Source organism: Acinetobacter sp. 22323, from assembly GCF_052044895.1.
Lineage (GTDB): Bacteria > Pseudomonadota > Gammaproteobacteria > Pseudomonadales > Moraxellaceae > Acinetobacter > Acinetobacter schindleri.
In genome coordinates, this window is record NZ_JBQEOL010000001.1 from 229980 (window position 1) to 279211 (window position 49232).

Genomic DNA, 49232 nt, shown 5'->3' on the forward strand with positions numbered 1-49232 from the left:
GTGGGCGCGGCAGGGTAGAGGTTTCCCATTTTTCGTTGATGGCACGTTCACGGTACTGCTGCAGGGTTTTTTTCAGCAAATTGGTATTGATGAAATTTTCATTGCGGGCTTGCAAGGCTTTCTGTTTGTACAAGTATTCCAGCGCCGTTTGTACCAGATAATAAATCTGGCCGACTGCCAATACATCCAGCATACGGTAGCAGAAAGTCTGAAAGCTTTTATTACCCGCAATCTGAATGCCCCAGCTACGACAATAAAACTGGGCAAATTGAATCACTTCCTGATACAGCAGAAAATATAGGGTTTCTTTAACTTCATCTGCACTTTTAAAAGGCACGCCTTTGCTTAAGTTCTCAAAGAACCAATGGCGTAATTGCTGGGTAATGCTGAATAGGCTCGGCTCTGAATAGCCATCCAGACGCACATTAATATAATAATGCTGCTGATCGGCATTAAAGTCTTTCAGACTCAGAATATTTTCCTTGCTGAGGCGTTTAACCAAAGCATTTTGCATCAGATAATTTGGACTGATGTTGTGATATTTGATCTGATCCCAGTCTATATATTCAGCGTGCTGACTGTGCTCATGTACATGATCATCCAGAATCGCTAACAGAAATAACTTGTTTAAAAAGCTGAGCTGACCTAATTCATATTGATGTACATCTTTTTTACTTTGATGCTGGCGATTTTCCTGCAGACGTGTTTCCTTCATTTGACGTCTACGATTGGCCAGACATTTTTCACAGAAGCAATTATGTTTTTGGTCAGGATAAAGCTGATGATGACAGTGACTGCATTCGTGATAATTCAGTTCCTGATCAAATTGTTCTGCCTCGACCCAGTACATTGCTGCCTGACACAAGGGACATGCGGTACTTTCATCAAGCTGTTTCTGCAAAACATTAAGCGTCATATCAACTAGCAATCGTAAAATGAAGAAGGAAAATCATTATACACAGTGCAGCTTGAGCAAGTGTGGTTCAGGCTAAAGTTTTCATCATGAGCTGATAATCAAACATGCAAGAGGACCACTTAAGTGGCCTTCTATGTATTGTTGAAAATGGCCTTTAGACTGGGCAAGGCAGAGTTTCGTCCTCTTCACCCAGATGTTTGGCATTAATTAAAGCCTGGACTTTTTTAGGCTGAACCTTTTTGGAACCAAGTGCATTATAGCTGTTCAGAATAGCACCCACTTCATAGGCTTGCATCTTGATGCCCTCACAGCTCATAAACAGTGCAATTACTTTATGGTCAATATTGGCTTGATCGAGTGCTTGCAGGGTCTTGATGTTTTCAACACGTACGATATGTTCTTTAAGATACATAGTTCACCTCATTTTTTATTGTAGATATAGTTGTGTAATCTGCACTATTAAATAAAAGCAAGAAGTATGCACAAAACTGTTTTTTATGTACAGAATTTTTTAAATGAAGAAAAATGAATGTAAGATACTAATTTATTTAATATTAAAAATATTTAAAATCATAATCGAAATGAATGGTTTCTGGCTTGGAGATACTTAATTCCATATTAGTGTGCTTTTCAATGCAGCCTTGTGCATGAAAATGTACATAGGCTTAAATACATGTACGCAACTGATTGGCTAGCTTGCGATTCAGTGCTTCCTTTCTTGCCAGATTTAGCTGTATTCCAAACGAGATTGGCATACTCAGTTGTGGGCTGGTATACACGGCAAAAAGAATTTTATTGTCTTTATTTACAGCAAAAGTATATTCACCTGTCTGTTTTTCTTTGATCATTTCAAAGTAGGAATAGTGTATGAGCAGAGGCGGATTCCCCACACCCATCGCAGAGTCGTAGGACAGGTTAATCTTTTTTAAATGTGGAAAATACATCACATCCTGAATCTGGTCAGGTTCAGAGTTGGCGACACTGATCATAAGAATTGTATTGGTTTGTGTGGAAGCCAGACATTGATAGGGTATTTTCCCTGAATAGTTTGCAGCCTGAACAGAAGCGATATGGAAAACAGAAAAGCCGGCAAGCATTAGAATTTTTTTCATATTTATTTTAGTAATATCTTAAGACGGCATATTTTTGTTTATTGTTTAAATATAAGTCAATTACTTTCAGTAATTTAAATACCTGAATTGAAATAACTCCAGTTTAGTCCCATATATAAAAACACAATGAAATGCACAGACAGGCAGAATAAGTTGTCGTATGATCAATATGATTAACATTTTTTGCTTTACATAAGCTGTGTAAAAAGATCAGGACATTAATATGAATATTGCGGCTAATCCAGCGATCGAAGCAGATCAAACCATTTATTTAAAAGACTATCAAAAACCTTCTTATATCGTTGACTCGGTTGAGCTCAATATTCAGGTTTATGCAGATCATACACTGGTCAGCGCTACACTGGTAATGCAGCGTCAGACTGAAGGTGAGCTGGTTTTACTCGGTCGTGATCTGGAACTGCAATCAATTCATGTTAATGGTAAGCCACTTTCTGAAAGTGAGTACAAGCTTGATACTGAACAGTTAGTGATTGGCAATGCACCGGATCAGGCTACGATTGAAACTGTTGTTCGTATTCATCCTGAATCCAATACCCAATTAGAAGGCCTGTATCAAGCCAGTTCGGATCTGTTTGTAACTCAGAATGAACCAGAAGGCTTCCGTAAAATTACCTTCTATCCGGACCGTCCGGATGTCCTGTCTGTTTTCACTACACGTGTTGAAGCAGACAAGAAATTCCCGGTACTTCTTGCCAATGGTAACCTGATTGAAACGGGTGAAGCGGGGGAAGGCCGTCACTATGCAATCTGGCAAGATCCAACCAAAAAACCAAGTTACCTGTTTGCCTGCGTGATCGGTGATCTGGCGGTGATGAAAGATCGCTATACCACTTCTGAAGGCCGTGATGTAGCACTTGAAATTTATGCTGAAGAGAAAGACATTCCAAAGTGTAAAATTGCCATGGAAGCCTTAAAGCACTCTATGCGTTGGGATGAAGAACACTATGGCCGTCCTTATGATCTTGATAATTACATGATTGTTGCCACCAGCGCGTTTAATATGGGCGCAATGGAAAACAAAGGTCTGAATATCTTTAATACTTCATGTGTACTGGCAGATGAAGAATTTACCACTGATGCTGCAATCATGCGGGTACAGTCAGTAATTGCACATGAATATTTTCATAACTGGACCGGTAACCGTATTACCTGCCGTGACTGGTTCCAGTTATGTTTAAAAGAAGGTTTGACTGTCTTCCGTGACCAGTCTTTCTCTGAAGATCTGCAGTCTGCAGCAGTGCAGCGTATTGACGATGTTGCAGTGCTTAAGGCGCATCAGTTCCCTGAAGATTCAGGTCCATTGTCGCATCCACCGCGTCCAGACCATTTTGTAGAAATTAATAACTTCTATACTGCAACAGTGTATGAAAAAGGTGCGGAAATTAACCGTATGATGGCGACCTTGCTCGGCAAAGCCAAATTCCGTATGGGTACAGATGAATATTTCCGCCGTCATGATGGTGAGGCAGTGACGGTGGAAGACTGGGTTGCAGCAATAAGCGCAGGTTCTGGTGTTGATCTGTCCAGCTTCCTGATCTGGTATAACCAGCCAGGTACCCCAAAGCTGGAAGTGCATGGTGAATATGATGCAGAAGCACAGACCTATTGCCTGAACTTTAAACAAAGCCTGAAAGCACACCCGAAATATCCAAATCTGCAAGCTGTCCCGATTCCGGTGGCATTGGCCCTGTTTGATGCAGAGAGTGGTGAACAACTGACTTTGAATTCAACAGCGCTGTTTGAAAATGGTGTCAAAGATGGGGTGTACCTGTTTGATCAGGAGCAGTCACGTATCGAATTTACTGGGGTAAAAGCAAAACCAGTGGTGTCATTACTGCGTAACTTCTCGGCACCAGTCAATCTGGAATTTAACTATTCGGATAAAGAGCTGGCCTTCTTGCTACAGTATGAAACCAATGGTTTTAATCGCTGGCAGGCGACCCAGACTTTACTTGAGCGTATTCTCCTGAATGATCAGCCTGCGGACATTTATGTTCAGGCGATGTTGAATACCTTGCCGGGGGTAATTGAACAGGATCCGTTATTGGCATCTCGTCTGTTTGATGTGCCAACTGAGGGTTATCTTGGCAGCCGGATTGATGTGGACTATCGTCCAAGCAAGATTCAGGAAAAACGTAACGCTTTGCTGAATAAATTGGCACGTGCTTTTGCTGATACTGCCAAAGAAATTTACCTGTCACTTGATCCAGATCTGCAATCTGATTTCTCTCAGGCAATGGGTACCCGTGCATTAAGAAATATCATGCTCACCATGATCGCACGTCAAGGGGATGACTCTGCTTTTGATCTGGCTTATGAGCAGTATCATACCGGGAACATGTCTGAACGTCTGGGAGCGCTTAAAGTCTTGGTCTGGAATGATGCACCACAAGCCCAAGAAGTTCTAGCAGACTTCTATAGCCGCTTTGAAGATGAAGATTTATCTTTAGATCAATGGTTTATGGTTCAGGCGGCGCATCCTCAAGCAACTGCTGAAACGATTGCTTATCTGACACAGCATCCTGATTATGATCTGGCTGTGCCGAACCGTATTCGTGCTGTAAGTGGTGGTTTGAATGCAAATCCGGTCAATACCTGGGGCTTTGGTGTACAGCACTATATTACTTTGGCGAAATATCTGGATGAGAAAAACCCGATTGTCGGTTCACGTCTGCTTCAAGTTCTCTCTCGTTGGTATACTTTGGCTGAACCACAACGTAGTGAAGTGAAAGCTCAACTTGAAGCCCTGAAACCGCTGGTCAAATCTAAAAATGTTTGTGAAACCTTGAACAGTATGCTCAGTGTTTAATTAAACCTTGTGAAAAAGCCGGGTTTAATATCCGGCTTTTTTATTTAGAACATCAGTAATATTTATTCAATATGTTATTAAAGAAAGTATGTATTAAATTTTGCTTTACTATAGCAACACATATCGAAGTATGTGTGACGCCATTTTCAGGCGCTCACGATGTAAAGATCAAGATGATCTGATAATTGGGCGAATTGAAATGTTATTTAAAATTGAGGATGGATTTTATTTAAATACTCAACACATTATTGCTGTGCGAGTCATCAAGGACAGTACGCGTGGAGTATTCGAACTTCATCTGGAATACACGCCAAATTCGGTACAGAAATCTGGTGAATATATCAAAGTGTTCAGCTCCCAGTTGGAAGCGGAAATGTTCCTCAACCAATTGAACCAGAAAATTCGCTAGTTTCTAGAAAATCAAAAAGCCTGTCATTAAGACAGGCTTTTTGATGAGCAAGGGTATTTATTCTTTGACAATTAGTATTGGAGTTTCAGCCAAGCCGAGTACATTTTGTGCCACGCTGCCTAAAATCAGTTTTTGTAATCCTTTACGCCCATGTGAACCCATCACAATCAAATCTACAGGTAATTCATGACTGGTTTGCAGAATGCCTTCCGAGGGTGACATGCCGTGTAGAATCCGAATATCCAGATCTATACCTTCACGCGTAAAGGTATGTTTTAGATCATTAAGCCTATCCAGTGCATTTTGCTCGGCCTGCATAAAGTAATCGGTAACAGCTGGGGCAACCTTATAAAAATCTACTCCAGAAAAAGGATCAACTGCAATGACGCTGATTAAGGTCACTTTGCTGCCAAAAACTTTTGCAATATCGAGCGCATGTTCTGCAGCCGCATAAGAGATAGGCGATTCATCAATTGCGACCAGGATATGTTGATAATGCTTCATAAAAATTCCTGATAATGATGCACGCTTGGAAACAGGATACAGCTGTAGCTGGCGTGATGAATAATAGCAGTGCTTTAAAGCATGATTTATTGTCATGCGCATCAAGGGATGCGCAGAACCAGATTATTTTTTAATGATCAGCACTGGAGTTTCCGACACACCCAGAACATCTTGTGCAAAGCTGCCCAGAATGATCTTCTGGAAGCCTTTACGACCATGTGAACCCATCACAATCAAATCTGCACCAGTTTCTTCTGCAGTATTTGCGACATGCTCGGCATTCACCAAACCAGTCACAATATGTGTTTCGGCTTCCACACCTTCCTCTTGGGCAATGATGCTTGCTTGTTTCAATGCTTTTTTGGCATTGGCATGTGCTTCAACAAAATATTCTTTCATAATGGCAGAGCTATAGTAGAAATCTGCCTCAGTAAAAGGATTTTCTGCAATCAGACTCACAAGTGTCAGTCTGCTACCAAAAGCTTTTGCAATTTTTGCAGCATGATGTACTGCTGAAAAGGAAATTTCTGAACCATCCACAGGGACTAAAATATGTTGATAGGCCATCTTATTTATACTCCGGTTTCGTTTTTGTCTTGCTTTAAACTATTGATAGCACAGTGACGGAAGGGGTTCAATTGCAAAATATAAAAAAATCTGAAAATTCATTAAATTACAGTGATATATTTACAAAAAACTGTAGACTGATTGGCAGATAAAACAGACTGGAATACCCGGATTTTAAGCAAGTTTGCTCAATCTCTATTAAGCTGGTTGGTAAAATATATAGAACGTTGAAACTTGGAAAATTATTAGTGGAAATATTCAAGATATGGTGAATACACATATAGTCAAAGCTGGAAAAGGATTATTAGGATTAATACTTTTATGTGGGTTATATGGCTGTCAGAGTACGGCACAGAACAGTAAAATTATTGCCACTGCTTTTAATATGACGACAGCTGTACAGCAGAAAATCATGGATCGTTATGCACCGGATGATGTCATTGTGCAGCAAAATATTCTCTATGATTCTGATCGACGGCTGGGTTTGGACTTATATCAGCCACAAAATATGACTCAACTGGAACAGCGCCCAACAGTGATCTGGATTCATGGCGGTGGCTGGATTTCCGGATCTCGCGAACATGCACGGGGTTATTTTAAACTGCTGGCATCAAAAGGTTATAACGTGGTGTCTGTGCAATATCAGCTTGCTCCTGGTTCAACTTATCCAAGCCAGCTACAGCAAATTAATATGGCATTGGCTTATCTCCAGACACATGCTTCCCAATACAAGATTGATCCAGATCAGCTTTATCTGGCTGGAGATTCTGCCGGTGCCAATCTTGCCAGCCATTATGCGGCCTTGTTAACCAATCCGGTTTTTGCCCACAACTCTGACTTTGTGCCATCAATCCAGCCTGCACAGCTTAAAGGGCTAATTCTACACTGTGGCATTTATGACCTGAACGCGTTTGTGGATACGGCACCAGAAAAAATCAAATTGATTGAATGGGGAGTTCATAATATGGTGCAGGCCTATACAGGTGATCGCCGGCATGATGTGGAGTTCCTGAAAAAGATCTCACCTATTCAGCACATCACTCCAAATTATCCACCTGTGCTGATCAGTGGCGGAAACAAGGACTTTCTCACAGAAACGCAGTCCTATCCATTTGTGCAGGTTTTGAAAGCGAATCAGGTGCCGGTAAAGGCAATCTTTTATCCAGAATCAAAAGCCTGGCTGATTCATGAATATCAGTTTTATATGGGTAAAAAAGAAAGCCAGCAGACCTTTGAACAGACACTTCAATTTCTGCAATCACCTACTGATGTGTTAGCCACCCCTAATTGAGATAAAGATCTTAATAAGTTTTACGCCATTTAAAGAACAGGTGTACCACCAGGCCAAACAATAGTCCCCAGAATGCTGAACCGATGCCAAGGAATTGCACCCCTGAAGCACTAAACAGGAAGGTTAATAATGCCGCCTCGCGTTCATCCATATGGCTGAACGCGAGTGTAATGTTATGTCCAATGGTGCCCAACAGGGCAATACCTGCCAGTGCAGTAATAAAAACGGCAGGGAAGGCTAAAAGAATACTGGTCAGTGTGGCTGCAAATAAGCCCATGAGGATATAGAAGAAACCACAGCTCATACCAGCGATATAACGTTTCTTGCTATCCGGGTGGGCCTGATCATCCAGGCTGATCGCTGCGCTAATCGCCGCGATATTGACGGCAAAACAGCCAAAAGGAGCCAGTAAGGTCTGAGCAGTGCCGGTCCAGCCAATCAGCTGATTAACATGTGGCGTATAACCATAACTTTTAATCATTGCCAAGCCGGGTAAATATTGCGATGCCATATTAATAACAAAGAGTGGCAAGGCCAGACCAAGAATCGCAGTCCAGGAAAATTCAGGGCTCACCCAGACTGGATGAGCCAGTGACCAATGCAGGCTCGGTGGATTAAAGTCCAGAAATATGGGACATAGGGCGACACCAGCAATCACGGTAACCACAATGCTATAACGGGGCGATAGCCGCTTGGCAATGATATAGGCAGCGAGTAGACACAGGATAAAGCCCAGCTCATGTTGCAAGCTGGCAAACAGACCAATCCCGAATTTAAGTAAGACTCCTGCCAGCATTGCGCTGGTTAGACTTTGCGGAATCGCATGCAGAACTTTCTCAAAAATACCTAAAAACCCCAATACGGCAGTGACAAAGCCGCACACCAGAAAAGCGCCCAAAGCTTCAGGCAGGCTATAGCCTGTGCCGGTTGCCAGGATTAAGGCCAGACCTGCGGTTGACCAAGAGGTTGCTACTGGATATTTAAACTTCCAGGAAAGAATAAGCCCGCAAAGACCAATCCCGATCCCTAGGGCCCAGAACCATGAAGTAATTTCAGCTGTGTTCGCGCCTAAGAGCTGTGCAGCCTGAATTACCAGCACAGAGGAAACGCTGATCCCAACTAAAAAAGTAATAAAACCGGCAAATGCTGCGGGTAGGGAGAAGTCTTGAAGGAATTTTTGCATATCCGTTGCAGAGATAATCGGTATGAGTGAAAAGTGCACTTATGATACGCGCTTCACTAATGCTATTAAAGGCAAAAACAACCTAAATCACGTAGGGTTATAAGTTGTTGGGACATCATGCATTTCATAAAGTTGAAGTCGCAAGTTTTAGCCCAAAGCCACAAAAGAGGATTGCCACACTGGCTACACAAAGTGAAGTCAGACGGTAACGATGCCCAAAAAATTGAGCCAGCGTAGCACCTGAAAAAATCAGAATACTGAGATAAGACATGCTGATGATCTGCAAAATAATTGCCAGAATCGTAAAAGTCAGTGCAGGGTATGAATAGGATGGATCAACAAACTGCACAAAGAAAGACAGATAAAACAGAATCGCTTTGGGATTCAGAATGCTGATGGTCATCGCGGTACGGAAGGGATGTAATTGCTCCAGATTCTGCTCGGCTTGCTGGATCTGTGCATTGCTATGTACGGTATTCCAGGTGTGGTAAGCCGCAATCAACAATTTAATACCCAGATAGCTCAGATACACCGCACCAATAATTTTCAGAATAGTAAACAGGACCGGAAAAGCATGCAGTAAAGATGCTGCACCGAGTGCGGTCAGGAAAATTAAAACCATATCTCCAGCATAGACACCGAATGCGGCCTGATATCCGGTTTTAATCCCGTAGCGAGAAGCTACCGACATGACGTAGAGGGAATTCGGTCCGGGTAACATCACAATTAACGCTGTTCCAATGATAAAGGTCGTTAAATCAGTGATACCAAACACGCAAAATCCACATACAAAAAAGCCGATGCGGCATTATACCTGCATCGGCTTATAGCTGAATTAAGATTTAAGCCTTAATTTCTAAATCTGTTGTAAAACTTTGGCTTAACAGGGTAGATAGCTGTTCACGTGCTTTAATAAAGCCCTGAATACCCGCTTCCAGTAACTGGGAAGCCATTGGATCTTGTTCTAGTTGCTGTTTAAAGTCTTCCTGGCTAATTGGAGTTAAAGTCCCTTGCTTTGGCACATGGTCCGAAGACAACTGCGGCTCAACAACACGGTTATCCTGTTCCAGTTGATCGAGCAGGTTTGGTGCAACAGTTAACAGGTCGCATCCAGTCAGCCCCAGCACCTGATCAATACTACGGAAGCTGGCACCCATCACTTCAGTCTGTATACCGTGTGATTTGTAGAAGTTATAAATACTTTTTACCGATAACACACCTGGATCTTTTTCAATCGGATACTGATCTACACCTTCAGCCTTTTTGTACCAGTCCAGAATACGGCCAACGAATGGCGAAATCAGGGTAACTTTGGCATCTGCACAGGCATGTGCCTGATGCTGACCAAAGAGCAGGGTCAGGTTGGTATGAATGCCTTCGGCTTCCAGCGCACGTGCGGCCTGAATACCTTCCCAGGTCGATGCGATTTTGATCAGGATACGATCTGAAGTAACGCCGTACTGTGCGTACAGTGCCAGTAATTCTTTGGCTTTGGCAATCGTCGCTTCAGTATCATAAGACAGAGAGGCGTCTACTTCAGTGGAAACACGGCCTTCAATCAGTTTAAGAATTTCCACACCAAATTTAACCGTAAGAATGTCAATAGTACGTTCAATCAGTTCATTACCCACATAACCTTCGGTTTTAGCCTGCGCATAGGCGTCTGCAATCAGAGCTTTGTTTTCAGCCTGATTGGCTGCAGCAGTAATCAGTGAAGGATTGGTGGTTGCATCGAGTGGACGGAATTTTTCAATCGCAGCTAAATCGCTGCTGTCCGCAACAATGGTGGTGAATTGTTTTAGTTGGTTTAACGCACTTTGTGTCATTTGGATCTAGTTCTTAGGTTATTGCTTATGCATTCTGTTATATCACAAAGTGCTTATTTCCCAAGTGTTCACCGACTATTTTCAGTAACTAATCTGTATTTTTGCGTTGATTTCTGATGTGATTAATCAAAAAATGTGCAGCCTGACCGAGTTTTGTTTCACGACTCCAGACCAGATCGACAAAATAATCAAACTTTGGGGTGAAATCATACAGATCCAGAATATGCAGTTGTTCCTGAATATGTGGATGTTCATGCAGCATTTCCATCGGTAAAATCCCCCAGCCTAGACTCTGTTTAATCAGTCGATAGGCAGAGTGATGGTTATCGGTACGCCAATAGTTTCTGGAAAATAACAGTTCTGGCTTGATCTGATGATCACGGCTGGCAACTACAATCTGGCGACTATTCAGAATCTGCTCATAGCTGACCTGATCAAGCTGACTTAAAGCATGGGATTTCGCGGCAACGGCAACCAGCGTTTCTTTTTTCAGTTCTACAAACTGCTCCCGGGTCTCCAGTTGCTCTCGTTCAAACATCAGTGCGAGTTGGGCAGCACCTTCAAATAGCAGTCGGTGAGCATCTTCTTGCGGGGCAGAAAATACATTGATTTGTAAATCCGGAAACTGCTGTTCCAGTAAGACTACATAATCAGTCCAGCGCGTGTGTAGGAGCTCAGATACGATGACAATATTCAGTTCGGATTCTAGCCCTGAGCTTAATGCTTGAGCATGTTGCTTCCACTGATTCATTTCTACCAACAGTTGTTCAGTCTTTTCATACAGCACTTGAGCTGCTGTTGTAGGCTGTGGCTCACGGCCAATCCGTTTAAAAAGCTGTAAATCCAGATCAATTTCCATATTGGCAATGGCCATACTCACCGCGGAGGGCACTTTGCCAAGCTTGCGTGCGGCTGCCGAGAAGGAGCCAGTCTCTATCACTGCTTTAAACAGCATTAATTGTTCCTGATTAATATTCATGCTTTCATCTGTCAATATTTTTGAAAGATTCTAACTCGAATAATCAAATAATTGGAAATAAACTAGGCACTATTATTAAGCTATTTGAGTAAGCAGAGATGTTAATTTCAAGCAGAAGGATAGTGCATGCGCTGAGCTATGAGATCATTCTGTTGGTCATCATTGCCATTGCCCTGAGTTATATCTTTCAGTTGCCAATGGAAGTGACCGGAACTTTAGGTGTTGCCATGGCAGTCACATCCGTAGTCTGGAATATGCTGTTTAACCATTATTTTGAAAAGATCGAGGCGAAACATCAGCTGAAAAGAACCATTAAAGTGCGTATTGCGCATGCTATCGGTTTTGAAGGTGGCTTGATGCTGGCGACCATTCCGATGGTGGCATATGCCTTAGAGATGAGCTTGTGGCAGGCAATTTTGACAGATTTGAGTTTAACGCTATGTATTCTGGTCTATACCTTTATTTTCCAGTGGTGCTATGACCAGATTGAGATCAAAATGGGAATTCGCACTGAATATGCGAAAAGTTGATGTGCGTTAGGATATTGCATGAACAATAAAAAAGCACCTCACTTGAGGTGCTTTTTTAAATCAGATGTAAAGATTATTTTTCAATAATCGCAGTCACACCTTGACCGCCAGCCGCACAGATCGACACCAGTACACGACCTGAACCTTTCTGGTTTAACAGTTTCGCAGCAGTCGCGATGATACGGCCACCTGTTGCAGCAAATGGGTGACCCGCTGCCAGTGAAGAGCCTTTTACATTCAGTTTGGCACGGTCGATTGAACCCAATGGTGCATCCAAGCCTAAACGCTCTTTACAGAATTTCGGATCTTCCCATGCTTTCAAAGTTGAAAGTACTTGCGATGCAAATGCTTCATGGATTTCATAGTAATCGAAATCTTGAAGTTTAAGACCAGCACGCTCCAGCATACGTGGAACGGCATAAGCAGGTGCCATCAACAGGCCTTCTTTTTTCTCAACGAAATCAACTGCCGCAGTTTCCTGGAAAGTTAAGTAAGCCAGTACTTCATGACCATTGGCTTTTGCCCATTCTTCAGATGCTAACAGTACGCAAGATGCACCATCCGTCAGCGGAGTAGAGTTACCCGCCGTCATGGTGCGTGCATCGCCTTTACCGAAAGCGGGTTTCAATTTTGCCAGTTTTTCAACTGAAGAATCTGGACGCAGGTTATTGTCACGCTCAAGACCTAGGAATGGTGTGATCAGGTCATCAAAGAAACCTTCTTCGTATGCTGCTGCCATTTTCTGGTGTGAAGATGCAGCCAGTTCATCCTGTGCTTCACGAGAAATGCCCCATTCCAGTGTTGTGATTGCCTGATGGTCGCCCATAGACAGGCCAGTACGTGGCTCACCATTTTTCGGTGCATCCATTAGGTCTTTCACATTGATTTTGGTTAAAGCTTTCAAACGATCTTTTGCTGTTTTAGCAATGTTCAGTTCAAGTAAAGCTTTACGTAAACCATCACCAAATGCGATTGGCGCGTCAGAAGTAGTATCTACACCACCAGCTACACCGACTTCGATTTGACCTAATGCAATTTTATTGGCAACCAGGAATGCAGCTTGCAGACCAGTACCACATGCCTGCTGAATGTCATAAGCCGGAGTTTCAGGTGCAAGGGCAGTGTTCAGTACGCACTCACGCGTCATGTTAAAGTCACGGCTGTGTTTCAATACTGCACCAGCTACGACTTCACCCAGGCGTTGACCTTGTAAATTAAAACGTTCAATCAGGCCATTCAGGGCTGCGGTGAACATATCAGTATTGGATGCCGTAAAGTAAGCACCGTTAGAACGTGCAAATGGAATGCGGTTACCACCGATAATAGCAACGCGGCGAACTGTATTTTGGCTCATGTCTTGGTCCTGTTGAACAGAAATCTGTGTTTTTGGTGTTAAGGTTTTATTGCTTGAAGTCGTATTTTCCGCACGATTAGACGCAGCACGGGGGCGCGTGGTTTTCGTCGGACTTTTTTCTGCAGACGTTGCGCTCGTCGTTTTGCTTGTGCGCTTGCGTGCTGTTGATGGTTTTGACACGCTTTCGGCTACAGGATTCTCGACCGCTGGATTTTCTTGAGTTGTTTTGCTCATAAGGCTTTACCAGGCAAATTGATCATCTTCTTGGTCGCTACATTAGCATAGAAGGCTATAGGCTGAATTGACTAGAATGACATTACAGAGTGCGCTTAGGTCAAGTCATCTGTTTATTATCTCAAGTATTATTGACCGGAATCTGATGGATCTATTGAATTATAAGTATCTGACATCATATTGAAGTTAAAGCATAACTTTAGATCGATCAAAAATTAATTTGTATGAGAGATAATAATCATGACTGATCAGTACCAAGCGTTCGCAAAATCTCCTATTGGTAAATTTGTCATTAAAAACCTGGGCCTTCCATCCCCAACCTTCCTTGAGCGCTATGACTCTGCAACTCCTGTAGTCAAAGGCGCCGTTTTAGTAGGTGCTGCACCTGGCAGTACTTTGACTGGTTCAATTGCACAGGTTTTGGCAAATATTCATGCCAATAGCTATGCGGGAAATAATGCTGAACTGCAACAGGCAGCTGCACAAGCGGGTCTGAACCTGGGTGCATTTAACCAGGGCGACAAAGAATCAAAATTCAAAGTAGCAATTTTTGATGCGTCTGGTATTCAGAATTCGGACGATTTAAAAGCATTATATGATTTCTTTAATCCAATCGCGCGTCAAATCCAGGCATCTGGTCGTGTAGTGATTGTAGGAACAACTCCTGAATCTGCAACGTCAGTGAAGCAGGCGATTGCACAACGTGCGCTTGAAGGTTTTGTAAAATCAGTTGGTAAAGAATTCAAGAAAGGCATCGCGGCGAACCTGATCTATGTGGACAATGGGGCTGAGGCAAATCTCGAGTCTGCACTGCGCTTTGCGATTTCTCCACGTTCTGCCTATGTGTCTGGTCAGGTGATTCGCGTATCTCACGCAGCAACTCACGATGTGGACTGGACTAAACCTTTGGCAGGCAAGACAGCTGTAGTCACAGGTGCTAGCCGTGGTATTGGTGAAGCGATTGCTCATGTACTGGCACGTGATGGTGCACATGTGATCTGTCTGGACGTTCCGCAACAGCAAGCAGATATTGACCGTGTAGCAGGTGAGATCGGTGGTTCTACCTTGGCAATTGATATTACTGCAGCTGATGCTGGTGAAAAAATTAAAGCTGCGGCAGCTGCGCAGGGCGGTTTAGATATTATCGTGCATAATGCCGGTATTACCCGTGACAAGACTTTGGCAAACATGAAGCCTGAGCTTTGGGATCTGGTAATTAACATCAACCTGTCAGCGATTGAACGCGTTAATGATTACCTGTTGAATAATGATGGTCTGAACGCTAACGGCCGTATTATCTGTGTATCTTCAATCTCTGGTATTGCGGGTAATCTGGGGCAAACTAACTATGCAGCTTCTAAGGCAGGTGTAGTCGGTATTGTGAAATATACAGCTCCAACTTTAAGCAATGGTATTACCATTAACGCCGTTGCTCCTGGTTTTATTGAAACTCAAATGACTGCTGCAATTCCTTTCGCAATTCGTGAAGCTGGCCGCCGTATGAATTCAATGAGTCAAGGTGGTTTACCAGTCGATGTCGCTGAAACGATTGCAATGTTCGCTTCAACTGCATCTACAGGCTTGAATGGCAATGTGGTTCGTGTCTGTGGTCAGAGCCTGTTAGGGGCTTAATTCTTTCTGAAAAGTTCTTTTCTCTCTCTACGTTAACCCGTAGAGTAGATCAAGAATTCCCTCTCCTCGTAGGAAAGGTTAAATAAATTAAATAGAAGGTAGGATGAGATATTATCCTCATCCCAGCCTTCTCCCAGAGGGAGAAGGGGCTTTCAATCCAAATTGAAATAAAAATATTCCAAAGGTTCAGTATGCATACTCGCCATTTTAATCAACTTCCAAAGCCGTATCTTGCTTATCCAAAAATCATTCAGGGTCTCATTTCAAAAAAACCAAAGGGTGAAAAGGTCCTGCCGCAAGTTGAATACGTGGTAGATTCATTCAAGGTCGATCAAAAGCATTTAAAAGCTTACAACGCCGTCTGTGGTTTTAAGAATAATGGTTATATCCCGGCGATCTATCTGGCAGTACTTTCACAAAGCCTGCAAATGCATATGATGACCTCGGAAGCTTTCCCATTTCCAATTCTAGGATTGGTGCATATCCGCAATCAGGTCAAGCAATACCGTAAAGTGGGTGTGAATGAACAGCTGACTTTATCTTGCACGTTCGGTGAGTTGCAGCCACATGACAAAGGCGTACAGTTTGATTTCATTACTACAGTGAAAGTCGGTAATGATGTCGTGGTTGAAGCATTAACCACTTATTTGTCCCGTCAAAAAACTGATGCAAAAGCATCTGCAAAAACCACAGAAAGCAAAATACCGAATTATAAAGTGAATGCTGAATGGGACATTTCTGAAAATACTGGTCGTCGCTATGCCATGTCTTCAGGTGACTTTAACCTGATTCACATTCATGCACTAACAGCTAAAGCCTTCGGTTTTAAACAGGCGATTGCCCATGGTATGTGGAGTAAGGCGAGAGCTTTAGCCAGCCTGACCCTGCCAGATGCCTATGAAGCGGACGTGTGGTTTAAGCTACCGATGTACTTGCCATCTAAAGTGCAGTTCACGACTGCGAAATCAGACAATGATACTGAATTCCTGATCCGTAATGCGAAAAGCCAGAAACCGCATGTTTCAGGTAGCATCAAAGCTTTATAATGATCTAAAAAGCCTAAACTTGATTTAGGCTTTTTTTATTTCAGCCTGTACAAATATTAGATCTCATTTGAAACATGTATCAAGGAAGGACGCATGAAACCGATTAAACAATATCTATCTGCCAGTACCGAAAACTATCAAGGTTATGTTGATCCTCGCTTTCAGGATCTGGCCGTGCAGTTCAGTCGTTTTCAGGATGCACGTGCCGAACAGGGTGGTGCTGCACTGGTGGTTTATCATCAGGGTGACAAAGTCCTGGATATTTATACTGGCAAAAAATCTGAACAAGAACTGTGGCAACCGGATACGCTGTCAGTGTGTTATTCCACAGGCAAAGGTGTCTTAGCGACCTTGGCACATATCCTGGTCAGTCATGGGCTGATCAGCTATGACACACCTGTAGCAGAATACTGGCCAGAGTTTGCCCAGCAAGACAAAGACCAGATCACGCTGGCACATATGCTCAGTCATCAAAGTGGTTTGTATGATATTCGCAATATCATCGAGGATGCCCGGGAAATGGTAGATTGGCCGCATATACTGCAACGCGTTGCCGCAGCCAGACCACGTTTTGCTTTAGGAACGGATGCAGCTTATCAGCCGCTCACTTTTGGCTGGCAAGTCGGTGGTGCATTGGAAAAAGCGACTGGCAAAACCCTTGCTGAGTTGATGGAGCAATATCTGGTGCAACCATTACAGCTAGATGGTGCTTACTTTGGTGTGCCTGAGCATGAATTGCTACGTGTTGCTCGTCCGATTCACCGGAAAAAAGAACAGACTCGGTCACGCGCAGATCAAACTCATCAACCAAGGAAGCCTAATCTGATGGAACGCGCCTTAGAGCTGAGTGGTCAAAATCCGCAGGATTTTCAGGATGCCATGATTCCTAAAGGTATGAAACATCTTAACTTCTTTAGTGATGAAGGGCTTAAAGCCATTATTCCTGCCGCAACCGGGGTATTTACTGCTCATAGTCTGGCAAAAGTCTATGCCATGCTGGCACAACAAGGCCAATGGCAGGGACAAGACCTTATTTCCCAACAGACTTTTACACGTTTAAGTATGGTGCACTATACCCATCGTGACCGGATTATGCCGTTTCCGATGCATTGGCGTCTGGGCTATCACCGCATCCTTACCTTAGGAAAATCAACGAAAGGTTTTGGTCATGTCGGTTTTAATGGCTCTGGAGCCTGGTGTGATCCGGAACGTAAACTGAGTTTTGCTTATACCCATAATTTTCCTACTGCTTCCATTACTGGAGATTACCGTCTGTGGGGCTTAACTCAGGAAGCCTTACGTTGCGCTGATCAGATCCAGACCGGACGTAAGGGCTGGTTTTAAGATTCCCGACAAATTAATGCAATTTACCTCACGGTATTCACTATGGTATGTTGCCGCATAATCAACATGCTGAATCTAGAATCATGAAGAAAGTTGTTTTGATTCCACTAGTGGCAACGGCGGCACTATGGGGTTGTCAGGATACCAAACAGGATAAAGCCCAAACCGCAATTGAAGCTCAGGCGATGCAAACGGCCTGGGCGGGTGAATATCAGGGCACAACACCGTGTATGGGATGTTTATCCAGCTGTGAAGATTGTCCGGGAATGGCTGTAAAACTTCGACTAAATGAAGATGAAACCTTTGTGCTGGAACGTGAGAGTCTGAGCGGTCATAATGAGATTGAAACGATTAGCGGTAAAATCCGTTTTCAGGATGACAGTCGACAGAAGATTGAATTGCTCAACGTCGCTAAACGAAATTTACTGTTTGTTGATCTGGAAAAGGGTTTACTCGAAATTCGTGAAGATCAAACAGGCAAACGCTATCAGATGCAAAGTGATTTTATTTTAGCTGAAAGCCTAAATTCTTGATAAAAGTTTTTGTTTTATATCCCTTTTTTTATCTGAATAAAAAAGGGATTTTTATTTATTCAATTCCTGCATTTATTTCACTATTTATCAAAAAAACAGTATGCTTAGACCTGTGAAAAGGAGCATACATGTATCAGGTACTTGCACGAAAATATCGTCCTCGTAATTTCAATGAATTGGTGGGTCAAAACCATGTTTCTCGTGCCTTAACCAGTGCGCTCGAACGTGGCCGTCTGCATCATGCCTATTTGTTTACGGGCACGCGCGGTGTGGGTAAAACGACGATTGCACGTATTCTTGCAAAATGCCTGAACTGTGAAACAGGGGTGACTTCAACGCCGTGTGAGGTCTGTCCAACCTGTACTGCCGTGAATGAAGGCCGTTTTATTGACCTGATCGAGATCGATGCAGCTTCCCGTACAAAAGTTGAAGATACACGTGAACTGTTAGATAACGTTCCCTATGCACCCACTCAAGGGCGCTTCAAGGTCTATCTGATCGATGAAGTACACATGCTCTCCACCCATTCTTTCAATGCCTTGTTAAAGACGCTGGAAGAACCTCCTGAACATGTGAAGTTCCTGTTTGCAACCACAGATCCGCAAAAACTCCCGATTACGGTTATTTCGCGTTGTTTACAGTTTACTTTACGTCCATTAGCAGTCGATGAAATTACTGATCACCTAGGGCATATTTTACAAAAAGAAAGTATTCAGGCTGACCAAGATGCAATCTGGCAAATTGCTGAATCTGCACAAGGTTCATTGCGTGATGCACTGTCGCTGACCGATCAGGCCATTGCTTATGGTCAGGGTGCGATTCAGCATCAGGACGTGAAAGAGATGCTGGGCCTGATTGACCGCACCATTATCTATGACCTGATTTTGGCGGTTCACCAGAATCAGAAGGCCCGTGTCAGTGAACTTTTACTCCAGTTCCGGCAGCAGGCACTAGATGTATCTCTAGTATTAGATCAGCTGATTTCGACCTTGCATGAACTGGCACTTTTACAATATTTGCCAGATTTAAGTCTGAAATATAGTGCTGAAATTAACCAGAAAATCATGCAGCTCTCAGGACTGATTTCGGCACAAGATCTGCAGCTGTATTATCAAATTGCCTGTAAGGGTCGTGCTGATCTGCAAATGGCAGTAACGCAGGAGCAGGGCTTTGAAATGACGGTGCTGCGCTTGCTGGCTTTTCGTCCATTACAGCCAAATGAGATTCCAGCCAATACTGTACCAGTACAGCAAGTGACACCTGTATCTGCACAGCCAAGTATTGTACCCCAACAGGAAAGTGCTCCAGTTGCATCACCGGTGGTCGAAGATTTTCCATTAGATGATGGTTATGAGGATGAGCCAGAATATAGCTCAGCCACTGCGCAGTCTGAATCATCTTCTGATGATTTTCTCGATGTGGAAGATGAACCAGATTTACATACTGCGCCTGTCGAAGCACAGGCAGCAGAACCTACGACAGTTAAGCAACCAAGTACGGATCAGATTATGTTTGATCCAAGTGTGGATGATGGACTGTTTGGTTTTGATGATGTGCCGGCGGAACCAGCTATAGCAAGCACAGAAGCCTGTAGTGATGATTTCCTGTTAGAAGAATATCTTCCTGAAAATCGTGCTGCTGCGCCTGTAGAACAGAATGAGCCTGAATTCAGTTTGTTTGCAGCAGCACCTGAGCCAGAAACTGTTGAAAATATTGCAGTTGAATCCCAAGTAGCGCCTATTGCACCGACAGAAGTTGGACATGTCCAGATAGCAAATGCAGATATTTCAACAGATCGTAATCTAATGCCACAGGATATCTTGCAAATTCCGGTACAGGACATGCAAGGTGAATGGACTGTAGAAAAATGGGAATTCTGGTTCCGCAATAGCCAGCTTTCACCAGCGGTACAGGAGCTGGCACAGTACGGCATTATGACTGGGCAGATTGATGGAGAATCAGTTTTTCATATTCCGGAGCGTTACCAGCAGTTACTCGGTCAGTTGCAACATACCCTAGAAGAAGCCTTAAAACAGCAATGGACAGGTACGCAATTCAAGGTGAAGTTTGAAGATGTCAATGAACTGACACCTTATACCATGCAGCGTGAACGTAAAGTGCGTGCATTTAAACGTGCTGAGGAGTTGCTACATGCAGAGCCTGCTGTGAAAGATCTGGTACAGAACTTCGATGCAGAATTGAAGAATATTCAGCTGAAATAAGTTCTAGATTTCACAGCTACTGTGCATAAATGGACATAGGGCATCCCGCATTTTATTTGAAATCGGGGTGCTTTTTCGTGTATGACGATCGACAAAAACATGTACAAAACTGCCTTGGGCAGCAGCCTGGTCGTTGCCTTGCTTAAAAATAGCCAGGTCATAAGTCAGGGAAGAGCCTCCTAGCTTGGCGATATTGACACCAACTTCAATCACTTCAGGATAAGACAGTTCCTGATTGAACTGACAGCAGGAATTCACCACCAAACCGATATTCGGAGACGTTCGTGGGTCAAAACCGGCATGCTGGATCAGCAGGGCATTGGCTGCGGTATCAAAATAGCTGTAATAGGTGACATTATTGACATGACCATATAAATCATTGTCCGCCCAGCGGGTCTGGATGCTGAGGAAAAAAGTATATTGCTCACGGGTTTTGACAGGTGCTTTGCTCATGAATCATTTCTTATAAAAATTGAGATTAATTTAAGCTTCTAATTGGTAAACATTAGGCATAAATCGCCTGATAGATCTGTAAAGCATCCTCTACAGTCATATCACGTGGGTTGTTTTGCAGTAGTCGAGTTTGTTTCATGGCATCTTCAGCCAGCATCATTAACATATGCTCAGGAATATCCAGCTGAGCAAGTTTTAAAGGTAAACCACTGCGTTGCAGATGATTATTAAAATGATCAATAAACAGATCAGTTAAGCCATCATGACAGCCTTTACTGTGGGGATCGAGCCAGGTCATTAGTTCGGCATATTTCTGTTTGGCAGCAGGGGCATTAAACTTCAGTACTTCTGTCAGCACAATCGCATTGCTATGCCCATGGGACAGATGAAAATGCCCGCCAAGTGGATAAGCCAGTGCATGTACCGCACCAACAGGTGCGTTGGCAAAAGCCTGACCAGCCAGCATGGAACCGACCAGCATATTCTGGCGTGCTTCCAGGTCATCTCCATTATCCAGAACACGAGTCAGATTGTTGTTCAGGAGCTTTAATGCCTGTTTGGCCAGCATATCCGAATAGGGATTTTTCTTGATTTTCGATGTATACGCTTCTATGGCATGCACCATCGCATCAATGCCAGTCGCTGCCGTAATATGTTTAGGTAAACCACGGGTAAAGCTGGCATCCAGAATTGCAATATCAGCAAACAGCAAAGGCGAAACAATTCCGGTTTTGGTGGTTTCACCTGTGGTCACAATCGAAATGGGGGTGACTTCCGAACCGGTTCCTGCCGTAGTCGGGATTAGGATCAGTGGTAGACGTGGGCCTTCAACTTGATCGATACCATAGAGTTCATTCAGGCATTGGGTTTGCTGTGGATGGCTCAAGACCGCAATAATCTTGGCCACATCCAGTGAACTGCCACCACCAAAACCAATCACCACATCGATCTGTTCCTGACGGGCGAAAGAAATGGCATCCGCTATGATATGTTCTGGTGGATCTGCTTGCACATCGGCATAGATGGCATAATCCAGACCTGCTTCATTGATAATGTATAAAACTTCCTCATGCAGATTCTGCGCAATCATGCCTTGATCGGTCACCAGTAGCACGCGGACATATTTGCCTTTCTGTAGAATTTGGTGCAGCTCACGAATCGTGCCAAGTCCGGCAATGATGTTGGGAACAGTCTGAAATTGAAATCTTTGCATGGCTGCTTCCTTAATTTTTATCCAAATTCATATTATTGTGGCGTTGTGATATAGGATTCACTATACAAATAACTTAACATAAGAATCCTGAAAATAAAGTAGTGCTGAGGTTGTTTATGTCATCCAGAACGCCATTTAAGGTGTTATGTGTTTGTCTGGGAAATATTTGTCGTTCTCCCACGGCAGAGGTGGTCCTCAGACATTATTGCGATGTACATAATCTCAATATCATGATTGATTCGGCGGGAACCAGTAATTATCACCCGGGTAAAGCGCCTGATCTGCGTAGTCAGGAACATGCCCTAAAGCGTGGTTATGATCTGTCTGCATTGCGTGCCCGTCAGCTGACTCTACAGGATTTCCTTGATTTTGATCTGATGCTCGCGATGGATGAAGACAATCTCAGGGATATTCTTGCACTTCAGAAACGTGCTCAACGACAACTTGGCCAATTACGTGCTGAAGTCGCCCTGATGAGTGAATATGATTCTGACTATCCAAAACAGGCAGTACCCGATCCTTATTATGGCGGTGCTGAGGGTTTTGAACGTGTACTCAATCAGTGTGAATCCAGCAGTCTTGCGTGGATCGATGTCTTTAAAATGCAACAAAAAGAGCTTAAGGTTTAAGTCATGCAAATCCAAACACAGGTTCAACTTAAACCTTTTAATACTCTCAGTCTGGATGCAATTGCATCACATTACTGCAAAATTCAATCAAATGATGATCTGATTCAGGCTCTGGATTTTGCCAAACAGCAACAGCTGAATGTTCTGATTCTGTCTGGTGGTAGCAATATGCTTTTACCGGAACAGATTCATGCACTGGTATTGCATATGGACATTCAGGGCATTGAACTGCTGGATGCGGATGATCAGGTGCAACGCCTTCGTGTTGGAGCAGGCCAGAGTTGGCATGATTTTGTATTATGGACCACACAGCAAGACTTTTATGGCCTGCAAAATCTGGCTTTAATTCCAGGTCTTGTTGGTGCTTCGCCAGTACAAAATATTGGTGCCTATGGGGTAGAGGTCGGGGAATTTATTGAAAGCGTTGAAGTCTATGATCGTGAAAATCACAGTTTTAGCTCAATCAAAGCAGCAGATTGTGACTTCGCCTACCGTCATAGTATCTTTAAAGATCATCCGGGTCGTTACATTATTACCCATGTCATCTTCCGTCTGTTGAAACAGCCGGAGCTTAAACTCAATTATGGTGACCTGAAAACAGCAGTGGGTGAGGAACAGACGCCAGAAAATCTGGAGCGCCAAGTGATTCAGATTCGTCAGAGCAAATTGCCTGATCCTAAAGAATATCCAAATGTGGGTAGTTTCTTTAAAAATCCAGTAGTTGATTTACAATTCTTTGACCAAATTGCTCAACAATTTCCGAATTTACCTCATTATCCACAGCCAAATAATCAAGTTAAAATGGCAGCCGGCTGGTTAATTGACCAAAGCGGATGGAAAGGTAAACAGCTGGGGTCAGTCGGTATGTTCCATAAGCAGGCGCTGGTGCTGGTGAATTATGCCAATGCCTCGCTCAAGGACGTGCGTGCAACCTACCAAGCCGTACAGGCGGATGTTCAGGAAAAATTTGGGGTTCTGCTTGAACCGGAGCCAGTTTTATTTGCTGAAAATGGCATGATCCGCTCACATCAGGATTAAAGGATAAATAGATGGATAAAGCACACTGGATGGTTCGAATAGTTCAAGTAGTCTCAGTACTATTTGTGCTGTGCGCACTGTTCGTAGTCTTTCTTTATTCGCCGTTTTATTCACATCTGGTGGTCAAAGGACTGAACTATTTTGTTCCGGTCGAGGTCAATCAGATCGCGGCTGAAAGCCAGAAACAGGCTTCCTTAAGTGTTAATGAAACACTGGAGCCAGGTTCTGAGCTATGGATTGCGCGTCAGGCCTATCTCAAGGTGATGGAAGAAGATATTTCCAAAAATCAGTCACAGAACCTGTCACTGATTCAGGCACGCTATAAAGCTTTACAGCAGTTACTTGAAGATGAACGTGAAGCTGAGGCAGAAAAATCTGAACAGCAGAAAGTTCAGGTACCATTGCTGGTGACTGAAACAGAAGCAGCTGATGTAGTAGAACCAGATGATCTGACTGAATTGTTAAGCTTGAGCAGTGATGAAAATGCTGCCCAGATGGGACAGTTTATAGAATTCTTGAAAAGCTATGATGTTGAACAGCATCAGCAAAATATTGCGCAAATGACCAATGTGGAATTTGCCGAAGACCTCGCGACTTTAAATCATGGCCAAAAGCCAGTGCAGGATGAGATGTCCAAACCTTATGCTATTGTGGTCTTGGGCGGCGGTTTGACCCTGCATGAAAATGGCAAAGATATTATCGTCAATGACTATACTCGTCTGCGCCTGGAAAAAACCCTGGAAACCGAAAAACAGTATGATCTGCCGATTGTTTTGAGTGGTGTAGAAGCACCGTATATGCAACGCTGGTTGCAGGCCTATGACGTAGATGCCAAACTTCTTGAAGACCGTAGTATGAATACCTGTGAGAATTCTCGTTTCAGCTCATTGCTGTTACAGAAGAAGGGTGGAGCCCCTACGGTGATCTTGATCACGGACCGCTATCATATGCCGCGTACACGCCGTCTGTTCGCACTTAACGGTATTCAGACCATTCCGGTGGAAGCGCCAATGCCAAATTCACTTACTACATGGCGTCCAAGTGTTAAAAACTATGATCATAGCCGACGGGCTAACTATGAACTCTTAGCAACACTTCGGGATGTGTGGTTTGGATCAAGTGACTGTCGGGAGGTACCTTAATGTCAGATATCCCATTTTTAAACCCGACAATTCTCAAACAGCTGGAATTACCAGTCCCCAACCGGGATATTACACCACAGCTGTTGCAACCATTAAATCTGAATCGGGACATGCAGTCTACGCTGGAATTACAGGCTTACCGGAAACTGTATGGTTTTGACCTGCTCAATGCGAAACACTGGCAAGGTTATGTGCAAATGCCATTGTTTAAATTGCATGTGCAAGTCTTTGAGCCGGATCTGACCGAAAGCCGTTTTGATAAAATTCAGGGAACGGTGTTTCTATTGCATGGCTATCTAGAACATAGCGGGATCTATCAGCCAATTGTCAAAGAGCTACTGGAAGAAGGGTTTAGTGTACTCACCTTTGATTTGCCGGGGCACGGTTTGAGTAATGGTTCATCAGCCAATATTCAGAACTTTGACCATTATCAGCAGGTATTGCATGCAGTACACCGTTATGTACGTCATGCAACGCAGTTGCCAAAACCATGGTTAGGTATCGGACAAAGTACTGGTGGTGCAATCTGGATGCACCACTTGCTGGAGTTTGCAGAACGTCGTGAAAATCCCTTTGTAGATCGCGTACTGCTACTTTCACCACTGATTCGTCCAGCTAAAACAGCATGGTGGCATAACTCTGTAGGTCTCGGGATTATTCGCCGGATTAAGCGTGAAGTACCACGCCATTTCAGACGTAATAACCATAACCCTGAATTCCTGCGCTTTGTACGTTTAAAAGATCCATTACAACCCCGTATGATGGGCATGGACTGGATTCTCGCGATGTCACGCTGGATGCAGCAGATGGAAGACCGGCCAGCTTGCCGTATTCCGGTATGGCTGGCACAGGGTGCGCAGGATCAGACGGTGGATTGGCGTTATAATATCGAATTTATTCGGCGTAAATTCCGCCTGCAGACATTGTTGATGTTAGAGGAAGGTTCGCATCAGTTGATTAATGAGCGCGCTGATATTCGTGCGGCACTGACCGGTCTGATTCCAGCCTTTCTGCATGCGCAGGGTGGTCGAACTTATTATTAAGTTCAGATGATGAATAGTAGATAAGGCGATTCTAAAGAATCGCCTTTTTCATTTAGAAGTACTTAAAATTTTTCTGCAGTTGCGATATTCCACATACGGTAATAAAAGTTTTCTTCATCACGATTTTCACAATGGAGGAGCTCATTTTCCTTCATCCAGAAGTGCAATTGTGCATAGTTTTTAATCTCATGGCTGTTGATGCGTTGAGCCAGTTGATGAGGTTTAATACCAGATGGATGACAAACACCAGCAGAAGCGATCATTTCGGAGAGGGCTTTAAGGGTGCTTTTATGATAATTATAAACCCGTTCTGCCTTGCTTGGCACATGTAGCGCCTTTTGGCGGCTCTTATCCTGAGTAGTGACACCAACCGGACACTGGTTAGTATGACAGCTTTGCGCTTGAATACAGCCAATAGCAAACATAAAACCACGCGCTGAGTTGACCCAGTCTGCACCAATGGCGATCGTACTGGCGATATCGAATGCACTAATGATCTTGCCGCTTGCACCAATTTTGATCTGTTTGCGTAATCCTGCACCCACTAATGTGTTATGAACGAACAATAAGCCTTCACGTAGGGGGACACCAATATTATCAATCATCTCAATCGGTGCTGCACCTGTACCGCCTTCTGAACCATCGACCACAATGAAGTCTGGCAGGATTTTGGTATGCAGCATCGCTTTGACGATACTCATAAATTGCCAAGGCTGCCCCAGACATAGCTTAAAACCAACCGGTTTGCCACCAGACAGCTCACGTAATTGCTGAATGAATTCCATCATTTCAATTGGGGTGCCAAACGCAGGATGACTGGCTGGCGAAACACAGTCATGTTCGCGGCTAACTCCGCGAATCTCGGCAATTTCCTCAGAAATCTTGGCTTTTGGAAGAATCCCACCGTGTCCTGGTTTCGCACCTTGAGACAACTTGATTTCAATCATTTTCACTTGTGGAATTTTGGCTTTCTCCGCAAATTTGACCGGATCAAACTGGCCGTCCAGTGTACGACAACCAAAGTAAGCACTACCAATTTCCCAAACCAGGTCTCCGCCATTTTCCAGATGATAAGGGCTAATACTGCCTTCACCCGTATCATGGTAGAAATTGCCCATTTTGGCACCCAGATTAAGCGCGCGGATGGCATTGGCACTCATACTGCCAAAACTCATGGCGGAAATATTCATGATTGAAGCACTATAAGGCTGCTTGCATTGTTCATTGCCAATCGTAATCCTGAAAGTTGCTGGATCTGCGGGTGGGCAAGGGATAATCGAATGCGTGACAAACTTATAGTCATGGTTATAGACATCAATAATTGAACCAAAAGGCTTGTCAGAATTTTCATTTTTAGCGCGTTGATAAACCAGACTGCGCTGCATACGGGAAAAAGGCAGGGCATCCTGATCGGCTTCAATAAAGTACTGGCGAATTTCAGGGCGGAACTCTTCAAATAGGAAGCGGAAATGACCCATAATCGGATAATTCCTGAGAATAGAATGCCGGTGTTGTAGTACATCATATAGCCCCACCACACTCAGAACAGCGCTAATAATCCACAGCGTATTGACCAGCGTTTGAGGCATGAAATAGTAAATATAGCGGGGCGAATAGCCGATATGAAAGCCGGTAAATACCAACGCAATAAAGATACAAAGGAACCAGATGGAATAGCGTGAAAAGAAAGTATTCAGCAGTTTATGCCGGACAAGTTGAGCTGGATTTGCCATAAAATCTTGATTCCCTGTTGTTCTTATCAGACCTTCAGATTTTCAAGGCTTGGCGGTTTTATACAAGAACAAAATTGTTATTCGATTTTATAGGTTTAACTTGGAAAGATGGTTTGGATTGAAAATTAATCAAAATGGATATGTTTAGCAGGAAAAATCCTATGAAAAAAATCTGCAAAAGGCATCGCTTCTTTTTATTTCACATGCAGGAAAAGCTGGTTTAAAGTTATTTTATCCAATAGCGGGGGAGATGGTATGACGAAGAAATCAATCCGGTTCAATACTGCAGAGCTGGCGTGCTCATGTATGTAATGCCCTTAACTATGAAACTTCCTTACTGCATATATCTGGGGGAACAAGACAGATATATGCAGGATCAGCAGCCGATTAACCAGAACAATAACAAAAACAATATAAAAAATTATGAGTCCCGGGAATGGGACTTTTTTATGTCAGTTTTTATGCTTCGTCTTGTTGATATACGGCTCGGGAAACGTGCTCAGGTTCAATTTTTTGAATTTTGTTACCAAAGCTGCGTAGCCACCATACCAGCTGTGAAGTAAAAGGAACCGTGGCACTAATAAGAGCCATACCATGATCAAGTTTTTCAATCTGTTGGTCGCGGCTGAGCTGGCTTTCTTCAAAATAATGTGCATCTGCTTCAGGCATGTGCAGCTTCAGCATGACATTTTCAGTAGGCTGGTCAAAGTTGACCCGGAAGCCCAAAGCACCGGATTCAATATATTCATCAATATCAAAGTTCACCGGATGCAGGGCACGCGTATTTAAAACATTCGCAGACTTAAAGCGGTGCAAGGCAAAGGTCTGAATATCGGATTTGTCATGACGGGTACATACCAGATAAATGATCGAACCTTTCTGTACTAATGCCAGCGGATTAAGAATATAGGTTTTTTCTTCACTATTTTGCCCACGACCCTGATAGATACATTCCAGCTGCTTGTCCTGTAACAGACCTTCATAAACCGCCTGTTGTGCCTGACGGTCGACAACAGGTGGAATCAGCGGCTGAGTCGCAGGAACGATACGGACCCGGTTAATCCATTGTCGTACATTGTTCTGGGTTGACAGGCTGCGACGTGCGAGATCAAACCAGGGATTCATTTCTTCAATCAGACTGGGTGGTAACAGATGTTTGAGATGTTCCTCAACCATCATAAACGTCACTGCTTGTGAACTGGTCATGTGCGGCAGACTTTGAATCGGTGCATCGGAACGCCAACGCCAGCCCTGTGGAATAGTTTTGCTGCTTTCAATGGGAAAACGCTGCGCAATCTGATTCAGGTCACGCTGAATAGTGCGCAAACTAATTTCCACACCTTCACGTTCCAGGATTTCCTGCAATTCGCGAGTGCCCATCCATTTCCCGGTCGTCAGGCGCGATAAAATTTGCCATTGGCGATAAAGGCTATTCGAAGTTTCTTTTTCTTGTGCGGTCATAAGCTGAAATCAGGATCTGCAAATTGAGAAAAAATCATTAACACAATAAAAAATCTCTATTTTTTTCGCAAGTATTTTAAGTAATCGAGAATAGCAGAATAGATACACATTGGTGCAAAAATGCCATTGAGTCACTTGGAATTAAAGGGATTAATGGTAAGTACAAAAATACCGCATGGCATGGATATTGCTTTGTTAAATATACAATTTGATTACAATACGACGAGGTTTGTATGCTAAAAGAAACCCAGGATACAAATATCACAACGACTATAGAAAATTTTACAACAACGGCGATTAACACTAATTTTACAGAATCGAAGGACACGGTAGCAACTCACACAGGCAAACCTCTACAAGTGCTGCAGCAGATGGCATCTAAATTCTTTAATGAAATGCGTGATGACCAGAATATGAATGGTCTGGCTGGGCAAAAAATCGAAGAGTGGCTGTCAAAGCATACTTTAGATGAGCTTAACACCCTGAATAAATTGGCAAAAGAACATTTTCTTTATGAAGGAATTACCTTCACGGTTTATGGAGATGAAGAAGGCACCGAACGTACCATCCCTTTTGACATTATTCCACGCGTGATTGCACGCAAGCAATGGAATATGGTGGCACTCGGTTGTGAACAGCGTGTTAAAGCCCTGAACCTGTTTTTGCATGACATCTATCATCAGCAGGACATCCTCAAAGCTGGGATTGTGCCTGAGCTGCAAGTGCTGACCCATGAGGCTTATCAGCCACACATGTATCAGCATAGTCTAAAAGGCAGCATTTATAGTCAGATCAGTGGCATTGATATTATCCGTGACTCAAAGGGTGAATTCTATGTACTTGAAGATAACCTAAGGACCCCTTCAGGTGTGTCTTATATGCTGGAAAGCCGCAAGATCAGTGAAAAGCTGATGCTGAGCCTGTTTGAACAGACACCTATTGCTGGTATAGAGCAATACCCACATTTACTCAAAGAAATTCTGGCAGAAAACTCAGCTGTCGATAATCCCTTTATCGTGGTCCTGACTCCGGGCCGTTTTAATAGTGCCTACTATGAACATGCTTTCCTGGCAAGGGAAATGGATGTGCCATTAGTGACATCACGTGACCTTTATGTAGAGAACGCGAAAGTTTATGTAAAAACTATACGTGGTCGTCAGCAGGTAGATGTTATTTATAGACGTGTCGATGATGCCTATATCGATCCGCTTTGTTTTAAACCTGATAGTACCCTTGGCGTACCAGGCCTGATGTCTGCCTATTTGCAGCACAACGTTGTTATTGCGAATGCACCGGGAACCGGTGTAGCAGATGACAAGTCGATCTATCCTTATGTGGATAAGATGATTAATTTCTACCTTGGCGAACAACCCATTTTGAAGAATGTTCCAACTTATCAATGCCGTGAGGCTAAAGATCTCAGTTATGTATTGGCGCATCTTGATGAGCTGGTTGTGAAAGAAGCCCAAGGTTCAGGTGGCTATGGCATGCTGATCGGTCCACAGGCGTCTAGACAGCAGATTGAAACCTTTAGAGAGAAAATCATGGCTGCGCCACATTTATATATTGCCCAACCAACGCTGGATCTGTCCGTCAGCCCAACCTTAACCAATTATGGCATTGCAGAACGTCATATTGATTTGCGTCCATTTGTACTCAGCTCACCTTATCGTACTGAAATCGTACCAGGTGGACTGACACGTGTAGCAATGCAAGCAGGTTCGCTGGTCGTGAATTCCTCCCAAGGCGGTGGCATTAAAGACACCTGGATTGTTGATAACCTCCATTCATAAAAATAGCAAAGAAGGAATTTGTCATGCTCTTACTTAATTCCAATGCGCAACACATTTTTTGGTTGGGTCGCTACTTATCAAGAACACAGTTTTTATGTGCCCATTTTCCATTTTTAGAAGATGATGCGGCAGTCGCATATGCGCATGCATTCTGCCTGCCAGCCTTTGATGCCAGTTCGCTAAATGAACTGGTGCTGGATCCGGCTCAACCTTATTCATTCCATCAACAGTTTAAAGTGGCCCGTGACAATATTCAGGAACTACGTGGTGTACTGTCTGCCAAAGCTTATGCAGAACTGAACCGCCTGATTCGTACTGCTGATCAGAATGCCGGTTATATCTGTGATGTCGTGACAGATTGTCAGGATATTCTGGAAGGTGAAGCTCCGGATGTGTTTCTGTTTTTTAGTCTGGGTCAATGTCTGGAAAAGCTTGATCAGGAGCTACGTCTAGGTGAAGACACCACCACTACAATTGCAAAAATTGATTATGTGATTGAATCTTTGGTTGAGATGGGCTGGTCAGATCTGAATGAATACTGGAACCAGCTACGTGACCATACAGACCTGATCAATTTTTATCAATTCAGTGATTATATTCATCATATGTTTGAGATTAATGTATGAAGTTGATGGTGAATCACCAAACACATTATAGTTATACCGAGACTGTCACCAGTAGTATTCAGTACATTAAGATGATGCCTTCCAGTAATGTACATCAGCAGGTACATTCCTGGGATGTCAGCGTGCCGGGCAGTCGGGAGCTGAGCCGGGATGCCTTTCATAATTTGTGGATTACCAGTACTCAGCGCACACCTTATCAGTACTTAATCATTATGGCGCAAGGTATAGTCGATTTAAATCCCTTGAATAATGATCAGGGAATGAATGATCAGATCAATCCAAACCTGTTCTTGCAGCCGACTTCAACTACTCAGTGCAATGAGGAGATGAAGGACTTTGTAAAACAGTATGTGCCAGTTTCAACACGTCTAAATCTGATCGCCTTGGCTCAGGCGGTATTGGAGCATGTACCGTATATAACAAATAGTAGCTCGGTACATGGATCCGCCATTGATGCTTTTGAGGCGAAACAGGGTGTCTGTCAGGATCATGCTCATATTTTCATTGCCATGTGCAAATATCTGGGCTTACCGGCACGTTATGTTTCGGGTTATTTGTATGCTCAAAATACTTCTCATCTGGCCAGTCATGCCTGGGCAGAGGTATTTATTGACCAAGCTTGGTATTGCTTTGATGTAAGTAATCAGTTATTTGTACCTAGTGCACATATTTATGTTGCCATTGGGCGCGACTATTGGGACGTCGCGCCGGTACGTGGGGTAAGAGAAAAGGGCGGAGTGGAATCCATGCATTCCATCGTCCAGGTTCTAAGTTGTTAGTAAGGACAAAAAATGACTTATTGTTGTGCGCTTCGTTTGGAGCAGGGGATGGTGTTCATTAGTGACACTCGGACAAATGCGGGTGTAGATCATATATCGGTGTTTCGCAAATTATATACCTTTGGTATTCCGGGTGAGCGCGTCATTGTTATTCAGGCATCAGGAAATCTGGCTACGACACAAGCGGTGATCGGGCATATTAAAAATCAGCTGGAACTGAATCAGGAACCTAATATTCTCAGCTTGCATACCATGTTTGAAGTCGCGGAACTGGTCGGCCGTACCTTGAAGCATGTGATTGAAAGTGTAACTACAGATACCATGGAGCAAAGCAACTATTATTGCAGCTTATTGGTGGGAGGTCAGATTGCCGGACAAGATATGCAGCTCTATCATATTTATCCACAAGGCAACTTTATCTGTGCAACCAGTGATACGCCGTATTTCCAGATCGGGGAAAGTAAATATGGCAAGCCAATTCTGGATCGGGCACTCAGCTATGATATGCCGCTAGATGAAGCACTGCGATGTTCACTGATTTCTTTCGCTTCGACTTTACGTTCCAATGTTTCCGTAGGTATGCCGTTGGATGTGCTGGTTTATCATAAAGACACATTTGAAATTCCGGCAGGTAAACGCATTCAGGAAGATGATGAATATTTCACCAAAATCAGTAAGCAGTGGTCGGATACTTTGAAGAAAGGTTTACAGGAATTACCTAAGCCAACTTTAGATTATTTTCAATAAAACTATCTATCTGTTTGATATCACGTTACAGTGGCATGGTAAATTTAAGAAAATTTAAATTACAGAGGTTAGCATGCATCATTTTTGTTATGCCAGTCAGAGTACCTCTGATAAGTCGAATTTGCTCGATGACTTAACGGATATTCTGGCCGAAGCACGAGATTTTAATTATCGTCACGATATTACTGGGGCGTTATATTTTGCAGATGGCTATTTTTTTCAATGTCTTGAAGGTAAATTGGAACATCTGAATGTATTATTTGAAAAGCTAAGTAAAGATCCACGGCATGAGAATATCAAACGTTTTGAAATGCGTCCGCTTGAGCAGATTAATTTTGCCGGCTGGTCGATGAAGTATATTTCACGACGCGATGAAATCCGGGACTTTTGTACAAATATGGGTTTTAATGACTTTACACCACATAGTTTTGAACAAGTGCATGTAGACGCGCTATTAACTCAGCTACAAACTCAAGACCAAGAAGAAACTACAGAAAATTAAATTAAAAAGCCCAATTAATATTGGGCTTTTTAATGCACGGTATTTTAAACCAGTTTTCGGACTGGGCGTGCAGACATACGACACAGCAATTCATAGCCGATAGTGCCATTTGCTTCAGCGACATCATCGACCAGACGGGTTTTACCCCACAGTTCTACTTCAGTGCCAAGCTGCAGACTGAGATCAGTTGCATCTATCGCGATCATATCCATTGCAACACGACCAATCACGCGAGTCTGTTGTCCATTAATTGTGACATAATTCTGTTTCGGGAAGGCGCGTGGATAACCATCACCATAGCCAATTGAAACAATAGCCAATGTCATGTCCTGATCTGCGGTGAAAGTTGAACCATAGCCGACATGTTCACCCGTTTTGATATTATTCAATGCAATCACTTCGGCAGTAAACGTCATGACTGGTTTTAGATCCAGATCATGTACAGTTTTGTCTGCGAATGGAGTCGCGCCGTAGAGCATGATGCCCGGACGAACAAAGTCAAAATGCAATTCTGGATATTTATAGATCGCAGCTGAGTTACAGCAAGAACCCATTAAAGGTGCGCAGTCATTTTTTACTTCAAGAAACTGCTGGATTTGCTGTTCATTGAGTGGATGTTCCGCATCAGCATTGGCAAAGTGCATCGCCAGCACGCAGGTAAAACCTTCTGCTTTTAATTGATTGATCACATTTTTAATCACATCAATTTTAAAACCAAGACGGTTCATACCGCTGTTGAGTTTTACCCAAACTTTTAAGCCTTTCGCAATATAGGCTTCTTTATTTGCCAGTAACCAGTCCAGTTGTGGCTGATGATGCACAATGACTTCAATATTCTGAGCGATCACAACCTGCATTTCATCTGCAGAGAAAATGCCTTCGATTAGGGTAATGGGTTGCTGATAGCCGAGTGCACGAATTTCCAGTGCTTCCTGAAGGCAGGCGACACCGAAGGCATCGCTATCTTTTAAGGCTGCTAAGCAGTCTTTAACTCCATGTCCGTAAGCATTGGCTTTAACCATGCTGACGATTTTAGCGGTTGGGGCAAGTTGTTTGACACGGTTTAAATTATATTGCAGTGCTGTACTGTCAATATAAACTGTTGCTTGGCGCACCCTAGATACTCCTGCGGGATGACAAAATGATGTTGTGTGAAATACACAAAAGAGGGAGAGAAATAACTGTTTTGATAAAACAAAATCAGTCATTTCAAAACTGTAAATATTGTAGTCCTATCTGCCACAAATGGACATGCTCATTTATATAATTTCCTCCAAGGTATACTTAAGCAATAAAAAAAGAGACCATTTGAGTCTCTTTTTTTAATCAGGTTTAAGCAGAATATTTACTCTTCATCATCATACTGCGCATAGAACTCAGGAGAGAGGTTACTAAAGCGCGTGTATTGACCTTCAAAAGCCAGACGCACAGTACCAATTGGACCATTACGCTGTTTACCGATAATAATTTCGGCAGTCCCGGCTTCTTTAGATTCCTTGTTATAGACTTCATCACGGTAGATAAACATGATCAAATCGGCATCCTGCTCGATCGCACCAGATTCACGCAAGTCAGACATGACTGGACGTTTGTTTGGACGGTTTTCCAGAGAGCGGTTCAACTGCGATAAGGCAATGACAGGGCACTGCATTTCTTTAGCGAGCGCTTTTAAGCTACGAGAAATTTCCGAAATCTCGCCGACACGGTTATCACCCATGCCAGGCACTTTCATGAGCTGCAAGTAATCGACCATGATACAGCCGAGCTTACCGCCATGCATTTTGGCAATGCGACGCGCACGCGCACGAACTTCCGTTGGTGGCAGAGCAGAGGAGTCATCGATATACAGGTTCTTTTCTTGCAAATGCACAATGGTGCTGGTGACTTTAGACCATTCATCACTGTCCATTTTACCGGCACGTAAATGACCCTGATGCACACGACCAAAGGATGAAATCAAACGCATGGCAATCGAGTCGGCTGGCATCTCCATCGAGTAAACCAGAGCAGGCAGGTTATTGTTAAACAGTACACTTTCGACCAGATTCATGGCAAAGGTGGTTTTACCCATCGATGGACGGGCTGCGACAATAATCAGGTCACCAGATTGCATGCCGGAAGTTTTGTTGTCGAGTTCGACGAAGCCGGTGGTGAGACCGGTAATCGAACCTTCCATTTGTGAAAGTTCATTCAATTTATCAAAGACATCTGCAACAACGGTATTGATTGCCTTCGGCCCTTGTGCCTTGGCATTATTATTATGTTGCTCGGCAATCGAAAAAATATTGGTTTCTGCCAGATCCAGAATTTCACTGACGCTACGACCTTTGGTATCATAGGCATTTTGCAGGATTTCAGAACTGACTTTAATCATGCTACGTAGAGTCGAGAATTCCTTGATCTTGTTGGCGTAGGTTTCCAGGTTGTAGAAACTTGATGGCGAGTCAGCCATGAGCTGCATCAGGTATTCTTCACCACCGATGGCATCCAGCAGATTCTGTTTAATCAGCCAGTCATGCACCAGTACGGCATCGTAAGGAGAGTTGTCCTTGGACAGCTGATCAATCGCACGGAAGATGTATTTATGGCGGGTTGCATAAAAATCGTTCTCAGTAAGCACATCACCGACTTGTTCAAAAGATTCGGCAACCGTCATTAAGGCAGCAAGTACAGCTTGTTCAATCGCTAAATTGTGCGGAGGTGTGCGAAACTCCTTGAGCTGAGTATCAGCAACAATTTCTGGTTTAGCGCTGTTCTGCTTAGTGCTGGCATTCGCCTGTGACATATAAAGCCCTGAATTTTAATACAATGGTTTAAATATTCTCGGAGATGGATAGCAACTATCAACTACGAAGTGAAATAATACGCGTTCCGTTAAAAAATGCGAAGTGTATTTTTAAAATTACGCGAATAATAAAATGAAAGTGAGATATACCATATCTTCGAATTATTTTAGATAAAAAAAGAGCATGCCAAAGCATGCTCTTTTTCTTGGTGAGAAATTACTCAGCTACGATAGTAACTAGAACTTCTGCAACAACATCATGGTGCAATTGGATTGCGATGTTGAATTCACCAGTGTTACGAAGTGCGCCATTTGGAAGACGTACTTCTGCACGGTCAACTGTAAGACCAGCATTTGTCAACGCGTCAGCGATATCACGAGTACCGATAGAACCGAACAGTTTACCTTCATCACCAGCTTTCGCAGTGATTACGATATTTACTTCGTTCAATTGGTCAGCACGTGCTTGAGCAGCAGCTAAAATATCAGCTTCAGCTTTCTCAAGTTCAGCACGACGAGCTTCAAAAGCCGCAGTGTTTGACTCAGTAGCAGCAACTGCCATACCTTGTGGGATCAAGAAGTTACGGCCGTAACCAGCTTTAACTGAAACTTTATCACCAAGTTTACCAAGGTTTTTAATGCGTTGTAATAAGATAATATCCACAGCTCAACCTCACTTATGATTGTCAGTGTAAGGGATCAAAGACAAGTAGCGAGCTTGTTTAATAGCAAGCGCTAATTGACGTTGGTAACGAGCTTTAGTACCTGTAATACGGCTAGGAACAATCTTGCCGTTTTCAGTGATGTACTGTTTTAAAGTGTCGATATCTTTGTAGTCGATGTACGTAACGTTCTCAGCTGTAAAGCGGCAGAACTTGCGACGACGGTAAAAACGTGCCATGTTAGGTTCTCCTTATGCTTCAGCAGAGTCTTGAGCGTGTTGTGCTTCTTCACGTTGAGCTTTACGCGCGCGTTTTTCTTCAGCACTCTTAGCCAATAGTGACTCTTCAGTGATAGCGTTTTCACGACGGATGATAAGGCTACGAATGATTGCGTCGTTATAACGGAATAATTCTTCAAGCTCATCAAGAGTAGTTTGACCACACTCAACATTCATAAGAATGTAGTGAGCTTTGTGGATCTTGTTGATTGGGTAAGCCAATTGACGACGGCCCCAGTCTTCAAGACGGTGGATTTGACCTTCAGCTTCTTTGATGTGAGTTAGGTAACGTTCTACCATACCCACAACTTGATCGCTTTGGTCTGGATGTACCAATAGTACGATTTCGTAGTGACGCATTGTCAGCTCCTTACGGTTTAAACAGCCCCAATTTTTAAGTCAATTGAAGCAAGGAGTCACAACCAAGGTTGTGTCGCAATATTTGCGAAGCGTGAAGTTTAGTGGGTTTTGGGGAGAAATACAACCAGATTGGCAAGAATTGCATAATTAAACAGCGGTTTTGTACGGGCTGGAATGAGTAGCACAGAAAAGAGAAGAGAAAATTGACTGAGATTAATTAATTGGTGATTTAATGATGGTTGGTAATGAGATAATTCTAATCTCGCCATCTCGCCATCTCGCCATCTCGCCATCTCGCCATCTCGCCATCTCGCCATAATGAGTATCTTTTTACTCAAGTAGAATTCTTATTTTATGCGTTAAATGCACTTTAGAAAGATTGAAGTGTATTTTTGCAGTTGGTTTCAGAAAGACAGGATTTTAAAAGGCAAGAGTAGAAGTATTTAAAAGAGAGTCGAGGGAAATAACAGGCTTAAATAAAAAAAGATAGAGTAAAACTCTATCTTTTAAAAAATGATGTATGGCATTTGGGGAGCAGTCGATGTAAAGCAGAACAGAATACTGATCACAGTAATCAGCTTCACAGAATACATAAAATACTGCTTGGCCCACGCCTCATCATCTTTAGCCTTAAAGCCCTGAATACTTAAATAAATCCAGTACAAGGTTAAGATGTTCAACACCGCCATATAGAGCCAGTTGGCATAGCCAAAGAAAAACAGGCCATTCATGACAACCCCAAACAGAATCACATAAATCAGCGATTCGACCTTGGTGCGGTGAATTGAACGTGCTACAGGTAGAATAGGAATACCTGCATTTTTGTAATCTTGAAAACGGTAAACTGCAATTCCCCACGAGTGAGGCATTTGCCAGAAGGCATACCCAACGAAGATCAGCAGGGCACCTAAGTCAAACTGATTTGCAACTGCGGTATAACCAATCACAGGCGGAGCTGCGCCGGAAATACTGCCTACCAGAGTCTGGTGAATAGTTGTTCGTTTTGTCCATAAGCTGTAAAAACCAACGTATACGACAAAACCAATAACTGCGAATAGGAAAGCGTATGCATTTACCCAAAACCAGAGAACACTAAAACCGACCAGGCCTAATACAAAAGCAAAGGCAAGTGCGACAGGTTCAGAAATGGTTTTTTTAACAAGAGCACGATTTTGTGTGCGCTGCATTTTCTGGTCGATGTCCTGGTCAATTACATTATTGACCACACATCCTGATGCTACAACGAATGTAGTACCAAAAAGGGTAAGGAGCAGGAGAAGGAAATCTACAGAACCTTGAGCGGCTACAAAGTAGCCGCCCAAAGTGGTAACAAAGTTACCAAAGAGAATTCCTGGCTTAGTCAGGAATAAATACTTTTTCAGCATGACAACCAGTTTAGATCATCATGTTGTAGTGAAGGTAGTTCATGATCCATACAGAACCTACTAAAAGAATAGCAATGGTTAAGATGGTATACACAAATGCAATTACGTTCCAGCGTTGCTCTGAAGAAGAGTTCATGTGCAGGAAGTAAATCAGCTGTACAAGAATCTGAGCAACCGCAGTGATCGCGATGACAGTAATCAAGATACCACGGCCAAAACCGCCCGCCATAACCATACCGAATGGAATTACAGTAAGGATAACAGACAGGATGAAGCCGATAGTGTATTGCTTCACGTTACCGTGTGATTCGCCAGCAGCGTTATGATCATGACTCATTACAGAACTCCCATCAAGTAAACTACGCTGAATACACAGATCCATACGATGTCAAGGAAGTGCCAGAACAAGCTTAGGCAAGCTAGACGACGCGTGTTTGCAAGAGTCAAACCATATTTCTTGATTTGAATCATAAGCACGATCATCCAGACCAGACCAGAAGTTACGTGAATACCGTGCGTACCTACCAAAGTAAAGAACGCAGATAAGAACGCACTTGTGCTTGGACCGTGACCCGCATGAACTAAGTGATTGAACTCATATAGTTCCATGCCGATAAAGATAGCACCGAATACCCAAGTAATCGCTAACCAAGTCAGTACTTTTGCAACGTCTTTTTTGTATGCAGCAAGAACTGCAAAACCAAAGGTTACAGAAGAGATCAGAAGGGCGAAGGTTTCAGTAAGAACGAAACCTAAAGAATCGCCAAACAGATCTTTCGCACTTGGAGTGCCCACAGGAATGTGGCTACTCAAAACAGCGAATGCAATGAAGAGTGTACCGAAAAGGACAAGGTCACTCATCAAGTAAGTCCAGAAACCAAAGACAGTGATGTCAGTATCATCGTGATGATGATGCTCATCGTGTCCGTGGTTGTCGTGATGAAGTACTTCAGCCATGGTCTTAGTCCTTCTTCAAGTGTTTTTCAAGGATCGCATAGCGTTCACTTTCGATACGCTCAACTTCAGCAGCTGGGACATAGTAATCCACTTTCTTGGTGAAAGAAGAAACGATGAAGCTGATGATAGATGCAACGAAAGTAACAACTACTAACCACCAGATGTGCCAGATTAACGCGAAGCCCATAACAGTGATGAACATGGCGATAACGAAACCAGCAGCACGGTTAGTCGGCATATGGATGTCTTCGTACTTGGTTGGTTTTGCGTATGCAACACCATTCTCTTTGTCAGTCCAGAAAGTATCAATACCATTGATCTTTGGAAGGTAAGCAAAGTTATAGAATGGAGATGGAGACGAAGTAGCCCACTCAAGTGTACGACCATCCCAGATATCGCCTGTATAGTCCATATTTTGTTCGCGTTGCAAGAAACCAACAACGATCTGCATAACGAAGCAGGCAATACCTAGTGCAATAAGAATCGCACCGAACATCGCGATATTTACATATGGGTCCCATTCTGGGTTGTCAAATGTATTCAGACGACGAGTCATACCCATGAAACCAAGGATATAAAGTGGCATGAATGCAAAGTAGAAACCGAAGAACCAGAACCAGAACGCTGCTTTACCCCAAGTTTCATTTAGCTTCCAACCAAACATTTTTGGCCAGTAGTAAATGATACCTGCGAACATTGCGAATACTACACCGCCAATAATTACGTTATGGAAGTGAGCAATCAGGAATAAAGAGTTATGTACCAGGAAGTCCGCTGGTGGAACTGCCATCAATACACCTGTTAAACCACCGATACCGAAAGTCACAAGGAAGCCAAGTGTCCATAGCATTGGAGTGGTGTAAGTGATGCGGCCCTTGTACATGGTGAACAACCAAGAGAAGATTTTTACACCAGTCGGGATCGCAATAATCATGGTCATGATACCGAAGAACGCGTTAACGTTGGCACCAGCACCCATTGTAAAGAAGTGGTGAACCCAAACAACCAGTGAAAGAACACCAATTGCTACAGTTGCGTACACCATAGATTTGTAGCCGAACAATGCTTTGCGTGAGAACACTGAAGTTACTTCTGAGTAAATACCAAAAGCTGGTAATACCAAGATATAAACTTCTGGGTGACCCCAAGTCCAAATCAAGTTCACGTACAACATTGGGCTACCACCCATGTCATTTGTGAAGAAGTGGAAGCCGAAGTAACGGTCAAGAGACAGCATTGCAAGTGTTGCAGTTAACACCGGGAAGGTTGCAACGATTAATACAACTGTTACAAGCGAAGTCCAAGTGAAAATCGGCATATCCATCATCTTCATGCCAGGCGCACGCATTTTGATGATGGTAACAAAGAAGTTAACACCAGTAAGAAGCGTACCTAGACCTGAAACCTGAAGTGCCCAGATATAGTAGTCAACACCAACACCTGGAGAATATTCAATGCCTGATAGTGGAGGGTATGCCATCCAACCAGTTGCAGCGAACTCCCCAAGAGCCAGAGACACCATCATCAGACCCGCAGCACCAGCAAATAGCCAAAAGCTTAGAGAGTTCAATAATGGGAAGGCAACGTCACGTGCACCGATTTGAAGCGGTACAGCTACGTTCATTAAGCCAACTACAAGACCCATTGCTACGAAGAAGATCATGATCACGCCGTGCGCGGTAAAGATCTGGTCATAGTGTTCTGGGTGCAAGTAACCTTCACCACCACCTTTTGCAAGGAACTGCTGAAGACGCATCATGATCGCATCGGCGAAACCACGCACAAGCATGATAATCGACACGAAGATATACATGATACCGATTTTTTTATGGTCTACAGATGTGAACCATTCGTTCCACAGGTAGCCCCATTTTTTGAAGTAGGTGATACCAGCAACAACTGCGATACCGCCTAAGATCATCATTGCAACAGTAACCAATACGATTGGATCGTAAGGAATTGCATCTGGACCTAACTTACCTAATAAGTTCATGTCTTATTCCCCTTGAGAAGCAGTCGCATGTGCATCAGCTACATGTGCTTCAGAAGCAGCAGCTTCTTCGTGCGCAACACCGTGCTCTGCAGCAGGAGCTGAGTGGTCAGCACCATGGTAGTTGCTCATGTAGTGATTAATCACAGATTCAAACAAACCTTGCTCTACAGAAGAGTAATAAGTCACTGGATGTGGCTTAGTTGGGTAAGGCTTCATAGCTTCAGCAGCAGCCTTCTCTTCAGGAGTATTTGCTTTTGCGATCAGCGCTTCAATCTGGTGTTTACCACGGTTGCCGTCACGCAGAGATGCGAATTCAGCCTGGTCTAATACAGATTTCTGAACAGCTTCTGGATTTACTGAAGTACCATTACCTGCTTGAACAGCAGAAACCCATTCAGCAAACTGAGCGTCAGTCACAGAGTGAGCGCGGAAGCGCATTTGTGAGAAGCCATAACCAGAATAGTTAGCAGAGAAACCGCGGTAGCCTTCAGCTGGGCTAGTTTCGTCTGCCAACAGGTTCAGGTGAGTTTGCATGCCCGCCATTGCATAGATCTGACCACTTAACGCCGGGATGAAGAAAGAGTTCATCGTGAAGTTAGACGTAATACGAAGGCTAACCGGAGTTTTTTCTGGGAAGCGCATTTCGTTAACAGTGGCAATACCTTGCTCAGGATAGATAAAGATCCATTTGAACTGTTCAGCAATAACTTGAACGGTTAATGGAGCCTTGTCAGATTCAAGCGGACGGTATGGGTCGTACTTGTGGGAACCCCACCAAGTTAACCAGGCAAGAATAGCAATAATAATAACTGGGATACCCCAAACTACAATTTCAATTGCAGTAGAGTGTGCCCAAGTAGGTTTATAGTCTGCGTCTTTATTCGATGCGCGATATTTCCAACCGAACCATAATGCCATGATTGCTGATGGAATAACCACCAGAAGCATTAAGTAAATCGCAGTCATCATCAGGCTACTTTGGCCTGCTGCAACTGGACCTTTAGAGTTCAGAAGTACTAAATCACCACCACACCCTGTTAAAAGTGCGGACATCGCAGATAAAGACAATACAGCTAAAATCGTTTGTCTCATTTTACAACCTCGGTGAAGAGTCCCATTCCCTAAATTAATATGGGATAGCGATTAAAGTGTCGCATGATTAAAAAGATTCATTTGTTAACAAAAAATCTTCCTAATCATGAGACACCGCTACGTTGTAGGGCATTATGCCTGATTACAACAAACTAAGCTATATATAAAGAGGCTTTAAATGACTGTAATAAAAACCGATTTTACTGCTCGGGATTGTCGAATATTTATAGTAATTTTATTTTAATTTCAAAGTTATGAGCGAAAAAAGGGATGCAGAGCATCCCTTTAAAGAGAACTTAATTTTATTGCTTGATCACCTTGGTTTTCGCCAGTTTATCGTGCAAAGTCTGACGGTTTTTGCCCAAACCGAAAATCCAGTCCACAAGCGAGAACAATGGAATAAAATAAATTGTAGGCAAAATGAACACGATACTGCGCAAAGTAAAGGCACGCATGAGTGAAGTTTGAGTACCAGTTTCCGCGTCTACAATCTTAATTTTAGTCAGTTTTTTACCAATGCTTTGACCAGATTTTGCAATCAGGTAACCTTGGATAACCAGCATGATCAGCAGATATAAACCTGCTGCTGTCCAAGCCTGAGTAGAGAACATATCCAGCATTTGAGACTGCAATTCCAGCACGCGGTTCTGATCCGCACTGCCACCCATAGCTTGCGTCATGATCTGCTCATTTAGCTGAGTAAAACGCAGTTTTTCTTCAGCTGTGAAGAAGGCAGTCAAAATGAAAGTTGCTGGAATCCAGAGCAGCAGATCGACGAACTTGGCAAAAATACGCGCAGGAATACTCGCCAGTTCAAATGTATTCGCTTTTGGTGCAGGACGTGCATAAGTATTGGTTTGTGCTGCAGGCTGCTCAAATAGTGCTGCTGGCTCGGCAACTGGTGCAGGTGGAATATAACCTTCAGGTTCATAAACGAATTTACCCTGCGTGAGCTCACCCAAAGCTTTCCATTCGGTCATGCCTTGGTGCCAGGCCAAATCAGTCAATAATACCTGCTGGCTTGCAAGCATCTGATTTAGCTGTTCAAGCGTATATGGTCCAGCTTGTTGATTGTTTCGTGCCAGGTAAATCTGCATAAAGACTGAATCTCAAAATGTACGTTGAAAAGGTTTAGCTTCGATTTTATTGAATTATAGCCATAACACAAACAAAATCTTAAGCCAAACATGCGCATATGTCGGACATTTTTAGGTGAAGTACAACCAAAACAACACAAAATAAAACGAATTTGATTTAGGAAACTAAAAAATCCAAAATTTTTAGCCATCTACATAAAATAAAGTATCCAAGATTGGTGGTTTAAAAACTGTAATTTTAATGTAATGACGAAAGATTTTTTGCTGATAAATATCAAAGGAATGATTAGTTAACTCTAATATCTTAAATTCATATAAAATTTATTACTGAAATAAAAAAAGACCCTCATTTGAGGGTCTTTTTTTATTTACTGAATTTCCGCTTATTTAGCTTCTTGATCAGCAAGGAAGAACCAGGTATCCAATACTGAGTCTGGATTCAAAGATACAGATTCAATACCTTGTTCCATTAACCATTTTGCAAGATCTGGGTGATCTGAAGGACCTTGACCACAGATACCTACATATTTACCTGCTTTACGGCAAGCTTGGATCGCCATAGAAAGAAGGACTTTTACAGCAGCGTCACGTTCATCGAACAGGTGAGATACGATACCAGAATCACGGTCTAGACCTAGTGTTAACTGAGTCAAGTCGTTAGAACCGATAGAGAAGCCATCGAAGTGTTCAAGGAATTGATCAGCTAACAGCGCGTTAGTTGGCAATTCACACATCATGATAACTTTTAGACCATTTTCACCACGTTTCAGGCCATTTAATGCCAGTAGCTCAATGACACGTTTCGCCTCGTTTACAGTACGTACAAAAGGAATCATGATTTGTACATTAGTCAAGCCCATTTCATCACGAACTTTTTTCAATGCACGGCATTCAAGTTCGAAGCAGTCACGAAAGTTGTCAGAAACGTAGCGGCTTGCACCACGGAAGCCCAGCATCGGGTTTTCTTCTTCTGGTTCATACAACTTGCCACCAATCAGGTTCGCATATTCGTTTGACTTGAAGTCAGACATACGTACGATCACTGGCTTGTCAGCGAATGCAGCAGCAAGGGTAGAAATACCTTCAACCAGTTTTTCCACATAGAACTCGATTGGAGATGCATAACCTGCAGTACGCGCCATCACAGCAGCACGCGTTTCACGAGGCAGGCTGTCAATGTTCAGCAATGCTTTAGGATGTACACCGATCATGCGGTTAATGATGAACTCAAGACGAGCAAGACCAATACCTTCGTTCGGAATTTGTGCGAAGTCAAATGCACGATCCGGGTTACCTACGTTCATCATGACTTTGAATGGAAGTTCAGGCATAGATTCGATTGAGTTCGTTTGAACTTCAAAATCAAGCGCGCCTTCGTAGATGAAACCAGTATCACCTTCAGCACAAGATACAGTCACTTCCTGACCGTCCACCAGTACTTCAGTTGCATTACCACAACCAACGATTGCTGGAACACCCAGTTCACGTGCAATGATTGCAGCGTGACAAGTACGACCACCACGATTGGTTACAATTGCAGCAGCACGTTTCATCACTGGTTCCCAGTCCGGGTCAGTCATGTCAGATACAAGTACGTCACCGTCTTGTACTTTGTCCATTTCTTTAATAGACGTTACGATGCGGACTTTACCAGAACCGATACGTTGACCGATTGAACGGCCTTCACATACTACCGTACCTTTCTGTTTCAACAGGTAACGTTCCATTGTGCCAACGTTTTCACGGCTTTTTACAGTTTCAGGACGCGCCTGAACGATGTACAGTTTGCCGTCATCACCGTCTTTTGCCCATTCGATGTCCATTGGCGCACCGTAGTGTTTTTCAATGATCAGTGCTTGTTTAGCTAGTTCTTGAAGTTCCTGGTCATTTAAAGCGAACTGTTGACGTTCAGCTTTTTCAACATCTACTACAACTACTGATTTACCAGCAGCGCCTTCTTCACCATAAATCATTTTCTGGTGTTTAGAACCAAGATTACGACGAAGGATCGCGTGCTTACCAGCATTTAGAAGTGGTTTAGAGATATAGAATTCGTCAGGGTTAACTGCGCCCTGTACAACCATTTCACCCAGACCGTAAGAAGCGGTGATGAATACTGCATCACGGAAGCCTGATTCAGTATCCAGTGTGAACATTACACCAGCTGCGCCAGTTTCAGAGCGAACCATACGTTGTACGCCAGCAGAAAGGGCAACCACGTCATGGGCAAAGTTTTGGTGTACACGGTAAGAGATTGCGCGATCATTGTATAAAGATGCGAAAACTTCTTTGATCGCGATCAATACATTGTCGATGCCACGGATGTTCAAGAAAGTTTCTTGCTGACCAGCAAAAGACGCGTCTGGTAAGTCTTCTGCAGTTGCAGATGAACGAACGGCAACCGCGATGTCAGGGTTGCCGTTAGAAAGTGCGTCAAATGCTGCACGAACTTCTTGTTCTAATGCTGCAGTAAGCGGAGTTTCTACAATCCATTGGCGAATTTTAGCGCCAGTTTCAGCAAGAGCGTTTACGTCATCAACGTTTAGGCTGGCAAGCTCTGCATTGATTTTAGCGTTTAGGCCGCTTTGCTCGAGAAATTCACGATATGCACCAGCAGTTGTTGCAAAACCACCTGGTACAGATACGCCAGCGTTTGCTAGGTGGCTGATCATTTCGCCCAAAGATGAGTTTTTCCCACCAACAAGCTCAACATCGTGTTTCCCTAATTTTTCCAGACCAATTACGCGCGCTTCCAAAGTTGTTACTCCACTTTTGCAGTATTAATCATTATCTTGGCATGAGAGTATAGCAAATCACCTAGGTGGATGATTTTACTAAGCGACAGTCATGTAAGATCGGTTTACTATAAAGATTATATAGTACGAAGACAAATGTTTGAGGAGAATTTTAATGTCGGAAGGTAAACAGATAAAGCGTAGTGTTTTCTTCATTTCTGATGGTACTGCGATCACCGCAGAGACGCTGGGACACTCACTTTTGGCACAGTTCCCTCATGTCGATTTTGATATACATATCATTCCCTATATAAGCTCCGAAGAAGCTGCGACCAATGTCGTAGCCGAGATCAATGCACGTGCCCACGAGGAAGGGCAGAAACCACTGGTTTTTGATACTTTAGTGGACCCATATGTGCGTGATATTATTAATACGGCAAATGCGGTAAATCTTGATGTATTTGAAGGGCTTATTAGTAAACTTTCCGAAGAGCTAGGTACGGATCCAACGACGCTGGTAGGACAAACTCATGCGGTAACCGACTCTGCCTCCTATAAAGCGCGTATTGATGCTGTACATTTTGCCCTGGATAATGATGATGGCGCGCGTACTCGCCATTATGACAAGGCCGATCTGATCCTGATTGGGGTATCACGTTCTGGTAAAACACCGACTTCGATTTATCTTTCTCTACAGTTTGGAATTCGTGTTGCAAACTACCCACTGACTGAAGAAGATCTGGATGATAACCGTCTGCCAGCTGTGCTGCGCCCGCATAAAAACAAGCTTTTCGGCCTTATGATTGATGCTGATCGCCTTGTGGCAATCCGTACTGAACGTAAGGCAAATAGCCGTTATGCCAGCTTTAGTCAGTGCCAGATGGAATTGCGTGCGATTGAAGGAATTTACATTTCTGAAGGCATTAAATATCTGAATGTGTCCGAGATGTCGATTGAAGAAATCTCGACGCGTGTATTGCAAATGACCGGTTTAAAACGTCGTATTGGATAAGGTCCTAGTTCATGGAGTCAAAGCTGTTTTTTGGCTCCATTGGTTATCAAAATTTATATATTAAAATAATTAATGATAGAAATTAACGATGATAAGATAGTTGATATCAATCAGTACTATTTCGCTACGAAATACCTTATAGAAAAAATATAAACGTACTTGGATGTTAAAATTGTATAAAAATTACTCAATTAAATTTGGGACTTTATTCTTATTTAGCATTTTTTATGAAATATATATCAAAAAAAAATAAATAGATTTTTATTTAAAGGTTTGAATAATGACATCAACTGGATAATTTTCACCATGTATGCAATGAATTGCATGATCAGAAATTTTCAAAATTGGCCAGGTAATAAGCTGGCAGTTTTCACGTTGCAGGGCGATATAGAAGCTATCTGACTTAAAGTAATGACGATTAGCGGCTGCCAGATTAGGCATGAGCTGGCGTCTTAACCAGGGATTTTTGACCTGCTGTTCTAAAAAGCGTAAAGACAATAACCCTTTAATGCGGTTACTAATGAGATTTTTATTTTTGCTGATCAGCGGATGATTCAATACGCGTTGAAGCGTGCGGCTGGTACTCGGCATCACAAATTGCGGTTCAATCTGAAAGACTTTAACAGATGCCGCTTGCTGGCAAATACGGTCAAGATGACTCACACTAAACTGGTCAAGCCCAATTACTGCCACATTTAGATCCTGAAAATCCATATCTTTAAGGGCAGCAGAGTCGACTTTAGTCCCATTAAAGCTTGTAAAGTGTTCAGGGTTATTTTGAAAAATACCGGCACTTGTATCCTGCTTAACGCCCATATTGATATCCTGTAATTATTTAATTTTTATTCTGTTGTGATAGATATAGACAATATCGGCAGGGGCGTAAAGTTACTTTCATGGAATCTCGAGTCATCAATAATTCGACATTTTAAAATCCACTTCAGTTATGGATTTTGGGAATTATATTGATGTAATTTTTCTTGAGCTTTTTAAAGGTTGTGTTCATACAGTTTAATACCGTAAGTAATAGTGCCAATAATTAAAGTGTCCAACTTGCTGCAACAAAGGTTGCAGTCGGTTTGTTAATATAATAGATCTCTTTCATAAATCAAAAAACGATCTTCTTTTTGGTTAATATTTGCACTTCGGATTTCTTGGCATTCGTGCATAATCTGCGGATGAAATACATCGATTCAAACAAGCTT

The 49232-nt window shown here is 43.1% G+C and carries 46 protein-coding genes (1 of these 46 only partly in view); 19 read left to right on the forward strand and 27 right to left on the reverse strand.

Annotation, left to right across the window (positions count from 1 at the left end):
- From ACTJIX_RS01085 to ACTJIX_RS01095, 3 genes are all read right to left on the reverse strand, one after another.
- Window positions 1-916: the 5' portion of a hypothetical protein gene (locus ACTJIX_RS01085; protein WP_004892852.1), read on the reverse strand. Its footprint begins 245 nt before the window's first position; the window shows 916 of its 1161 coding nt (coding positions 1-916); its start codon is at window positions 914-916; its stop codon lies off the left edge, out of view.
- 154 nt (window positions 917-1070) lie between these two features.
- On the reverse strand, window positions 1071-1328 hold the full coding sequence (locus ACTJIX_RS01090; protein ID WP_004815641.1) for a hypothetical protein: 258 nt from the start codon (window positions 1326-1328) through the stop codon (window positions 1071-1073).
- 253 nt (window positions 1329-1581) lie between these two features.
- The gene (locus tag ACTJIX_RS01095) at window positions 1582-2028 is read right to left on the reverse strand and encodes a hypothetical protein (protein WP_005222485.1); all 447 of its coding nucleotides are present in this window, start codon (window positions 2026-2028) and stop codon (window positions 1582-1584) included.
- A 223-nt stretch (window positions 2029-2251) separates the two neighbouring features.
- On the opposite strand from ACTJIX_RS01095, the gene pepN reads away from it, so the two are divergent.
- Together pepN and ACTJIX_RS01105 are read left to right on the forward strand one after the other, a co-directional pair.
- On the forward strand, window positions 2252-4858 hold the full coding sequence (gene pepN, locus ACTJIX_RS01100; RefSeq protein WP_184103823.1) for an aminopeptidase N: 2607 nt from the start codon (window positions 2252-2254) through the stop codon (window positions 4856-4858).
- A 199-nt stretch (window positions 4859-5057) separates the two neighbouring features.
- Entirely contained in the window at window positions 5058-5267 is a 210-nt protein-coding gene (locus ACTJIX_RS01105) for a hypothetical protein (protein ID WP_026056698.1), read from the forward strand.
- Window positions 5268-5324: 57 nt separating this feature from the next.
- Here ACTJIX_RS01105 and ACTJIX_RS01110 read toward each other — a convergent pair whose 3' ends face one another.
- Both ACTJIX_RS01110 and ACTJIX_RS01115 read right to left on the reverse strand, forming a co-directional pair.
- Window positions 5325-5771: a universal stress protein gene (locus ACTJIX_RS01110; protein WP_004815649.1), complete on the reverse strand. Its 447-nt coding sequence runs from the start codon at window positions 5769-5771 to the stop codon at window positions 5325-5327.
- 123 nt (window positions 5772-5894) lie between these two features.
- Window positions 5895-6338 carry a universal stress protein gene (locus ACTJIX_RS01115; RefSeq protein ID WP_076753723.1) on the reverse strand — a complete coding sequence of 148 codons (444 nt, stop codon included), beginning with the start codon at window positions 6336-6338 and terminating at the stop codon, window positions 5895-5897.
- A 265-nt stretch (window positions 6339-6603) separates the two neighbouring features.
- On the opposite strand from ACTJIX_RS01115, the gene ACTJIX_RS01120 reads away from it, so the two are divergent.
- Complete coding sequence (locus tag ACTJIX_RS01120; protein ID WP_180185097.1) at window positions 6604-7629, forward strand: alpha/beta hydrolase; 1026 nt, start codon at window positions 6604-6606, stop codon at window positions 7627-7629.
- Between the two features lie 10 nt (window positions 7630-7639).
- Here ACTJIX_RS01120 and ACTJIX_RS01125 read toward each other — a convergent pair whose 3' ends face one another.
- From ACTJIX_RS01125 to ACTJIX_RS01140, 4 genes are all read right to left on the reverse strand, one after another.
- On the reverse strand, window positions 7640-8812 hold the full coding sequence (locus tag ACTJIX_RS01125; protein ID WP_163169596.1) for a benzoate/H(+) symporter BenE family transporter: 1173 nt from the start codon (window positions 8810-8812) through the stop codon (window positions 7640-7642).
- A gap of 124 nt (window positions 8813-8936) precedes the next feature.
- Window positions 8937-9587 carry a leucine efflux protein LeuE gene (gene leuE / locus ACTJIX_RS01130; protein WP_004892865.1) on the reverse strand — a complete coding sequence of 217 codons (651 nt, stop codon included), beginning with the start codon at window positions 9585-9587 and terminating at the stop codon, window positions 8937-8939.
- A gap of 67 nt (window positions 9588-9654) precedes the next feature.
- Window positions 9655-10638 (reverse strand): transaldolase, encoded by a 984-nt coding sequence (gene tal / locus ACTJIX_RS01135; RefSeq protein ID WP_262478419.1) that lies wholly within the window; start codon window positions 10636-10638, stop codon window positions 9655-9657.
- A gap of 88 nt (window positions 10639-10726) precedes the next feature.
- On the reverse strand, window positions 10727-11617 hold the full coding sequence (locus tag ACTJIX_RS01140) for a LysR family transcriptional regulator (protein ID WP_026056699.1): 891 nt from the start codon (window positions 11615-11617) through the stop codon (window positions 10727-10729).
- A 98-nt stretch (window positions 11618-11715) separates the two neighbouring features.
- On the opposite strand from ACTJIX_RS01140, the gene aceI reads away from it, so the two are divergent.
- Window positions 11716-12147, forward strand: a complete 432-nt coding sequence (gene aceI, locus ACTJIX_RS01145; protein ID WP_004815658.1) for a chlorhexidine efflux PACE transporter AceI — start codon at window positions 11716-11718, stop codon at window positions 12145-12147.
- A gap of 73 nt (window positions 12148-12220) precedes the next feature.
- Here the strand turns inward: aceI and ACTJIX_RS01150 are convergent, their stop codons facing one another.
- Window positions 12221-13735 (reverse strand): acetyl-CoA C-acetyltransferase, encoded by a 1515-nt coding sequence (locus tag ACTJIX_RS01150; protein ID WP_180185100.1) that lies wholly within the window; start codon window positions 13733-13735, stop codon window positions 12221-12223.
- A 240-nt stretch (window positions 13736-13975) separates the two neighbouring features.
- Here ACTJIX_RS01150 and ACTJIX_RS01155 point away from each other — a divergent pair, with 240 nt between their 5' ends.
- The 5 genes from ACTJIX_RS01155 to dnaX all read left to right on the forward strand — a co-directional run bounded on the left by ACTJIX_RS01155 (window position 13976) and on the right by dnaX (window position 20512).
- Window positions 13976-15367, forward strand: coding sequence for a 3-oxoacyl-ACP reductase (locus tag ACTJIX_RS01155; protein WP_440611080.1), 1392 nt, complete (start codon window positions 13976-13978; stop codon window positions 15365-15367).
- 191 nt (window positions 15368-15558) lie between these two features.
- Window positions 15559-16413 carry a MaoC family dehydratase gene (locus ACTJIX_RS01160; RefSeq protein ID WP_004815662.1) on the forward strand — a complete coding sequence of 285 codons (855 nt, stop codon included), beginning with the start codon at window positions 15559-15561 and terminating at the stop codon, window positions 16411-16413.
- 93 nt (window positions 16414-16506) lie between these two features.
- Entirely contained in the window at window positions 16507-17757 is a 1251-nt protein-coding gene (locus ACTJIX_RS01165) for a serine hydrolase domain-containing protein (protein ID WP_004815663.1), read from the forward strand.
- Window positions 17758-17840: 83 nt separating this feature from the next.
- Window positions 17841-18290: a copper resistance protein NlpE N-terminal domain-containing protein gene (locus tag ACTJIX_RS01170; RefSeq protein ID WP_034425046.1), complete on the forward strand. Its 450-nt coding sequence runs from the start codon at window positions 17841-17843 to the stop codon at window positions 18288-18290.
- A 128-nt stretch (window positions 18291-18418) separates the two neighbouring features.
- Window positions 18419-20512, forward strand: coding sequence for a DNA polymerase III subunit gamma/tau (gene dnaX, locus ACTJIX_RS01175; RefSeq protein WP_076753714.1), 2094 nt, complete (start codon window positions 18419-18421; stop codon window positions 20510-20512).
- Between the two features lie 3 nt (window positions 20513-20515).
- Here the strand turns inward: dnaX and ACTJIX_RS01180 are convergent, their stop codons facing one another.
- On the reverse strand, window positions 20516-20965 hold the full coding sequence (locus ACTJIX_RS01180) for an acyl-CoA thioesterase (RefSeq protein WP_004815666.1): 450 nt from the start codon (window positions 20963-20965) through the stop codon (window positions 20516-20518).
- 52 nt (window positions 20966-21017) lie between these two features.
- On the reverse strand, window positions 21018-22178 hold the full coding sequence (locus ACTJIX_RS01185) for an iron-containing alcohol dehydrogenase (RefSeq protein WP_005222457.1): 1161 nt from the start codon (window positions 22176-22178) through the stop codon (window positions 21018-21020).
- A gap of 116 nt (window positions 22179-22294) precedes the next feature.
- Between ACTJIX_RS01185 and ACTJIX_RS01190 the strand changes: the two genes are divergently transcribed.
- Genes ACTJIX_RS01190 through ACTJIX_RS01205 form a run of 4 tightly spaced genes read left to right on the forward strand, consistent with a single transcriptional unit; the run spans window position 22295 to window position 26030 of the window.
- Entirely contained in the window at window positions 22295-22807 is a 513-nt protein-coding gene (locus ACTJIX_RS01190; protein WP_262478413.1) for a low molecular weight protein-tyrosine-phosphatase, read from the forward strand.
- Between the two features lie 3 nt (window positions 22808-22810).
- On the forward strand, window positions 22811-23845 hold the full coding sequence (gene murB / locus ACTJIX_RS01195; protein WP_004815672.1) for a UDP-N-acetylmuramate dehydrogenase: 1035 nt from the start codon (window positions 22811-22813) through the stop codon (window positions 23843-23845).
- Between the two features lie 11 nt (window positions 23846-23856).
- Window positions 23857-24987, forward strand: coding sequence for a YdcF family protein (locus ACTJIX_RS01200; RefSeq protein WP_005222452.1), 1131 nt, complete (start codon window positions 23857-23859; stop codon window positions 24985-24987).
- A complete protein-coding gene (locus ACTJIX_RS01205) occupies window positions 24987-26030 on the forward strand; it encodes an alpha/beta hydrolase (RefSeq protein WP_005222451.1) in 1044 nt (347 codons plus the stop codon). The genes ACTJIX_RS01200 and ACTJIX_RS01205 overlap by 1 nt, the downstream gene beginning before the upstream one ends.
- Before the next feature lie 62 nt (window positions 26031-26092).
- On the opposite strand, the gene ACTJIX_RS01210 is transcribed toward ACTJIX_RS01205, so the two are convergent.
- Window positions 26093-27763 carry an FMN-binding glutamate synthase family protein gene (locus ACTJIX_RS01210; protein WP_004815676.1) on the reverse strand — a complete coding sequence of 557 codons (1671 nt, stop codon included), beginning with the start codon at window positions 27761-27763 and terminating at the stop codon, window positions 26093-26095.
- 459 nt (window positions 27764-28222) lie between these two features.
- Window positions 28223-29224: a helix-turn-helix transcriptional regulator gene (locus ACTJIX_RS01215; RefSeq protein WP_005222449.1), complete on the reverse strand. Its 1002-nt coding sequence runs from the start codon at window positions 29222-29224 to the stop codon at window positions 28223-28225.
- Window positions 29225-29457: 233 nt separating this feature from the next.
- Between ACTJIX_RS01215 and ACTJIX_RS01220 the strand changes: the two genes are divergently transcribed.
- From ACTJIX_RS01220 to ACTJIX_RS01240, 5 genes are all read left to right on the forward strand, one after another.
- Window positions 29458-31017: a circularly permuted type 2 ATP-grasp protein gene (locus ACTJIX_RS01220; RefSeq protein WP_440611081.1), complete on the forward strand. Its 1560-nt coding sequence runs from the start codon at window positions 29458-29460 to the stop codon at window positions 31015-31017.
- Window positions 31018-31040: 23 nt separating this feature from the next.
- Window positions 31041-31643, forward strand: a complete 603-nt coding sequence (locus ACTJIX_RS01225) for an alpha-E domain-containing protein (protein ID WP_004892897.1) — start codon at window positions 31041-31043, stop codon at window positions 31641-31643.
- On the forward strand, window positions 31640-32422 hold the full coding sequence (locus ACTJIX_RS01230; protein WP_005222444.1) for a transglutaminase family protein: 783 nt from the start codon (window positions 31640-31642) through the stop codon (window positions 32420-32422). The genes ACTJIX_RS01225 and ACTJIX_RS01230 overlap by 4 nt, the downstream gene beginning before the upstream one ends.
- 12 nt (window positions 32423-32434) lie before the next feature.
- Window positions 32435-33169, forward strand: a complete 735-nt coding sequence (locus tag ACTJIX_RS01235) for a proteasome-type protease (protein ID WP_005222442.1) — start codon at window positions 32435-32437, stop codon at window positions 33167-33169.
- Window positions 33170-33242: 73 nt separating this feature from the next.
- Window positions 33243-33671 carry a BLUF domain-containing protein gene (locus ACTJIX_RS01240; protein WP_004815687.1) on the forward strand — a complete coding sequence of 143 codons (429 nt, stop codon included), beginning with the start codon at window positions 33243-33245 and terminating at the stop codon, window positions 33669-33671.
- 44 nt (window positions 33672-33715) lie between these two features.
- Here ACTJIX_RS01240 and alr read toward each other — a convergent pair whose 3' ends face one another.
- The 12 genes from alr to ppsA form a co-directional block, all read right to left on the reverse strand.
- On the reverse strand, window positions 33716-34786 hold the full coding sequence (alr, locus tag ACTJIX_RS01245; protein WP_005222437.1) for an alanine racemase: 1071 nt from the start codon (window positions 34784-34786) through the stop codon (window positions 33716-33718).
- Window positions 34787-35016: 230 nt separating this feature from the next.
- Window positions 35017-36456, reverse strand: a complete 1440-nt coding sequence (dnaB, locus tag ACTJIX_RS01250) for a replicative DNA helicase (protein ID WP_005222435.1) — start codon at window positions 36454-36456, stop codon at window positions 35017-35019.
- Between the two features lie 217 nt (window positions 36457-36673).
- Window positions 36674-37120, reverse strand: coding sequence for a 50S ribosomal protein L9 (gene rplI / locus ACTJIX_RS01255; protein ID WP_004815692.1), 447 nt, complete (start codon window positions 37118-37120; stop codon window positions 36674-36676).
- A 9-nt stretch (window positions 37121-37129) separates the two neighbouring features.
- Complete coding sequence (gene rpsR / locus ACTJIX_RS01260) at window positions 37130-37357, reverse strand: 30S ribosomal protein S18 (protein ID WP_004278792.1); 228 nt, start codon at window positions 37355-37357, stop codon at window positions 37130-37132.
- A 12-nt stretch (window positions 37358-37369) separates the two neighbouring features.
- Window positions 37370-37756 carry a 30S ribosomal protein S6 gene (gene rpsF / locus ACTJIX_RS01265; RefSeq protein ID WP_004278789.1) on the reverse strand — a complete coding sequence of 129 codons (387 nt, stop codon included), beginning with the start codon at window positions 37754-37756 and terminating at the stop codon, window positions 37370-37372.
- Between the two features lie 506 nt (window positions 37757-38262).
- A complete protein-coding gene (cyoE, locus tag ACTJIX_RS01270) occupies window positions 38263-39141 on the reverse strand; it encodes a heme o synthase (RefSeq protein WP_005222432.1) in 879 nt (292 codons plus the stop codon).
- 10 nt (window positions 39142-39151) lie between these two features.
- Complete coding sequence (locus ACTJIX_RS01275) at window positions 39152-39478, reverse strand: cytochrome o ubiquinol oxidase subunit IV (protein ID WP_004815696.1); 327 nt, start codon at window positions 39476-39478, stop codon at window positions 39152-39154.
- On the reverse strand, window positions 39478-40098 hold the full coding sequence (gene cyoC, locus ACTJIX_RS01280) for a cytochrome o ubiquinol oxidase subunit III (protein WP_004815698.1): 621 nt from the start codon (window positions 40096-40098) through the stop codon (window positions 39478-39480). Before cyoC ends, ACTJIX_RS01275 begins: the two co-directional genes overlap by 1 nt.
- 4 nt (window positions 40099-40102) lie before the next feature.
- The gene (gene cyoB, locus ACTJIX_RS01285) at window positions 40103-42091 is read right to left on the reverse strand and encodes a cytochrome o ubiquinol oxidase subunit I (RefSeq protein ID WP_005222430.1); all 1989 of its coding nucleotides are present in this window, start codon (window positions 42089-42091) and stop codon (window positions 40103-40105) included.
- Window positions 42092-42094: 3 nt separating this feature from the next.
- Window positions 42095-43183 carry a ubiquinol oxidase subunit II gene (gene cyoA, locus ACTJIX_RS01290; RefSeq protein ID WP_005222428.1) on the reverse strand — a complete coding sequence of 363 codons (1089 nt, stop codon included), beginning with the start codon at window positions 43181-43183 and terminating at the stop codon, window positions 42095-42097.
- A gap of 302 nt (window positions 43184-43485) precedes the next feature.
- A complete protein-coding gene (locus ACTJIX_RS01295; RefSeq protein ID WP_005222427.1) occupies window positions 43486-44280 on the reverse strand; it encodes an RDD family protein in 795 nt (264 codons plus the stop codon).
- Window positions 44281-44663: 383 nt separating this feature from the next.
- Window positions 44664-47036 (reverse strand): phosphoenolpyruvate synthase, encoded by a 2373-nt coding sequence (gene ppsA, locus ACTJIX_RS01300; RefSeq protein WP_004892929.1) that lies wholly within the window; start codon window positions 47034-47036, stop codon window positions 44664-44666.
- 154 nt (window positions 47037-47190) lie between these two features.
- Here ppsA and ppsR point away from each other — a divergent pair, with 154 nt between their 5' ends.
- A complete protein-coding gene (gene ppsR, locus ACTJIX_RS01305; protein WP_004815709.1) occupies window positions 47191-48027 on the forward strand; it encodes a posphoenolpyruvate synthetase regulatory kinase/phosphorylase PpsR in 837 nt (278 codons plus the stop codon).
- A 261-nt stretch (window positions 48028-48288) separates the two neighbouring features.
- Here ppsR and ACTJIX_RS01310 read toward each other — a convergent pair whose 3' ends face one another.
- Window positions 48289-48843, reverse strand: a complete 555-nt coding sequence (locus ACTJIX_RS01310) for a flavoprotein (RefSeq protein ID WP_286861729.1) — start codon at window positions 48841-48843, stop codon at window positions 48289-48291.
- Between the last annotated feature and the right edge of the window lie 389 nt (window positions 48844-49232).

Coding starts and splice junctions, on each gene's coding strand:
- ACTJIX_RS01090 (WP_004815641.1), bottom strand. CDS start 1,328: ATGTATCTTAAAGAACATATCGTACGTGTTGAAAACATCAAGACCCTG.
- ACTJIX_RS01095 (WP_005222485.1), bottom strand. CDS start 2,028: ATGAAAAAAATTCTAATGCTTGCCGGCTTTTCTGTTTTCCATATCGCT.
- pepN (WP_184103823.1), top strand. CDS start 2,252: ATGAATATTGCGGCTAATCCAGCGATCGAAGCAGATCAAACCATTTAT.
- ACTJIX_RS01105 (WP_026056698.1), top strand. CDS start 5,058: ATGTTATTTAAAATTGAGGATGGATTTTATTTAAATACTCAACACATT.
- ACTJIX_RS01110 (WP_004815649.1), bottom strand. CDS start 5,771: ATGAAGCATTATCAACATATCCTGGTCGCAATTGATGAATCGCCTATC.
- ACTJIX_RS01115 (WP_076753723.1), bottom strand. CDS start 6,338: ATGGCCTATCAACATATTTTAGTCCCTGTGGATGGTTCAGAAATTTCC.
- ACTJIX_RS01120 (WP_180185097.1), top strand. CDS start 6,604: ATGGTGAATACACATATAGTCAAAGCTGGAAAAGGATTATTAGGATTA.
- ACTJIX_RS01125 (WP_163169596.1), bottom strand. CDS start 8,812: ATGCAAAAATTCCTTCAAGACTTCTCCCTACCCGCAGCATTTGCCGGT.
- tal (WP_262478419.1), bottom strand. CDS start 10,638: ATGACACAAAGTGCGTTAAACCAACTAAAACAATTCACCACCATTGTT.
- ACTJIX_RS01140 (WP_026056699.1), bottom strand. CDS start 11,617: ATGAATATTAATCAGGAACAATTAATGCTGTTTAAAGCAGTGATAGAG.
- aceI (WP_004815658.1), top strand. CDS start 11,716: ATGTTAATTTCAAGCAGAAGGATAGTGCATGCGCTGAGCTATGAGATC.
- ACTJIX_RS01150 (WP_180185100.1), bottom strand. CDS start 13,735: ATGAGCAAAACAACTCAAGAAAATCCAGCGGTCGAGAATCCTGTAGCC.
- ACTJIX_RS01155 (WP_440611080.1), top strand. CDS start 13,976: ATGACTGATCAGTACCAAGCGTTCGCAAAATCTCCTATTGGTAAATTT.
- ACTJIX_RS01160 (WP_004815662.1), top strand. CDS start 15,559: ATGCATACTCGCCATTTTAATCAACTTCCAAAGCCGTATCTTGCTTAT.
- ACTJIX_RS01165 (WP_004815663.1), top strand. CDS start 16,507: ATGAAACCGATTAAACAATATCTATCTGCCAGTACCGAAAACTATCAA.
- ACTJIX_RS01170 (WP_034425046.1), top strand. CDS start 17,841: ATGAAGAAAGTTGTTTTGATTCCACTAGTGGCAACGGCGGCACTATGG.
- dnaX (WP_076753714.1), top strand. CDS start 18,419: ATGTATCAGGTACTTGCACGAAAATATCGTCCTCGTAATTTCAATGAA.
- ACTJIX_RS01180 (WP_004815666.1), bottom strand. CDS start 20,965: ATGAGCAAAGCACCTGTCAAAACCCGTGAGCAATATACTTTTTTCCTC.
- ACTJIX_RS01185 (WP_005222457.1), bottom strand. CDS start 22,178: ATGCAAAGATTTCAATTTCAGACTGTTCCCAACATCATTGCCGGACTT.
- ACTJIX_RS01190 (WP_262478413.1), top strand. CDS start 22,295: ATGTCATCCAGAACGCCATTTAAGGTGTTATGTGTTTGTCTGGGAAAT.
- murB (WP_004815672.1), top strand. CDS start 22,811: ATGCAAATCCAAACACAGGTTCAACTTAAACCTTTTAATACTCTCAGT.
- ACTJIX_RS01200 (WP_005222452.1), top strand. CDS start 23,857: ATGGATAAAGCACACTGGATGGTTCGAATAGTTCAAGTAGTCTCAGTA.
- ACTJIX_RS01205 (WP_005222451.1), top strand. CDS start 24,987: ATGTCAGATATCCCATTTTTAAACCCGACAATTCTCAAACAGCTGGAA.
- ACTJIX_RS01210 (WP_004815676.1), bottom strand. CDS start 27,763: ATGGCAAATCCAGCTCAACTTGTCCGGCATAAACTGCTGAATACTTTC.
- ACTJIX_RS01215 (WP_005222449.1), bottom strand. CDS start 29,224: ATGACCGCACAAGAAAAAGAAACTTCGAATAGCCTTTATCGCCAATGG.
- ACTJIX_RS01220 (WP_440611081.1), top strand. CDS start 29,458: ATGCTAAAAGAAACCCAGGATACAAATATCACAACGACTATAGAAAAT.
- ACTJIX_RS01225 (WP_004892897.1), top strand. CDS start 31,041: ATGCTCTTACTTAATTCCAATGCGCAACACATTTTTTGGTTGGGTCGC.
- ACTJIX_RS01230 (WP_005222444.1), top strand. CDS start 31,640: ATGAAGTTGATGGTGAATCACCAAACACATTATAGTTATACCGAGACT.
- ACTJIX_RS01235 (WP_005222442.1), top strand. CDS start 32,435: ATGACTTATTGTTGTGCGCTTCGTTTGGAGCAGGGGATGGTGTTCATT.
- ACTJIX_RS01240 (WP_004815687.1), top strand. CDS start 33,243: ATGCATCATTTTTGTTATGCCAGTCAGAGTACCTCTGATAAGTCGAAT.
- dnaB (WP_005222435.1), bottom strand. CDS start 36,456: ATGTCACAGGCGAATGCCAGCACTAAGCAGAACAGCGCTAAACCAGAA.
- rpsR (WP_004278792.1), bottom strand. CDS start 37,357: ATGGCACGTTTTTACCGTCGTCGCAAGTTCTGCCGCTTTACAGCTGAG.
- rpsF (WP_004278789.1), bottom strand. CDS start 37,756: ATGCGTCACTACGAAATCGTACTATTGGTACATCCAGACCAAAGCGAT.
- cyoE (WP_005222432.1), bottom strand. CDS start 39,141: ATGCTGAAAAAGTATTTATTCCTGACTAAGCCAGGAATTCTCTTTGGT.
- ACTJIX_RS01275 (WP_004815696.1), bottom strand. CDS start 39,478: ATGAGTCATGATCATAACGCTGCTGGCGAATCACACGGTAACGTGAAG.
- cyoC (WP_004815698.1), bottom strand. CDS start 40,098: ATGGCTGAAGTACTTCATCACGACAACCACGGACACGATGAGCATCAT.
- cyoB (WP_005222430.1), bottom strand. CDS start 42,091: ATGAACTTATTAGGTAAGTTAGGTCCAGATGCAATTCCTTACGATCCA.
- cyoA (WP_005222428.1), bottom strand. CDS start 43,183: ATGAGACAAACGATTTTAGCTGTATTGTCTTTATCTGCGATGTCCGCA.
- ACTJIX_RS01295 (WP_005222427.1), bottom strand. CDS start 44,280: ATGCAGATTTACCTGGCACGAAACAATCAACAAGCTGGACCATATACG.
- ppsR (WP_004815709.1), top strand. CDS start 47,191: ATGTCGGAAGGTAAACAGATAAAGCGTAGTGTTTTCTTCATTTCTGAT.
- ACTJIX_RS01310 (WP_286861729.1), bottom strand. CDS start 48,843: ATGGGCGTTAAGCAGGATACAAGTGCCGGTATTTTTCAAAATAACCCT.